Here is a 55062-nt window from a genome sequence, read left to right on the forward strand (position 1 = left end):
ACGAAGATCTGATCGACATGATGGCTGAAATCCGCAAGCTCAACCCGAAGCCGGGTGCAGGCTTCGAGGGCGGGTTCTCGCAGTCTATCTCACCTGATGTCGTGGTCCGGCCATCGCTTGATGGTGGATGGAACGTCGAACTCAATCCCGATACCCTGCCGCGCGTTCTGGTCAACCAGACCTATTTCAACACGGTCTCCAAACACTGCCCGAAGAACGGCGAAGATCACAATTTTCTGTCGGACTGCATGCAGACGGCGAACTGGCTCGCCCGCAGCCTCGACCAGCGCGCCAAGACGATCATGAAAGTGGCAAGCGAGATCGTACGCCAGCAGGATGCCTTCCTGCTGCACGGCGTCGATCACCTGCGACCGCTCAACCTGAAGACGGTGGCAGAGGCCATCAAGATGCACGAATCCACCGTCAGCCGCGTCACCTCCAACAAGTATGTGCTGACGCCACGCGGCCTGTTCGAACTGAAATACTTCTTCACAGTGTCGATCGGCTCGGCGGAAGAAGGTGGAGACACCCATTCGGCCGAATCGGTGCGGCATCGCATCCGGTTGTTGATTTCTCAGGAGCTGCCGAGTGCCGTCCTGTCGGATGACGACATTGTCATCAGCCTCAAACAGGGCGGTGTCGAACTTGCGCGCCGGACGGTGGCGAAATATCGCGAGGCGATGAACATTCCGTCATCGGTGCAACGCAGGCGGGAAAAGCGCGCCATCGCGAAACTGGCAGCGTTCTAGCCTCACATATCGAGGGCAGTCATAGGCGACCCGGTATTCGCCACACGTGCCGCACAGATTGACATTCCGTTAATGGCAGTTTAGAGACCCGCCGCAACCTGACCGGGCGACACGGGATCTAAACCAATTCCCAAACCAATTTGGCCCTGCCATTCGTGAACCGCTTGGATCAAGAGGCCGGTTGGCGTAGACTGGAACATGCAAGTCACGACAATAAGGAGTAACTCCATGAGTGTGCGTGTATCCGGTAAACATATGGAAATCGGCGACTCGTTTCGACAGAAGATCGAGGACCACATCGGCGGTGCAGTGACCAAATACTTCGACGGGGGGTATTCGGGTCAGGTGATCGTCGAGAAGTCCGGCTCGCGTTTTTCGGCAGATTGCAAGGTGCATCTCGATACCGGGATCGTCCTGCATGCGGCCGGAGAAGCGAATGATCCACAGGCAAGTTTCGATGCTGCAGCGGAGCGGATCGAAAAACGCCTTCGTCGCTACAAGCGTCGACTGAAGGACCATCACGCCGGCAATCACGCGAACGGTTTTTCCGAAGTGGCTTACACGGTCATGGACCGTGTACCGGATGAAGAAGACGACGTGCCAGACGATTTCGCACCGACCATCGTTGCGGAAAGCACGAAGCAGTTGATGACGATGTCCGTTGCGACCGCCGTGATGGCGCTCGACATGACGGACGAACCGGTCCTGTTGTTCCGCAGCCCTGGAAAGGAGCTGAACATCGTGTACCGGCGCAATGACGGAAATATCGGTTGGATCGATTCCACCGGTATGAAGAACTAAAAACTCTCGGGAGAGCGCCTTTGGCGCTCTCTTCGCCCTTCGCGGCAAAAGGATGATAAGAATGGCTTTGGCGGATTTGCTGCAGCAAGATGCGATTGTTCCTGCCCTTAAAGTGACCTCCAAGAAGCAGCTTCTTCAGGAACTTGCTGTGAAAGCGGCCAAGCTGACGGGTGTTCCCGAGCGGGAGATCTTCGACGTCATCCTGCAACGGGAGCGGCTGGGGTCGACGGGCGTTGGCCACGGCATTGCCATCCCACATGGCAAGCTCAGCAGCATATCGTCCATCAAGGGCGTGTTCGCCCGCCTGGAATCGCCGATCGACTTCGAAGCGCTTGATGACGAGCCGGTCGATCTTGTGTTCCTGCTGCTCGCCCCAGAGGGCGCCGGTGCCGACCACCTGAAGGCGCTTTCGCGTATTGCCCGCGTATTGCGCGATCAGGATCTCGTCGCCAAGCTTCGCAAGACCGATTCCGCGTCGGCAATCTACGCCTTTCTGAATGCAGAACAGGCAAACCACGCCGCCTGAGGCGGCTCTATACTCCTTTTCTATAGAGTAAAGCCGCCCGTTCGCCCTCGAATGGAGCGGCTAATCTTGTTTTCGAGCCCTCTTTAGAATTGCCTTTTGTCAAATACGCCACATGTCTTTCCCGTTGAAGGAGATAGACATGAATGACGACATACGTGCCAGGATCGCTGCGAATGACAGACTGCTCAAGGCGGTCATCATCCTGCTGGCGATCAAGGATCCCCATCTTCTCGATGAGCTCGATGCAATCTTCAAAATTGCCGATGGTCAGGAGGGACTGATCGGCGATGCGGACAAGAAGACCCGAGCCCATCTCAATTCGGAACTGGCCCTGATCCGTTCCCTGGCGCATGTTTCGCTGGATACGACGCACTGATCCTTACCCGCGGTCGCCAAACGCAAATGGGCGCCCGAGGCGCCCATTTTTCTTGGAAAGGCTCTAAGGAGCTCAGTCTTTCTTGTCTTCAGCCGCCGCTGCTTCAACCTTCGGGCCGCCCTTGGCGACGCCGACCATGGCCGGGCGCAAGACGCGTTCGCCAATGATGAAGCCGGCCTGGACGACCTGCATGACAGTGTTGTTGGGTACGTCCGCATTCGGGATCTCGAACATGGCCTGATGGAAGTTCGGATCGAACTTCTCGCCTTCGGCATCGATCTTCTTGACGCCATGCCGCTCGAGTGTCGACAGCATGCCACGCTCGGTCATTTCGACGCCTTCAAGCAGGCTCGTCAGCGTCGCATCGGCTCCGGCACGCTTGTCTGCCGGGACAGTGTCGAGCGCGCGGCGCAGATTGTCCGAGACGGCCAGCATGTCGCGGGCAAAGCCCGAGACGGCGTAGGACTTGGCATCCTTCACTTCACGCTCGGTGCGTCGGCGAAGGTTGTCCATTTCTGCAGCAAGCCGCATGAAACGGTCTCGCAAATCGGAATTTTCAGCCTTGAGCACATCGATCGGATCGGGCTCCTGCGCGAAGAAGGCTTCCCCTGCGCTCTGATCGGCGGCGTCTTCGAGAGCGGACGCCACGGCTTCCGCCGTGTTTTCGACAGCAGCTGCGTCAGGTCCGTTCTTCTTGGTTTCGTCGGTCATGACGGTCTCCGGTGCGTATTGGAATCTGGAAGGGTGGTTGCGCCCGATATCGAGGTTCGGGGCGAAAAAATCAAGGCCTTGGGAACATCCTAGCGGGATAGCCTTGCAAGCAGCTGCGCCGTGTAATCCACCATGGGCACGATGCGCGAGTAATTCAGCCGGGTTGGGCCGATCACGCCGACCGCGCCGACGATGCGTTCCTCGCCGTCACGATAGGGCGCAACGATGAGCGAGGAGCCGGACAGGGAGAACAGTTTGTTTTCCGAACCGATAAAGATCCGCACGCCCGGTCCCTTTTCGGCAAGGTCGAGGATCTCGATCAGGCTGTCCTTCTTTTCGAGATCGTCAAACAGCAGACGCAGCCGATCGAGATCGCTGACGTCAGCCAGACCTTCGAGAAGGTTTGCCCGGCCGCGCACGATGAGCTGGCCCGGCTTTCCATCTTCCTGATCACCCGACCAGAAGGCGAGGCCTCGCTCCACCAGATCATGCGACAGCGTGTGAAGCTCGCTTGCGACCTGTTCCTTCAGCATTTTCATCTGGCCGCGAAATTCCGGCAGCGTCTGGCCGGCGAGATGCGCGTTGAGGAAATTTGCGGCCTCGCCGAGCTGCGACGAGGTCACGCCTGCGGGCAGGTCGATAATCCGGTTCTCCACCTGATTATGATCGCCAACAAGGACGGCGAGCGCCTTGGTGGGCTCCAGGCGGATGAACTCGACATGTTTGAGGACCGGATCGTTCTTGGCGGTGATGACGATGCCGGCGCCGCGCGAGACGCCAGACAGCATAAGGCTCGCATCGGCCATCAGGTTTTCGAGCGTCTGATCGCGATCGGGCGGACGGATCTGCCGGTCGATGCTGGCGCGGTCTTCTTCCGAGAGATTGCCGACCTGCATGAACGCATCGACAAAGAACCGCAGGCCCGTCTGCGTTGGCATGCGGCCTGCACTGATATGCGGCGAGTAGATCAGGCCGAGCTCTTCGAGATCGCTCATGACGTTGCGCACGGAAGCCGGTGACAGCGACATGGGCAGAAGTCGCGACAGATTGCGCGAACCGACCGGCTCGCCGGATTCCAGATAGCTTTCCACGATGCGGCGAAAGATTTCCCGCGAACGATCATCAAGCACGGAGCCGTTGTCGCGACCCGTCAGTCCCGGAAATACCATTGGCCCCTTTACCATGCTGCTGATCTCATCTCCCAGATATAGTCGCTCACTTGCGCATCCGCAAAAGGGAAATTCTTTGCAAATGACGGCTCCGAGCCTTAGAAGGCGGAAACAATAATTTAGGGAGTGACGGATGCGGCCTTCAGGCAGACAGACAAATCAGATGCGCAAGATTTCGTTCGAGCGCAATTTCTCCAAGCATGCCGAGGGCTCCTGTCTCGTCAAGTTCGGCGATACCCATGTTCTGTGCACCGCAAGCCTTGAAGAAAAGACGCCGCCGTGGCTGCGCAATTCCGGCAAGGGCTGGGTCACCGCCGAATATGGAATGCTGCCGCGCGCCACCGGCGACCGGATGAAGCGCGAGGCTGCGACCGGCAAGCAGGGTGGCCGCACCCAGGAAATCCAGCGCCTAATCGGTCGTTCGCTGCGCGCCGTGGTGGACCTGACCGCGCTTGGCGAAAAGCAGATCACCATCGACTGCGACGTGATCCAGGCCGATGGCGGCACCCGTACGGCGGCCATCACCGGCGGCTGGCTGGCGCTTTATGATTGCCTGAAGTGGATGGATACCCGCTCGATGATCAAGCTCGACAAGGTTCTGAAAGACCATGTCGCGGCGATCTCGTGCGGCATCTTCGCAAGCCAACCGGTCATCGATCTCGACTACCTCGAGGATTCGGCCGCCGAGACAGACGCGAATTTCGTCATGACGGGTAGCGGCGGCATCGTCGAGATCCAGGGCACGGCCGAGGGCGCACCGTTCAGCCAGGAAGAATTCCTCAACCTTCTGTCGCTGGCACAGGACGGCACCCGGGAACTGGTAGCGCTTCAGAAGCAGGCGATCGGCGGCTGATTTCAGCGCTGGCTGATCCATGAATTGCGAGGGGCAGTCTTTCTTTCAGATAGACTGCCCCTCGATCGAACCTCCTCCCCCGCCTTCATGGCGGGGCAGCATCAGACAAGGGAGCCACTGTTTTGATCGACAGCATTCTCGAAACAGCGCTCTATGTCGATGATCTCGATGCGGCGGAAGCCTTTTACGGTGAACGGCTCGGGCTTGAACGGGTGTTGCGGGCCGGCGATCGCCACGTGTTTTACCGATGCGGACCAGGCATCCTGTTGATCTTCAATCGCGCCGAGACGCTGAAGCCGCCGCCTGATGATGCGCTGCCGGTTCCGCCGCATGGCACGCCAGGACCCGGGCATGTGTGCTTTCGTATGGACGGCCCGGCGATTGACAGAATGGTCGAAAAGCTCAACAAGGCGGGCATCGTGATTGAAAGCGATTTTCGCTGGCCAACCGGCGCCCGATCCCTCTATTTCCGCGACCCGGCCGGCAACAGTCTGGAATGCGCAGAGCCGAGGCTCTGGAATCTATAGGAACCTTCATGCGCAAGCTTGAGACGAAAACGATCGTCGTTGCCAGCCACAATGCCGGCAAGATCCGCGAGATTGCCGAATTGATCGGTCCGTTCGGCTTTTCGGCAAAGTCCGCGGCCGAACTGAAGTTCGAGGAACCGGACGAGACCGGCACGACGTTTGAGGAAAATGCGGCGATCAAGGCGCTTGCGTCTGCCAAGGCCTCGGGCCTGCCTGCCCTTTCCGACGATAGCGGCATCGTCATCGAGGCGCTGGATGGTGCTCCCGGTGTCTATACCGCCAACTGGGCCGAGCGCGAGGATGGCACACGCGATTTCGCGATGGCGATGCAGAAGGTGGAAGATGCGCTGCAGAAAAAAGGTGCGACCACGCCCGACAAGCGCAGCTGCCGTTTTGTGAGCGTTCTCTGCCTTGCCTGGCCGGACGGCCACACCGAACTCTTCCGCGGCGATGTCGAAGGCGTTGTCGCCTGGCCGCCGCGTGGTGCTGCCGGGTTCGGTTACGACCCGATCTTCCAGCCGGAAGGCCACAAGACCACGTTTGGCGAAATGACCAGCGAGGAAAAGCACGGCTGGAAGCCTGGCGATGAGCACGCGCTTTCGCACCGGGCCCGCGCGTTCAAGCTGTTCGTCGAAACCTGCCTGGAGGCCTGATCCCCATTGAACGCCGTCGCTCCCCTTTTTCCCGGCATGCTGCTACCCGACACGGGTGAGCCGGGCTTCGGCGTTTACGTGCACTGGCCGTTTTGCGCGGCCAAATGCCCCTATTGCGATTTCAACAGCCATGTCCGCCACCAGCCCGTGGATCAGCTCCGCTACACCGCCGCGTTTCTGAAAGAGATGGAAACGATGCGCAAGATGAGCGGACCGAAGACGGTCACGAGCATCTTTCTGGGCGGCGGTACGCCTTCGCTGATGGATCCTTCAACCGTCGGGGCGATCCTCAACGGGATCGCGCAGCACTGGCATGTGCCTGACGGGATCGAGATCACGATGGAAGCCAACCCTTCCAGCGTCGAGGCGGAACGCTTTCGCGGCTACAGGGCTGCCGGCATCAACCGGGTCTCGATGGGCGTGCAGGCTCTCAACGATACGGATCTCAAATTCCTCGGCCGCCTGCATGACGTGGCAGACGCGCTGAAGGCGATCAAGCTGGCGCGCGAGATCTTTCCGCGCATGTCGTTCGACCTGATCTACGCCCGTCCCAAGCAGACCGTGGAGGCCTGGGAAGCGGAGCTGAAGCAGGCCATTTCCTATGCCGTCGATCACCTTTCCCTCTATCAGCTGACGATCGAGGAAGGCACGCCGTTCTACGGCCTGCACAAGGCCGGCAAACTGATCGTTCCAGATGATGAGCAGTCGGCGCTGCTCTACGAGGCGACGCAGGAGATCACGGCCGCGCATGGCATGCCGGCCTACGAGGTTTCCAACCACGCCAAGCCGGGTGCTGAAAGCCGGCACAACCTGACCTACTGGCGCTATGGCGACTATGCCGGCATCGGCCCCGGTGCGCATGGTCGCCTGACGCGGGGACGCGACAAGATCGCCACCGCCACCGAGCGACGTCCGGAGACGTGGCTGGACCAAGTCGAGACACAAGGCCACGGCATGGTCGACCAGGAACTGCTAGGCTTCGACGAGCAGGCGGACGAGTTGCTTCTGATGGGACTGCGCCTGACCGAAGGCGTCGACCTGGCGCGCTGGCAGGAGCTTTCCGGCCGCGATCCGGACCCGGTCCGCGAAGAGCGGCTTCTGGAACACGGCTTTATCGAGCGGCTGGGAAATTCCAGGCTGCGCTGCACGCCGTCCGGCATGCTGATCCTCGATGCTGTCGTTGCCGACCTCGCCTGCTGACTAGGCCTTCACCGCCGTCACATGCAGCCATTCGGTCGGCCGGTCATCATAGCCGCTGCCGTCGTTCGTGCTTATCTCGAGCGATGACCACGTGACGGTCCTGTAGGCCTGTTCGAGCCAGGGCCGCGACGGGTTGTTGTAATAGCGACCTATCGCATCCGTCATCTCTTCCTCGCCGGTCTTATAGCTTGCGTAGAAAATGCCGCCAGGGCGCAGCGCCCGGTGGATGCGGGCAAGGATATCGGCGAGATCATTTCTCGGCGTGTGCAAAAGGCAGGCATTGGCCCAGACGCCACTATAGGCAGCAACGCTGTCGATATCCCCGAAGCGCAGTAGCGCGACTCTACGCCCCAGACGGCGCGAGGCTTGCTCTGCCATTTCCGCAACGCCATCCGTCGGGGTGACGTCAAAGCCGCGTTCAATCATGAAACCGCTGTCGCGGCCATTGCCGCAGCCAAGTTCCAGAACGCGGGCACCCGGAGAGAGGCGGGAGAGAAATGCTTCCAGCCGGATCTCGTTCGCCTTTTCCCGATAACCGGCATAGGCCTTCGCATTGTCGGCGTAGAAGCGGAGGGTCTGATCGTGCTCCGCCATGGCTTTTACTTTTGTGACAGGAGAAGCTTGGTGCCGAAGCCGACGAAGACGGTGGCAACGCCGAGGTCGATCTTCTGCTTGGCCTTGAGATAGGCGCTCGCTACCCGCGGATGGGTGATCAGGCCGACCAGAAACGTATAGTAACAGGCCGAAACCGCGACCATGACAGCGATTGCCGCTAGCCCGTAGAGAAACGGCGTGCCCGCCGGCATGGTAGCGGCAAACAGCGAGGCAACGAAGAGAGCCGATTTCGGGTTGGCGAGGTTGGTCGCAAGCCCCAGTCGGTAAGCCTTCCTCAGCGGTATCTCGCGTTCTGTGGGGGCAAATTCGGGTGTTGTCCGGGCCTTCCGGACGTCCATGAAGACGCGCAGGCCGAGCCATACGAGATAAAGACCGCCGACGATCTTCAGCGCGACATAGGCGAAAGGGGCTGCCTGAAACAGGGCATTGATCCCGAGCCAGCCCGCAAAGCCCCACAGGCATGTTCCGGTAATCGTTCCCATGGCTGCCGTAAGGGCAACCCTGCGCGGTGCTGTGAGGCAATAGCGGATCACCAGCAGCGTATTTGGCCCGGGGGTAATGCAGGCGACAGCCCAGATGGTCGCCACGGATAAAAGAAACACGACACGCTCCTCGCACACCAGAAAAATTGGTGTGCGCCAGAAGCCAAATCCCGTCAACGCCCGGACAAACAAAAACCGGCTCTCATCCGATGGATAAGAGCCGGCTTCGGTCGGTCAGTCGATGATCACAGATTGTTTTCGTTGATCAAGCGCTTCAGAAGCTCGACCTCGTGGCTGAGCTTGCTGTCGCCCGAGATCAGGTCCTCGATCTTGCGAACCGCATGCAGCACGGTCGTATGGTCGCGGCCACCAAACCGACGGCCGATTTCCGGGAAGGAGCGCGGCGTCATGGTTTTCGAGAGGTACATGGCGACCTGGCGCGGCTTGACGATGACGCGGGTGCGGCGGTTGGAGACCAGTTCCTGCCGCGAGACGTTGTAATGGCGTGCCACGACGCGCTGGATATCCTCGATCCGGACGCGCCTTGCTTCCCCGGCGCCGACCAGATGGGCGAGAAGCTCGTCGACGCGCTCGATCGAGAGGTTCGGCTCAAACGAGCGACGGAACAGCAGCTGGTTGAACGCGCCTTCCAGTTCGCGACCGGTGCTGACGACGCTGCGGGCGACGTGATCGAGAATTTCGTGCGGGATATCGAGCGATGGATCATCCTGCTGGGCAGCCGCGAGACGACCTTTGAGCATTTCCATGCGCATATCGTAATCCGGCGTCTCGACCTCAATGGCCACGCCGCCCTGCAGACGCGAGCGAACCCGCGGATCGAGCGATTCCAGTTCCCAAGGCGCGCGGTCGGCAGCAACCACGACCTGCTTGGCGCTGTCGAGCAGCATGTTGAGCAGATGGCAGAATTCGTTCTGGATCATCTTGCCCTGCAGGAACTGCATGTCGTCGATGATCAACAGATCGATATGGCGCAGGCTGTCCTTGAGCGTCAGGGCATCATTGTCGCGGATCGCGGTTGCGAAACGCCACATGAAATATTCGGCGGTGAGATAGACCACGCGCGGCATGCGGGGGCTGCCGACGGCGGCGTTGGCGATGGCCTGAAGAAGGTGGGTCTTGCCGAGACCGACACCGGAATGAATAAACAGCGGGTTGAAGCGCACGGCACCGGCACCGGCTTCCGCAATCGTCTTGGCAGCGGCAAGCGCCACGCGGTTCGAGGCGCCTTCAACGAACGTGTCGAACGTATAACGGCTGTCGAGTGGCGAACCGAACAACGGGCCGGGCTGCGAGGACTGGCGAACCGGGGTGGACGCGGCAGTCGGGAACGTGGCGATCTTGCCGATCTCACGCGGTGCAGATGGGCGTTGCGACGCGACAGGTGCCGGAGCATCCGAGCCAATGACGCCGTCCTGGACATCCGATACCGGCTTTGCAGCGCGGGTTGCCGTGCGGACCAAGATCTCCACCTTGAGGATCTCGGCATCTTCCGCCTGGAAGATCGACGTGATCAGATCAAGATAACGGTTGTTGATCCAAGACTTCAGAAACGTCGTGGGCACCGTGAGCCTGACGACACTCTTCGAGACGGTGTGAAGCTTAAGTCTTGCAAACCAGCTTGCGTAAACATCCTGGCCGACCTGTGCTTTAAGACGCACACTGAATCGCTCGAAAAGAGCATCATGCTTCATAACTGGTGTTTCCCCTGCCGCCTGTGCGCAAACGGAATCAAACGCCTGTCGTGCATTGCCCCCGTTGCCGGTTGCACGAGCCGATACGTTATTCATTTGCATTATTCGCCGCCTTTTCCATAGGAGCCCGGCGGTTCTGTTTCCCGCCAGGACACATTCTTTTTAACTACGTCCGACAGCCCGTCTCCGTGCGGAAACGATGACTGCCCTTCCCCATCGATCAAAGTTCCAGGCCAACCGCCCGGACCATCAAAGATCGATCCGGATCACCTCGTCTGATCCAGACCTGCGGGAGCCAACCCGCAACTCAGCGCACGCTCCATCCTCGTTATGAAGAGCCGCTGACTTCCCACTGCCTTCTTCCGACTCCCCAGTCGGCCCCGTCACGCATAAGTTCAGCTGTTGCCGGAAAAGCCAATTTCCGGCTTGCAACCATCGGTTAAATAAGGAAACGAGAAAAACATCTCGCCGCAAGCTGCTTAAAGTCCCCGGGCCGCTCGGTGTCGAGCGGTTGTCGGCAGGCTCTAGGAGTGATCTCCATGCCTCTCGCTAAAAGCCATTTAGGCAGGATCAAATGGCAAGATCAATGATGAATTTTACGCAAAATCCGAGCGCGACCGTTGACTCTCCGGGTGCGATTTGAATGGCCGGAGGGTTGCGGAGAAGAATCCCAGTTGAATCAATGGGATTCAAAATCCATCTATTTCTGATGGTACGATTCAGAGAAAAAATAAAAAAAACCTTGACTCAGAAAGCAGGCGGCGGGTTGGCGGAATTGCCGCCAGACTTGGGCAGACCTCTCATAAGCCTTTGTAATTCATCGGGAAAATCTGTCACGCACCTGACACGTAACCGTTACTGAGCCGGTTAACGAAGTACAAAGGACCGAGAATCACAAAAAGCCCGGTCGACCGACCAGGCTTTTGATGCATGCACGCTAAAGGTGATATTAGGCGGAGAGTGCCTTGACGCGAGCTGCCAGGCGCGAGACCTTGCGGGACGCCGTGTTGCTGTGAAGGACGCCCTTTGTTGCAGCGCGTGCGATTTCCGGCTGAGCTGCCTTCAGAGCAGCAGCAGCGACGGATACGTCACCCGTTGCGATCGCTTCTTCAACCTTGCGGATAAAGCCACGAACGCGCGAGCGGCGGGACTTGTTGACTGCGGTACGGCTAGCGATCTTGCGGGTCGCTTTTTTCGCCGAAGTTGTATTGGCCATATCATGCCTCTCTACGAATTCGAACCAAAACTCCGCCGTTGCCGCGTAGGTCCTGCGACCATCAATCCAGCAATTCGGGAGCAATAGAGGAAGCCGTCGATCAGGCTTTCCCAACTGTGGGCGGGCATATAACCGGTATAGCGCGCCTCGTCAACGCGGATTCGCATGAAGGGTGCCGCTGAATTTGCCGTTTGGCGAAGTCCCGCGTCCTTTTCGCGACCATAACCCCTCCCACTCTCCTGATAGGGACGCGCCTTCAAACATCGCCTGCAACGGCTGATCACTTCTGGCAGCGCGGGCAGTAGAAGGTGGAGCGGCCGGCTTGGGTGATACGAGCAACGGTGCCGCCGCAGCCCGGCGTGCGGCAGGGCTTATCCTCCTGGTCATAGACAGAGAAGGAATGCTGGAAATAGCCAAGCGAGCCGTCCGTCTGGATATGGTCGCGCAGAGACGAGCCGCCGGCTGCAATCGCATCGGCAATGACAGCGCGGATCGCTTCCGTCAGCAGCACCAGCTCCTTCTTCGGCCGGCCCTTGGGCGTGACGATGCTGCCCGCTGCCCTCTTCGGCGACAGGTGCGCGCGCCACAGCGCTTCGCAGACATAGATATTGCCGAGACCGGCGATCACGGTCTGATCGAGCAGCGTGCTCTTCAATGGCTGCGCCTTGCCGGAAAACCGCTTGCCGAGATACTCCGCATCGAGCGCGTTGCCGGTCGGCTCCGGACCGAGTTGCGCAAATGCCGGGTAGAGATCGAGCTCGCTGCGCTTTGCCAGATGCAGGAAGCCGAAACGGCGCGGATCATTATAGATGACCTTCAATGTCTCGTTGCCACGCTCCAGATGAAAGACGACGTGGTCATGCTTCTCGTCCTTGGAGCGCGGATGATGAAATGTGCCAAGCGCCTCTTCCTCGACCCTGAACGAGCCGGACATGCCGAGATGGGCAATGATGGTGAGATCGTCTTCGAGGTCGATCAGCAGGTATTTGGCGCGTCTTCCCAGCGCGATGATCTGCCGGCCTTCGACTGCGGCGACAAGATTTTCCGGGAACGGAAAGCGCAGATCGGTGCGGTTCAGCTGCAGCCTTGCAAGCTTTGCTCCCTCCATGGCCGGAGAAAGGCCGCGACGAACGGTTTCGACCTCTGGCAATTCGGGCATGGTCTACCTAACTTCCTGTTTCAACGATGCCGCCGGTGCTCTATAGACCGGGCGGTAATCCACCACATAGCGTCCGGAAACCGGTTTCGCTATGGTCCGCCTGGATAGAGACACCGAGGAGCTGCCCATGACCGAAGCCCGCACCCGCGCCGAAGGCGGAATGGAAACCTCCTATGGCTTCCGCCAGGTGGCCGATGGGGAAAAGCAGGGCCTCGTCAACGACGTATTCCACAAGGTCGCCAAGCGTTACGACGTGATGAACGACGTGATGTCGGCCGGCATGCACCGGGTGTGGAAGGACGCGATGATTACCGCGCTCAATCCGCGCAAGGATGCAAGCTACCGGACGCTGGATGTGGCCGGCGGCACCGGCGACGTCGCATTCCGCATCGTCGAGGCGTCGGGCCTCAAGGCCCATACGACGGTGCTCGATATCAATGGCTCGATGCTGGCCGTGGGCGCCGAGCGGGCGCAGAAGAAAAAGCTGTCGGGCAATCTCGATTTCATCGAGGCGAATGCAGAATCCCTGCCCTTCGAGGACAATTCCTTCGACGCCTATACGGTCGCCTTCGGGATCCGCAACGTTCCGCGCATCGACGTGGCGCTGTCTGAAGCGTTTCGCGTCCTGAAGCGTGGCGGACGGTTGCTGGTTCTGGAATTTTCGGAAGTCGAACTTCCGCTGCTCGACAAGTTTTACGACGAATGGTCGTTCCGGGCGATCCCGCGTTTCGGCAAAATGATCACCGGTGATTCCGAGCCCTACCAGTATCTGGTGGAATCGATCCGCAAATTCCCCAACCAGGAGAATTTCGCAGCGATGATCCGGACTGCCGGTTTTTCGCGCGTGAGCTACACCAACTATACCGGCGGGATAGCCGCCCTGCATTCCGGCTGGAAGCTCTGAAGCGATGAGCACGATCGGCGCTTATTTCCGGCTCGCCCGTGTCGGCTGGGTTCTTGTCCGCGAAGGCGTGGTTTCGGCCCTGCCGACACAGGACCTGCCGCCGGCCGTCGGTATTCTCAAGTCCATGCTCGAGCCGCTCACCCGTTTCAGGGCGAAGAAGCAGCCCCGCAGCGAAAGGCTGACCCGCGCCGTGGGAAGGCTTGGTCCTTCCTATGTGAAGATCGGCCAATTTCTCGCCACCCGTCCGGATGTCGTCGGCGTCGACTGGGCCGTCGATCTTGCCATGCTGCAGGACCGGATGGCCTTCTTCCCCACGGATGCTGCCAAAACCGCCGTCGAGACCTCGCTTGGCCGCCCGATCAGTGATCTCTACACATCGTTCGAAGAGCCGATTGCGGCCGCCTCGATCGCGCAGGTGCACCCGGCCGAAGTGAACGGCAAAAAGATGGCCGTGAAAGTTGTGCGCCCCGGCGTGCGCCAGCGTTTCGCAAATGACATCGAAGGCATGTATGTGGTTGCCCGCATGCAGGAACGCCTGATGCCGTCGAGCCGAAGGCTTCGCCCGATCGAGGTGACGCGGACGCTGGAACAGACCACCAAGATGGAGATGGACCTGCGCCTGGAGGCTGCAGCCCTTTCCGAGATTGCCGAAAACACAGCGGACGACCCGGGTTTCCGCGTGCCGGAAGTGGACTGGGAGCGGACCGGCCGCGACGTCATCACCATGGAGTGGATCGACGGCGCCAAGATGAACGACGTCCCGGCGCTGAGGGCTGCCGGCCACGATCTGGAAAAGCTCGCAGAAGTGCTGATCCAGTCCTTCCTGCGTCACACGCTGCGCGACGGCTTCTTCCATGCCGACATGCATCCCGGCAACCTCTTCGTCGAGCGGGACGGTACGATCGTCGCCGTCGACATGGGGATCACCGGACGGCTGGGCAAAAAGGAACGGCGCTTTCTCGCCGAAATCCTCTACGGCTTTATCACCCGCGACTATATGCGCGTCGCCGAGGTGCATTTCGAAGCGGGCTATGTGCCTGCGCATCACGACGTGGCGGCCTTCGCGCAGGCGATCCGGGCCATCGGCGAGCCGATCCACGGTCAGCCCGCCGAAACCATCTCCATGGCCCGGCTGCTGGCGCTGCTGTTCGAAGTGACCGACCTGTTCGAGATGCAGACCCAGCCGCAGTTGATCCTCTTGCAGAAGACCATGGTCGTCGTCGAAGGCGTTTCGCGTATCCTCGACCCGCGTTTCAACATGTGGAAGGCCGCGGAACCGGTCGTCGGCCAGTGGATTCGCGACAATCTCGGCCCCAAGCGCATCGCATCCGACCTCAAGGACGGGATGAAGGCGGGCCTGAAGCTTGCCGAAGCATTGCCGGAGATCGCCGCCAAGACGGAAACCCTGCACAGGGAACTCGTCCACATGAGCGAACACGGGCTGCGTTTCGATCCCGAAACGGCAGACGCGATCGGCAAGGCGGAAGCCCGGCACAGCCGCTCCGGCCGCTGGGCACTGTGGATCATCGCGATCTCGCTCGTCGTCATCGCCTTCGCCGTCGTCTGAAAAGGCGCGTTGCGACATCAGATGTCCAGGTTCTGGGATATCCCTTGGACGACAGGATGAATTAGTGTGCGGGCAAAAAGGAATGCCATGTCCGCCGCACCCAAAAACCCAGACCGCATCACAATCGAACTCACCGGCCAGCCGATCGGCTTTGCCGAGCTGATCAAGATCGGCCGTGGCGAAGTAACCGTGACAGCCAGTGCCGAAGGGCTTGCCCGTGTCGCTGCGGCGCGGTTGGTGCTGGAAAGCACGATTGCCGAGGGCACGCCCGTCTATGGCGCGACGACCGGCGTTGGTGCGATGAAGGACGTCGCGTGGTCGCCGGAAGAGCTCGACGCTTTCAATATCGGGCTCGTCCGGGCCCATCACTTCGGCACCGGCGAACCGTTTCCGATCTGCGTCGTGCGCAATGCGATGGCGTTGCGCGTCAACACGGCGCTGACGGGCTATGTGGGTTGCTCGACCGAACTGGTTCAGGCCTATCTCGATCTGCTGCAGGCCGACGTCATTCCGGTCGTGCGGCGCACCGGCTCGATCGGCTGCGCCGATATCGGTCTGATGGGGCAGATCGGTGCTGTCCTGACCGGCGTCGGCGAGGCAATGTTCGAGGGACGCCGCCTGCCCGCAGCGGAAGCCTTTGCGGCGGCAGGCATCGCGCCGATGAAAATGGCGCCGCGCGACAGCCTTGCCTCGCTCAGCGTCAATTCCGTCAGCTTTGCGGCCGCCGCCGACGCGACGCGCACGGCCGCCTGTGCCATCCGAACGCTGCTTGCCACAGGCATGGCCGCTTCCGGTGCGATGGGCGGATCCCGCGACCCGTGGATTGCCGTCACCCATGTGGGCACGCCACGCGAGGCGATGATCGGCAAATGGCTGTGCAACGCGTCCGAAGGCTGGGACTGGCCGAAGGCAACGCAAATCCAGGACCCGTTGAGCCTGCGTATGATCGCGCAGGTGTTCGGCACGGTGTTTGAAAGCGTGCTGACCGCCGGCCACAAGATACTGGCGGCGACGGGCCGCTCCGACGACAACCCCGTGATCGTCGACGGCCGGGTTCTGACGTCAGGCGGTTCGCTGCCGCTCGACGTTACGGTGCTCCTGGAATCGGCATCGCTGACGATGGCGCATGCGGCACGCAATGCCTTCAACCGCTGCGTTCTTCTTGGAAACGGCCAGCGCCGCGATCTGCCGGTCAATCTGGTTCCGCATGGTGTGATCGCGACCGGCTTCGGCCCAATCATCAAGCTGGCCGGGGAAATCTTCTCACGCGTGCTGTCGATGACCAACCCGGTTTCGGCTCAGTCGCTGGTGGTGGCCGGCGGTATGGAAGACGAGGCAGCCTTCCTGCCGCTGGTGATCGAACGGTTCGAGCGACAGGTTCAGGCGCTGCAGCGACTGGCAGCGCTGGAAGCGTTGCTGGCAGCCCAGGCCATGGATATCCATGGCGACGAGCCGGGCGGTGCGGTCAAGCTGATCTACGATGCCGTACGCCGCCATGCAGCCTTCTACACGGTCGATCGGCCGCTTTCGGCGGAGGTTGAGGCGATCGAGGCGGAACTCGCGTCGGAGGCCTTCCTGACGGAGTTGATCGCCATCTCGCCGATCCATGCGATCGACGGTTTCTTCGCGCTTGGTGGCTTCGGCATGCAGGGCGTGCAGCCCACGCAACCGTGAGCGTAATACGCCTTTATTCCGCCGGTTTCTTCAGACTTTCTTAAAGGAATATAGTCCTTTCGCGTGCCCCCCAGGTGGCCATTTGGAGTTTGCCCATGGCGCTTGGCGCTTCCCGACGGCTGCAGGACGGCGTTGTTGCCGTCGAAACGATGACGCGCTTTGCGCTGGCAGTGCTGGCCCTGGCATCGGGCGTCTACACCTATCTCGGTGCCCGCACCATTCTCGACGGCTCGCCGACGGCGGTGTTCTTTGCCGCGATCATCTATTCGGTGTCGGTGTCGGTCGGCATCTACGCCTTCTGGTCCTACATGGCGCGGTTCTATCCGCATGTCACCTCGCGAACCGGACGGACCGCGATGCTGGCGGTGATGGCCGCGGGCGCCGTGATGATCATGGCGATGTCGAGCTGGCTCAACGCCGCGGCACTTGCCGGTTCGTCTGCCGTCGAACAGCACCTTTCCGAAACCGTGGAAGCCTATACGGCCGATCTTGACCGCGCCCACCAGAACGCGATTGCGGCGCAGAGCCTGCTGCCGGATATCCAGCGTGCCGGTGAGCGGTTCTCACAGCTTGCGGGTGTCGAGCGCCAGTCCGGTTCGCTGACCGGCACCACCGGCTCCGGCAGCGTGGTGCAGTTGCTCACCCAGATGTCGGCCCAGATGAAATCGCTGGAAGGCAATATCAACGGGTCGCGCGAACAGGTGGCCGATCTTTTCGAACAGGGCCAGAAGCGGCTTGAGGCGATGCGCGGGCTGGTCTCGGCGCCGGGCGATATCGGACCCCGCGCCGACCAGTTCTCGACCGAGGCCGTGGCGCTGACGGGCGTCGTGTCCTCGCTCTCGCAGACCTCGATCGCGCCGTCGATCCGTCGTGCGGCAGACGATCTCGCGATCGGCTTTATTGCGCCGGTGCCGGATGGGGCAGCGCCGGACCTCGTCAACCGCCAGAACCAGGTGATGGAGACGGTGAAGGCTTCGGTGAGCGCGCAATCCAAGGCGCTGGCCAAGGCTGCCGACGAAATCCTGTCGCGTCCGACTGTCGGAGAACGGCGCTTCGTGCCGCTTTCGCCGGCAGGCGCCGTTCTGGAATATGCCGGCGACTTTATTCCCGCCTGGGCCGGCGCGATCTCCATCGACCTTCTGCCGGGTGTGATGGTGTTCATCCTGGCCGTCGTGCATGGCGCGATCCGGAGACAGGAGGACCCGCTTCCGTTTGCCGAGCGCATTACCGCTGCCGAGCTTTTGCAGGCGCTCGAAGTCCAGCGCGCCGTCAGTGCCAGCGGCATGAGCGTGGAACAGGCGACCGCCGCCATGGAAAAGCCCGAGACATCGCAGGAGGATGCCCGATTGGCCGAGCTGAAGGCGGACGAGGTGAAGGCCGACGAGAATACCAATATCACCAGTCTCGATCCGAAAACGCGCCGGGACCGCAGCCATGAGGATCGGTGAGGCAATCCGCCGGCTCGACGACGGTGTCATCCTGCGCGGCGTCTTCTATCTCATGCTCGGCATTTCCGGCATTTTCCTGGTGACCGACATTCGCGAGATCGCGACCGCAAAGCCCGAGAGCCCGGGGTACGATCCGATGCGCGAGACGGATCCCGTCCTGCCACCGGCGCTGACCGAGGGCCGCCCGGCGGCACCGCCCGTGGAGCCGTCAAGCCCGGCGGACGTGCTGCGCAAGGCGATGACCTTCAACCTGACGACGGGTGGCATTCTGAAGGCTGAAGGGGCGATCGAGCCGGGTGCTGCAGAGCGCTTCGCGACCGAGATCGAGGCTCGCGGCGAATATGTGAAGACGGTGTCGCTCAACTCCCCCGGCGGCTCGGTGGGCGACGCGATCGCCATGTCGAAGCTGATCCGCGAGAAGAAGCTTGCCACGCTTGTGGTGACCAAGGGGCTCTGTGCTTCCTCCTGCCCCATCGTGTTTGCCGGCGGTGTCACGCGGGTAGCCCAAAAGGATGCGGTGATCGGCGTGCACCAGGTGTTCAACGGCGGCCGCAACAGGCCGAGCGCCGACGAGGCGATGTCCGGCGCACAGGCGACGACCGCACGCGTGACGCGACATCTGGAGGAGATGGGGATCGGCTCCGGCCTCTGGCTGCACGCACTTGAGACCCCGCCGGACCGGCTGTACTATCTGACGCCGAAGGAAATGACGGATTTCAAACTGACGACGTCGCCGGCTCCCGCCGTCAACGCGTCCGCTAAGAAGAGCTAGCTTCGCTGCGTGATACTGCGCGACAGCAGTGCTGCCGCGAGCGCGAGCGCCAGCATGGTCCCGGTAAAGGCCGATACGGCCCACCAGCCATCGGCGCTCCAGAAGTGGCCGCCCACCGAGCCGGCGACGCTCGAGCCCAGATAATATCCCAGAAGATAGAGCGAGGAGGCGTGTCCCTTGGTGCCTTTTGCCATGCGGCCGACCAAAGCGCTTGCCACCGAATGGGCGATGAAGAAGCCGGAGGTGAGCAGCACGATGCCGAGAATGATCAGCGGCAGCGGTGTGGCGAGTGTGATGACGACACCAGCAAAAGCCAGGACGATACCGGTGAGCATGACGGCGAAATGGCCGAAGCGATCTCCAAGAATACCGGCGGTCCAGGACGCGACGATGCCGAACAGATAGACCGTGAAGATCAGCCCGAGCTCCGTCTGATCGAGGCTGTAGGGTGCGTCCACAAGCCGGAAGCCGATGTAATTGTAGATGGTGACGAACGCGCCCATCAGCAGGAAACCGATGGCAAACAGAAGTGCCAGTGCCGGATGGTTCAGGTGACCGAGCCACGCATCGACATGATAGCGCAGGTTGGATTTGCGCGGCACGAAGTTGCGCGAAGGCGGCAGGAGAACGAGAAAGCCGATGGCGGCGACGATGCCGAGCGCGCCCATGCCTACAAGCGCCAGACGCCAGGAGAAATATTCCGCCAGAACCCCGGTGACGACACGCCCAGCCATGCCGCCAAAGGCGTTGCCGGCGATATAGAGACCCATCGCGGCGCCAAGACCTTTCGGATCGATTTCCTCCGACAGATAGGCCATCGCGACCGCCGGAACGCCGCCAAGCAACAGGCCTTCCAGCGCACGAATGATCAGAAGCAGGTTCCAGTTGGGCAGGGCGGCGCAGGCGATGGTGCAGATCGAGGCGCCGAGCAGGGACACGAACATCAGGCTGCGGCGGCCGAACCGCTCCGAAACGGCGGCGGCGCAAAAGATGGCGACCGCCAGAAAGCCCGTCGACAGCGACAGGGACAGCGAGCTTGCCGCCGGACTGACGCCGAAGTCACGCGCGAAGATCGGCATGAGCGGCTGGACGCAGTAGAGCAGCGCAAAAGTTGAAAAGCCCGACATGAAAAAGGCGAGGCTTGCTCTCCCATAGGCAGGCGTGCCGCGGACAAGATAGAGCTTCTCCCCTTCCCCCTCTTCTGCAAGAGTTTGACCGTTCGGTGCCGCGGACAAATCGGCGTTCAGGGATGCGGAGGCGGGCATAGGGTATTCGACCTTTCAGCTCTATCAAAGGTAGCCAGTCGGTTCCCATTAATCCAATATATGGCGCAGGCGTTCTCGATAGGTTTTACAGATACCGATGGAACTGAGGCATATCCGCTATTTCCTCGCTGTCGCCGAGGAGCAGAATTTCACGCGGGCTGCGGCACGGCTTGGTATTGGCCAGCCACCGCTCAGCCAGCAGATCCGCGATCTGGAAACCGAGATCGGGGCAGCGCTTTTTCACCGGGTGCCGCATGGTGCGGAACTGACTGCGGCCGGCGCAGCGTTTCTGCCCGAAGCGCGGGCCTCGCTTGCGGCCGCAGAGGCTGCGAAACTTTCTGCCCGGCGTGCCGCGCGCGGCGAGACAGGAAAGCTGGCGCTGGGATTTACCGCGTCTGCCGCCTTCAACCCGGTCGTGACGGGCGCTATCCGGCGTTTCCGGAGCGAGTGGCCGGGCGTTGCGCTGTCGCTTGCGGAGATGAACAGCAACTGGCTGATCGAGAAACTGGAACGCGGCGAGATCGACGCCGCCTTTATCCGTCCAGGGTTGGAAGACCCGAAGGCGGTGAGGCTGAAACGTCTGGCGGACGAGCCGATGCTGATCGCACTGCCGGCGCACCATGAGCTTGCCAGCCGCACGACAGTGCCGATTGCCGCGCTTGCGGGAGAACCTTTCGTGCTGTTTCCGCGCACGGTGGGTCTCAGTCTGTTCGACGATATCCTCAGCGCCTGCCGCGATGCCGGGTTCGAGCTCAACGTCACGCAGGAAGCGCCGCAGATCCCGTCCGTGGTCAATCTGGTTGCGGCAGGGCTGGGCGTATCGATCGTGCCGGGTTCGATCACGAAGATTGCCATCGAGGGCGTGGTGTACCGGCCGATCGAGGGACCGGGACCGGTGGCGCGGCTGGGGATCGCCGTCATGAAGGCACAGCGTTCCCCGATCGCGCTCAACCTGTTCGAACTGGTCTAGGCCGACCGGTTAGCCTTTGATCTCGCGTTCGCAGAAGGTGATGCGGTTGCTGAACGGATCCGTCACCGAAACCTCCAAACCCCAGGGCGCCTGGTGCAGCCCCGGCCGCATATAGGCGTAGTCCTTGGCATTGAGTTCCCTGTGGAGCGCTGCAGCACCGGTGATGGGGACAAACACGCGGGCACCCGGCGAGGCATCGCCCGCATGTTCGGACAGATGCATCAGCATGCCGCTGCGCGATATCTGGCAATAGAGCGGTGCGTCGGGGCCGAAGCGATGCTCCCAATCGACGCTGAAGCTTAAGAACCCGCAATAGAACTCCATCGCCTTGCCGACATCGAAAATGCGGAAGATCGGGATGGCGGGCTGGATCAGGGTCTGGCTTGAGGCAGGTTCGACCGACTTGAAATCATTCATTGCGACCGCCGTTCATCGGAGTTTCACCACTCTTGCTGCAGGACGATTGCATGTTCAAGAACAAAACCCTAGCTTCCGGTCACTTCGAAAGCGGGCGGGCTATGGAACTCAAAGACAAGCGCATCCTTCTCATCATCTCCGGCGGCATCGCGGCCTACAAGAGCCTCGACCTGATCCGGCGGCTGCGCGAACGCGGGGCCTCGGTGCGACCGGTCATGACCAGGGCAGCCCAGGAGTTCGTGACGCCGCTTGCCGTCGGGGCATTGTCGGGCGGCCATGTCTATACGGAGATTTTTTCGCGCGAGGACGAGCAGGATGTCGGCCATATCCGGCTGGCGCGCGACGCGGACCTCGTGATCGTGGCACCCGCAAGTGCCGACCTGATGGCAAAGATGGCCCATGGAATGGCGGACGACCTGGCAAGCGCCGTGCTTCTTGCGACCGATCTGCCCGTGCTGGTGGCGCCTGCCATGAACCCGAAAATGTGGGCGGCTCCTCCGACGAAACGCAATGCCGAGACACTGAAGGCCGATGGCATCCATGTGATCGGGCCGATGGTTGGCGAGATGGCTGAGAGCAACGAGGCCGGCGCCGGCCGGATGGCAGAACCGTTGCAAATCGCTGCCGCGGCGATTGCGCTGCTGGATGCTTCGCCGAAACCGCTGGCCGGCAAGACCGCCATCGTGACCTCCGGCCCCACCCATGAGCCGATCGATCCGGTGCGCTACATCGCCAACCGCTCATCCGGCCGTCAGGGCCATGCGATTGCTGCGGCGCTGGCGAAACTCGGTGCCGATGTGACACTCGTTTCAGGCCCGGTGACAATCCCCGATCCCGATGGCGTCACGACGCTGCATGTGGAAACGGCGGCCGAGATGCTCGAGGCCGTGACAAGCCGTCTCCCCGCCGATATCGCCGTCATGGTGGCGGCCGTCGCCGACTGGCGGGTCGCTTCCTCCGCCGACCAGAAGATCAAGAAAATGCCGGGCGAAGCACCGGCTCCGCTGATGCTGACCGAAAACCCCGACATCCTCAAGACCGTTGGGCATCACGACAAGCGCCCCAGACTTGTCGTCGGTTTCGCCGCCGAGACGCAGAATGTGGACGAAAACGGGCGATCGAAGCTTCAGCGCAAGGGTGCAGACCTGATTGTTGCAAACGACGTCTCGCCTGAGACCGGCGTCATGGGCGGCATGCGCAATCAGGTGAAGATCATCAGCGAGACCGCGATCGATGCGTGGCCCGATCTCGGCAAGGACGAGGTTGCGATGCGGCTCGCCGAGCTGATAGCGGCCCGGCTCGCATGAGGATCACGCGGCCTTCGACAGCGCCTGCGGCTGGAAGAGCAGTGCCTGCATGCCATCCGGGCAGACCTTGACGGCGCTGCCGTCTGGAATTTCTACCCAGGTATCGGCCTCGTCGTTCAAAGGTTCGGACACCAGGCAGTAACCGGTCTTTGATCCATCCGCATCCGACCCCTTGCCCGTCATCGGTGCGGCATAGAGGGTCGGTGGCTTGTGATCCGTGGCATATCGCACCGCATAAAGCTGGCGGCCGTTGGAAAAACATGCGGTGAAGCGCACGAGTGCCGTGCCAAGCCGTTCCATCGAGATGTCTTCGACGGCGGCGATCGCCTTTTCCATCGCACCCAAGGGATCGGTATCCATGCCGAATTGCAGCGCCAGCAGGAAGAGAAGTTCGGAATCAGTCGATCCGGTCCGGGCCGAGAACAGTTCGTCCGATAACAGGCTTTCGAGCGGCCGGCGGATCGCTTCGAAGCTCGCGACCTGGCCATTGTGCATGAAGGACCAGTGGCCGTGGACGAAGGGGTGACAGTTGTCGCGCCGGGTGGCGCCTGTCGTTGCGGCGCGAACATGCGCAAGAAACAGCGGGGAGCGGATCTGCCGTGCGATACTGCGCAGATTGCAGTCGGACCAGGCCGGAAGGATGTCCCGGTAGCGGCCGGGCTCAGGCCTGTCGCCATACCAGGCGATGCCGAACCCATCGCCATTGGTGGCGGTCTTTGCGCGTGTCGCACAGTGGGATTGCTCGATCAGGGAATGGGCGGGCGAAGAAACCAGTTCTTCCAGATAAAGCGGTTCGCCCCGATACGCTGCCCAACGACACATCTGTCTATCTGCTCCACTCTTTTGCCTGCAAACGCACGGAACCGCTAAAAATCAAGCGTCTCGAAATAGGGTTAATGAAACATGAATTATGGGCCGCCATGACAGTTTTGTGGCCCCTTCCCCATCACGTTTTGCAACGCAATGTTGCCTCAGCCTGTTGTCGCGGCGGCTTCAAAGCCTAAATGAAGCTGCATGGTTGATGATACAAAATCGAGCGCCGACGCGCATACGAACACATCTGACGGCACCGACATTCTGCACGAAGTGCTGAACCAGCCCGGGAAATGGGCAGTTTTCTTCGATATTGACGGCACGCTGATCGACATCGCGGATACGCCTGATGGTATCGTCGTGCCTGACGATCTGGCCGAGAATCTGACCCGGCTTTCCGCGAAACTGAGCGGTGCCGTGGCGCTGGTAACGGGTCGGGCTCTGCCCTACGCCGATCAGCTTTTTAAGCCGCATGTCTTTCCGATTGCCGGCCTGCACGGGGCGGAAAGACGATCGATGTCGGGAGCGATCGAGCGGGTAACGCCAGGTCCTGATTTCGAGGCGCTGAAAGCAAGCCTTGCCGAGGAAGCAGCAGCCTGGCCGGGCGTTCTTGTCGAGGACAAGGGTCTCGCCGTGGCTGCCCACTACCGACAGGCGCCGACATTCCAGGGGCAAGTCGAGGCGGCGATGGAACGCTATCGCGAGCGGGCAGGATCCGACTTCACTCTGCAGCGGGGCAAGATGGTGGTGGAAATCCGCCCTGCCCGCGCCAGCAAGGGCGATGCGCTGCGGGCTTTTCTCAGCGAAGAGCCATTTGCCGGCCGGTTGCCGATCGCGATCGGTGACGATGTAACTGATGAAGCGATGTTCAGGGTTGCCAACAAGCTGGGCGGCCACTCGATCCGTATTTCCGATATCGCGGCCGACACCGTCGCGTCGGCAACATTGGGATCGGCCGCCGAACTGCGCGCGTTGATCGCCAAGCTTGCCGTAGCCTGAACTGATTTGAGAATGCATTTTCGAAAGGAAATATCGTGAGCCGTCTAGTGGTCGTATCGAACCGCGTCACCGTTCCGGACAAGACCGGTGCGGCACCTGCCGGCGGCCTTGCCGTAGCCCTGCAGGCAGCCCTTGAGGAACGCGGCGGCATCTGGATGGGTTGGTCCGGCAATTCCAGCGGCAACGAGGAACCCGGCCCGCTTGAGATGCAGGAGCATGGCGCGATCACCTATGCGCTGACCGATCTCACCGACACCGACGTCGAGGAATATTACCACGGCTTTGCCAACCGGGTGCTCTGGCCGATCTGCCATTACCGGATGGACTTGGCCGAATACGGTCGCAAGGAAATGGCCGGCTATTTCCGGGTGAACCGCTTCTTTGCGCAGAAGCTTGCGCCGCTTCTGAAGGAAGACGACATCATCTGGGTGCATGACTACCACCTGATCCCGCTGGCAGCCGAACTTCGCCAGATGGGCTTCAAGAACAAGATCGGCTTCTTCCTGCATATCCCGTGGCCACCAGCCGACGTGCTGTTCACCATGCCGGTTCATGAGCAGATCATGCGCGGTCTTTCGCAGTATGACCTGGTCGGTTTCCAGACGGATTTCGATCTGGACAATTTCGGCGGCGGGCTGGTGCGCGAAGGGATCGGCGAGCGGATCGACGGCGGCAAGAAGTTCTCGACCTTCGGGCGCACCTTCAAGGGCGGCGCCTATTCGATCTCGATCGAGACCGAGATCTTTTCCAAATTCGCGATCAAGGCCGAAAAGAACGCGATGGTGCGCAAGGCGCGCCAGAGCGTCGAGGGCAAGGACCTCATCATCGGCGTCGACCGCCTGGATTATTCCAAGGGCATTACACAGCGTATCGACGCCTTCGAGCAGTTTGTCGCCACCAATCCGGATCACCACAACAAGGTGACCTATCTGCAGATCACGCCGAAATCCCGGTCCGAAGTGCCTGAGTACGAGCAGATGCAGCGCATGGTCGCCGAACAGGCTGGCCGCGTGAACGGGGCGATCGGCACAGTGGACTGGGTGCCAATCCGCTACATCAACAGATCGGTACCGCGCCCGGTTCTTGCCGGGCTCTACCGGCTGGCGAAGATCGGCCTCGTGACGCCGCTGCGCGACGGGATGAACCTTGTCGCCAAGGAATATGTGGCGGCGCAGGATCCGGAAGATCCGGGCGTGCTGGTGCTTTCACGCTTTGCCGGAGCGGCCCGCGAGCTGCGCGGCGCGCTTCTGGTCAACCCATACGACATCGAGGGAACGGCGCATGCCATCGCCCGCGGGCTCAGCATGCCGCTCGACGAGCGCAAGCAGCGCTGGCAGATGATGATGGACCACCTGCTGACCTACGACATCAATCGCTGGTGCGACGACTTCCTCAAGGACCTTATCGAGGACTGAGTATCCGCTGGAGCCGCCCCGCAATGCCGGGCGGCTTCAACTTACCTCGAGCGAGGCGGATTGACCGGCCGCCGCCAATGCGCTGAATAGATCCCATTGCCTTTTCATCATTTCGCGACCTGCGGATTGATGCCAATTCATTTCGAGGTCTTCATGCCGGTCGCAGTCACAGCAGAACATATTGCCGAAGCCGAAACCCTGATCCGTCCGCATATCCGCCGCACCCCGACGATGCGGGTAGACATGCAGGATTTCGGGGCCGAACCATGCCAAGTCGATCTCAAGCTCGAGCAGTTGCAGCATTCCGGTTCGTTCAAGGTCCGCGGCGCCTTTACCAATCTTCTTGGCCGCGAGGTGCAGGCGGCGGGTGTGGTTGCGGCATCCGGCGGCAATCACGGGGCAGCGGTTGCCTATGCGGCCCGCAAACTCGGTGTGCCCGCGCATATCTTTGTGCCAAGCGTCGCCTCCAAGGCGAAGATAGATCTTATCCGCTCCTACGGCGCAGAGCTCGTGATCGGCGGCGACCGCTATGCGGATGCGCTTGCTGCCAGCGAGAAGTATGTCGCGCAGTCCGGGGCGATGGCCGTGCATGCGTTCGACCAGGCGGAAACGCTGGCGGGACAAGGTACGCTCGGCAAGGAAATCGAGGAAGACCTGCCGCATATCACGACGTTGCTGGTGGCTGTCGGCGGCGGCGGACTGATCGGCGGTATCGCATCCTGGATGCGCGGCCGGGTGAAGATCGTCGCCGTCGAATCCGACCGCGCGCCGACGCTTTACGACGCCTTTAAGGCAGGCCGCCCCGTGGATGCGCCGGCGGGCGGTATCGCGGCCGATTCGCTTGCGCCAAGGCAGGTCGGGCAGCTGATGTTTCCGGTGGCCCAGGCATTCATCGAGCCGCCGGTTCTCGTGACCGACGAGGACATTCTGAACGCGCAGAAGGCGCTCTGGTCCGGCGCACGGCTGGTGACCGAGCCGGGTGGTGCGGCAGCGTTTGCGGCTGTCTTGTCGGGCAAATACCGTCCGCAACCGGGTGAGCGCGTTTGCGTGCTGGTGTGCGGATCGAACACGACGGCCGTCGATTTCGGCTGAGCGTGCGCCCCACTTCCCTTCGCGATGCGGCGGCGATAATGCTGAGACCATGTTTCAGCTAGAGCAGCCGGCCACATTCGAGCAGGTTATCAAGAAGAGCCGCTTTCTGGCGATCGCGGTTCCCGTCGCGAGCGAGGGTGAAGCGAAAGACGCTATCGCATTGCAAAGCGTTACAGATGCCACTCACAACTGCTGGGCCTGGCGGATTGGATCAGCTTATCGCTTTTCCGATGATGGCGAGCCGAGCGGGACGGCGGGCAAGCCGATCCTGGCGGCCATGGACGGGCAGTCGCTGGACAAGGCGGTCGTCATCGTGACCCGCTGGTTCGGCGGCATCCTACTCGGCAGCGGTGGCCTGGTGCGTGCCTATGGCGGCACGGCGGCCGCCTGTCTGAGGGGGGCCCCGCTTATTGAAGTCAAGCCGTCGTTGATGGGTGCCGTCAGCATCGAGTTTTCCGACCTCGCAAGAACGAAAGCCCGGCTGCAGTCGATCGAGGACGTGAAGATCACCGAGGAAGTGTTCACAGATACAGGTGCCGAGCTGCGGATCCAGATACCGGAAGCCGAGCAGGACATCATCTCAAGGCTGATCTCCGACCTCACCAGCGGCAGGTCGGAGCTATCAGTGGATTGAAATCACGCCGCCTTGGCGACGTGATATTCCTTGATCGCGACCATCTTGATGGCCGGGAAGCGTTCGGACTCGTAGCGCAGCGAAAACGAGTCCTGCGCCAGGAAGACCGGATCGCCGTCGAGATCGCGGGCGATGTCGCCGCGCTTGACGGTCAGGAACTTATCAAGCTCCACCGGCTGATCCGACGAGATCCAGCGGCAGACGGAGAAGCGGGACATTTCGAACGAGACCGGCAGCGTATATTCTCCCAACAGCCGCTCTTTGAGAACGTCGAGCTGCAGCGCGCCGACGACGCCGACGATGGCAGGCGATCCGTCTTCCGGGGAAAACAGCTGCACGACGCCTTCTTCTGCCATCTGCTGCAAGGCTTCCTTCAGCTTCTTCGCCTTCATCGCATCTTCCAGACGCACGCGGCGCAGGATTTCCGGCGAGAAGTTCGGAACGCCCTGGAAGACGAGATTTTCGCCTTCCGTCAGCGTATCGCCGATACGAAGCGTGCCGTGGTTGGGGATGCCGACGACATCACCGGCAAAGGCGGTATCGGCGATGTGACGCTGCGAGGCGAAGAAGAACTGCGGCGCCGTGAGGCCCATCTGCTTGCCGGTCCGCGCCAGCCTTGCCTTCATGCCACGCTCCAGCTTGCCTGAGCAGATACGCGCAAAGGCGATACGGTCGCGATGGTTCGGATCCATGTTGGCCTGGATCTTGAAGACGAAGGCCGTCATCTTGTCTTCGCTTGCATGCACGGTGCGGATATCGGCGACCTGGTCACGCGGCGGCGGCGCGAAATCGGCCAGTGCGGTGATCAGATCCCGGACGCCGAGATTGCGCAGCGCCGAGCCGAAGAAAACCGGCGTCATCTGACCTTCGAGAAAGGCCTTCCTGTCAAACGGGCGGCAGGCTTCCCGCGCCAGTTCGACTTCCTCGACGAAGGCCGCGCGTTCGTTTTCCGGCAGGCGGTCGGCGACGGCCTGCGGTCCGTTGACCGAGATCGCGTCCTCGCTGTCTGGACCACGCACGCGATTATCGGCCAGGTGGTAGGTTCCGCAGAAGCTCTTGGAACGACCGATCGGCCAGGTGATGGGCGCCGTATCCAGCGCAAGCTTCTCCTCGACCTCGTCGAGGACTTCGAAAATGTCGCGGCTTTCGCGGTCCATCTTGTTGATGAAGGTGATGATCGGAATGTCGCGCATGCGGCAGACTTCAAACAGCTTCAGCGTGCGCGGCTCGATGCCCTTGGCAGCATCGATGACCATGATCGCCGCATCGACCGCCGTCAGCGTGCGATAGGTATCGTCCGCGAAGTCTTCGTGGCCGGGCGTATCGAGAATGTTGAAGACCTTGTCGGCATATTCGAACGTCATCACCGACGTCACGACCGAGATGCCGCGTTCGCGTTCGATCTTCATCCAGTCGGACCGCGTCTGGATGCGATCCTTCTTGGCCTTGACCTCACCGGCGAGCTGGATGGCGCCCCCGAACAGAAGCAGCTTTTCCGTCAGCGTTGTCTTGCCCGCGTCCGGATGCGCAATAATCGCGAATGTGCGGCGGCGGGAGACCGCCTCTGCAATGGTTTCGGCCATCTTTTATATCCTGTGAATTGCCGCGGTATCTAGCGACTAAAGCCCGCCATTGCAATTGACCTGCCGCGCTGCGGCGCAAAGTAATGGCCAATGACCATTCGAGCCCCCTCCTCACCCGTCCTCAATGTCCTGCGTCTTCCGCACGGGCAGGACCTCGATCTGCCCGCCTACGAAACATCAGGCGCTGCCGGCATGGACCTGCGTGCCGCCGTGACCGATGGCGAGCCGCTGACCATCGCACCCGGCAAGCGCGCCCTGGTGCCGACCGGTCTCGTGTTCGAGATCCCCGCCGGGTTCGAGGTGGAGATCCGCCCGCGTTCGGGGCTTGCCTTCAAGAACGGCATCACCTGCCTCAACACGCCGGGCACGATCGACAGCGACTACCGCGGCGAAGTGAAGGTTTTGCTGGTCAATCTGGGCGACGAGGACTTCGTCATTACCCGCGGCATGCGGATCGCGCAGATGGTGATCGCGCCCGTTGTCCAGGCGCAGGTCGTCGAAGTTTCCGAGGCAAGTGCGACGGCACGCGGCGCCGGCGGGTTCGGATCCACCGGCGTCTGACGTCTGCCGGAATCCTGTGACACCGATCTAGGTCAATCAGGCGGATACCGTGGGGCGCTCCCCGGCCATGCGGTAGGAGATCGCCTCGGCGAGGTGAATTCTGCCGATACCATCCTTCGCGTCGAGATCGGCCAGCGTCCGCGCCACCCGCAAGACCCGATGATAGCCGCGGGCGGAGAATTTCAGCTTTTCCGCCGCGTCGCGTAACAATTGCAGCCCTCCCGCATCGAGCTCGGCGAATTTCTCGATCATGGCGGTGGAGCAGCGCGCGTTGGTGAGAACCGTGTACTGGCCCTCGCCTTCGAAGCGCTCTCTTTGCCTGTCGCGTGCGGCCGCCACCCGCCTTGCCACGCCGGCACTCGGTTCTGCCGGCGCCGGGCGGATTAGATCGCTTGCGGAGACGGCCGGGACATCGATGCGGATGTCGATGCGGTCCATGAGCGGGCCGGAGATACGCGCCTGATAATCCGAAGCGCAGCGCGGACCTCGGGCGCAGCTATGCCCCGGTTGGCCCGCCATACCGCAACGGCACGGGTTCATGGCGGCAACGAGCTGGATGCTGGCCGGATAGGACACCCGGTGATTGGCCCGGGCGATGACACATTCGCCTGTCTCCAGCGGCTGGCGAAGCGCATCGAGAACCTGGGGCGAGAATTCCGGAAACTCGTCGAGAAAGAGGATGCCGTGATGCGCGAGTGAGGCTTCTCCGGGCCTCGCGCGCAGACCGCCGCCGACCAGTGCCGCCATCGTGGCGGAATGGTGAGGCATGCGATAGGGCCGCCGATCCGACAGCTTTCCGCCCGAAAGCTGGCCGGCGATGGAGTGGATCATCGAGACTTCGAGCAGTTCGGTGGCCGATAGCGGCGGCAATATCGATGGAAGCCGGGCGGCGAGCATCGATTTTCCCGAACCGGGCGGACCGACCATCAAGAGGTTATGGCCGCCGGCAGCCGCGACTTCGAGCGCGCGTTTGGCGCTTTCCTGGCCCTTGATATCGACAAGGTCAGGCAGATTGGCGGGCGGTGCGCGCACGGCCGGTTGAGGGCGCGACATGACCTGCGTGCCGCGGAAATGGTTGGCAAGCGCGATCAGGCTGCGGGGGGCCAAGATATCGACGCCGGGGCCTGCCCAGGCCGCTTCCGCGCCACTCTCTGCCGGGCAGATCAGCCCCTTTCCGATTGCGTTGGCGCTGATGGCTGCCGGAAGCGCACCGGCGACGGCTGCAAGCGTTCCATCGAGATTCAATTCGCCGATCACGACATAATCGGCGAGCATATCGGCGGGCACGGCACCGAGCGCCGCCATCAGGCCGACGGCGATCGCGAGGTCGAAATGGCTGCCTTCCTTGGGCAGGTCCGCCGGGGCGAGATTGACCGTGACCTTCTTGGGCGGCATGGCGAGGCCGGAGGCGTGCAAGGCTGCCTGCACCCGCTCACGACTTTCGGCCACCGCCTTGTCCGGCAGCCCGACAATATGCATGCCGAGCTTGCCAGGGCCGATCATGACCTGCACATCGACCGGAATGCCTTCGATGCCCTGAAATGCTACCGTTCTGATACGCGCGACCATTCCGACCCGCCCACATGCGCAAGCTAAGGTGGGGATATTCCCGCCTACCGTGCCACAGGTTGAAAGCTTGCACGATTGACGGTGAATTTCAAGAACATGCAGTGAACAATTTCGCGCATGAGACGAAGGCGAATTGTATCAGGTTGTATAACAAGAACAAATGTGAACGGTTATCAGCTCTGCTTGGCGTCGATTGCATCCCACAAGAGGCTCGCGACGTCAGCACCGCCGAATTTCTTGACCTCGCGAATGCCTGTCGGAGAGGTAACGTTGATCTCGGTCATGTAATCGCCGATCACGTCGATGCCGACAAAGATGAAGCCGCGCTCGCGCAAAGCCGGCCCGATCCGGGCGCAGATTTCCTTTTCGCGCGGCGTGATATCGGTCGCCTCGGCACGGCCGCCGACATGCATGTTGGAGCGGCTGTCGGTTTCCGAGGGCACGCGGTTGATCGCGCCGACCGGTTCGCCGTCAACGAGAAGAATGCGTTTGTCGCCCTTGCGCACTGCCGGAAGGTAGGCCTGCGCGATATAGGGCTCGCCGCGATACATCTGGCCGAACATTTCCAGAAGCGAGGTAAAGTTGCGATCATCGCGGGCGGAATGAAACACGCCGGCACCGCCATTGCCGTAAAGCGGCTTCAGGATGATGTCGCCGAGCTCATGGCGGAACTTGGCGATCTCCGCCGGGTCGCGGGAGATCAGTGTCGGCGGCATCAGGTCGGCGAACTCGGTAACGAAGATCTTTTCCGGCGAGTTGCGCACCCAGGCCGGGTCATTGACCACGAGCGTCTTCGGATGGATGCGCTCCAGAAGATGGGTGGATGTAATGTAGCCCATGTCGAAGGGCGGATCCTGGCGAAGCTGCACGACATCCATCGTCGACAGATCGGTCGGCTGCTTTTCCCCAAGGGTAAAGTGATCGCCCTTGATGTCGCGCACCTGCAGCGGCTCGAGAGCTGCAAAGATGCGTCCGTCGCGCATCGTCAGGCGGTCGGGCGTATAGTGGAACAGCTCGTAACCGCGCGATTGCGCTTCGAGCGCCATGGCGAATGTGGAATCGCCGGCAATGTTGATGCCGGAAATGTGGTCCATCTGAAATGCGACCTTGCGAATTTTCGCCATGACTTCAGCCCCCTAGGATTGGCCCGCCTGATGTAGGACGACGAACCCCGAAAGGCAACCTTGGCCCGGATAATCAGCAGGACCGACGATGGGGCCTGCGCTGCCAGAGGCCTAGAACGCATCCTGGAAATGGCGCGGAAACCTTCCCGGCAAGACGGCGATGATGTCGTATCGCTGCGATAACCCGGATACGTCCTTGCGTTTCTGCAGCCAGAGATCGCTCGCGGCCCGGATCCGTTTCTGAGATGCGAAGGAGACGGCGTCGAGCGCCTGCATCTCGGATCGTCTAGCCTTCACCTCGACAAAGACCACGAGATCGCGCTTGCGGGCGATGAGATCGATCTCGCCCAGTTTCGTGCGGTGGCGAAGGGCGAGGATGCGATAGCCTTTCAGCAGGAGATAGGCAGCAGCGACATATTCCGAGACATGGCCGCGGCGCTCTGCCTTGCGACGTCTGGCGCCGATCTCATCCCGTTGTGCCATCGCGATCCATCAGGTCCCGTTCTTTATGGCGATCAGACGCTGATAGAGATCCTTGCGCGGCAGGCCTGTGATCCGCGCCGCTTCAGTCGCAGCCTTTGCGGTCGGATGCGTTTTGGAAAGGTCCTGCAGGATGGCATCGACCTCAACCTCGCACGGCGCCTCTTCGGGTGCTGGAGGTTCAATCAGAAGGACGATCTCGCCCTTGACGTTGTGGCCGTCTCCATAGTGCGCGGCAAGCTCGGCCAGTGTGCCCCGGCGAAACTCCTCGTAGGTCTTGGTGAGTTCCCGGCAGACGCAGGCAAGCCGGCTGCCGCCCAGGACATCGGCTGCAGAAACGAGCGTGTGGGCGATGCGATGGGGAGATTCAAACAGGATCAGCGTTGCCGGGATCTTTGAAAGTTCGCCAAGCCGGTCGCGGCGGGCTTTGTCCTTGGAAGACAGGAACCCGACGAACAGGAAAGCATCTGACGGCATGCCCGAGCCGACGAGGGCCGCAAGCGGGGCAGACGCGCCGGGGATGGGCACGACCCGATAACCGGCATCGATCGCCATCTGGCCGAGGCGATAGCCGGGATCCGACACGAGCGGCGTGCCGGCATCGGAGACCAGCGCCACGGACTTGCCGGCTTCGAGCGCCGCAATCAGCTTCGGCCCGGCCTCGTTGGCGTTGTGCTCGTGATAAGAATAGGGTCGGTTGACGATGCCGTAGCGATCGAGGAGCACGCGGGTCACCCTTGTGTCCTCGCAGGCCAGCACATCGGCGCCGGACAGGGTTTCGAGCGCGCGCAGCGTGATATCGCCGAGATTGCCGATCGGGGTGGCGACGAGATAGAGCGCCGGCTCGATGGGGCGGGAAGCGATGAACGTATTGCCGACGCGATAGCCACGCTGTCCCTTGATGGGTTCGGCGGCGATTTCGGTGGATTGCTCTGAAGATTGGTCGAGGGTCATCGCCTGTTATGGTCGAGGCCGCAGACTTCGGCAAGCAGAGGCCGGCGATGTTTTGCGCGTCCGGTTTCGCCGCGTTGCGTTTTCTGTGTGCAAGTGCGGTATGAACAAGCAATTCAAATGGCGCAGGGTCCGTTCTGCTCTTGCTTTCGCATCCGAATGTCTGCCATTTTGCCCGTCCACATGTTCCGGCTGCGCAATGGCCGGCAGAGAATATCAGGTGGTCCGGCCAGCCGGATCGCCACGGTCGAAAGCGATAGTGTCCATGCGTATTACTCTTGAGCGCTCCAATCTCTTGAAGTCGCTGAATCACGTGCACCGCGTCGTGGAACGGCGCAACACGATTCCGATCCTGTCCAACATCCTGCTGCGCGCGTCCGACGCGAGCCTGGATATGAAAGCGACGGACCTTGATCTGGAAGTGACGGAATCGACACCGGCCATGGTGGAACAGTCCGGCGCCACGACCGTGCCAGCGCATCTGCTTTATGAAATCGTCCGCAAGCTGCCGGACGGATCGGAAGTGCTGCTTGCCACCAGCGCCGACGGCGCGACGATGACCGTGCAGTCCGGCCGTTCGAAATTCTCGCTGCAGTGCCTGCCGGAAACGGACTTCCCGGATCTCACCGCCGGCAGCTTCAGCCATACATTCAAGATGAAGGCGACCGATCTCAAGATGCTGATCGATCGCACGCAGTTTGCGATCTCGACCGAAGAGACCCGCTATTATCTGAACGGCATCTTCTTTCACACGATCGAGGCCGGTGGCGACCTGAAGCTGCGTGCCGTCGCAACCGACGGCCATCGCCTTGCCCGTGCAGATCTCAAGGCGCCATCCGGCTCTGAAGGCATGCCTGGCATCATCGTGCCGCGCAAGACCGTGGGCGAGTTGCAGAAGCTGGTCGATGATCCGGAAGCCTTCGTGACGGTGGAAGTTTCGGATGCCAAAATCCGCCTCTCGATCGGCGGCATCGTCATGACATCGAAGCTAATCGACGGCACATTCCCCGATTACCAGCGCGTCATCCCGACCGGCAACGACAAGGAAATGCGCGTCGATTGCCAGAGCTTCACCAAGGCCGTGGACCGCGTCTCGACCATCTCTTCGGAGCGCGGACGTGCCGTGAAGCTGTCGCTGTCCGAAGGGCAGCTGATGCTGACGGTCAACAATCCGGATTCCGGCAGCGCCACGGAAGAAGTGGCCGTCGGCTACGAATATGACGCGATGGAAATCGGCTTCAACGCCAAATATCTGCTCGACATCACCGCCCAGCTTTCCGGCGACGACGCGATCTTCATGTTGGCGGATGCGGGGTCACCGACGCTGGTTCGTGATACGGCGGGCGACGATGCGCTCTATGTGCTGATGCCGATGCGCGTATAGCATCTTACCAGGCGGCTCGGTTAACCCCAGCCGCCTTTTTTGTGCCGTATTCCGCTTGCGACATTTCATCTTGTGTTTGCGGCAAAACGGTTCACATTGGATGAAACTGGAGGGGACGACCTGATGGAACTGCGTTTGAAGGAACGGCTCGGCCGGAAGTTTGACGAGGAGATCCGTTTCTTCAAGGGATGGATCGACGGTCCAAAACAGGTCGGAGCCATCATCCCCACATCCTCAGTCACTGCCAAGCGGATGGCGAGCATCATCGACACAAGTTCTGGCCTGCCGGTTCTCGAGCTCGGACCAGGCACCGGCGTCATCACCAAGGCGATCCTGAAAACCGGCATCGAGCCTCAGAACCTTGTTTCGATCGAGTATTCGACCGATTTCTACCAGCATCTGATGAAGACATTCGAAGGCGTGCATTTCATCAATGGCGACGCGTTCGATCTGGATCGCACGCTCGACACGTTGAAACACCAGAAATTCGACTGCGTGATCTGCGCCATTCCGATGCTGAGCTTTCCGATGGAACGCCGCATCGAACTTCTGGAAGATCTTCTCGACCGCGTCCCGCCGGGACGCCCGGTGATGCAGATCACCTACAGCCCGGTTTCGCCTATTATCGCCAAGCCAGAGCGCTACAAGATCAAGCACTATGACTTCGTGGTGCGCAACATTCCGCCGGCGCAGCTATGGACATATACGCGAGCTTAGCGTCCGGACCTTCTCCGACATGACATTTGGGATTTACATCACGCATCCGCAGGTCCGGATCGACCCCAACGTGCCGGTGCCGCAATGGGGCCTGTCCGACACGGGTCGCCTGCGCGCCGAACAGGCGGCGACATCCGGCTGGGTATCCAAGCTCGGGCGCATCGTCTCGAGCGACGAGACAAAGGCAATCGAGACCGCCGACATCCTGGCTGCGGCCGTCGGTCTCAAGACGGAAATCATCGGGGAACTGCACGAGAACGATCGCTCGGCGACAGGCTTTCTGGCGCCGCCTGATTTCGAGGCGGCAGCCGACTGGTTTTTCGCCAACCCGACCGAGAGCTTCAAAGGCTGGGAGCGCGCCGCGGATGCGCAGGCGCGGATCGTGTCTTTGGTCGAATCCATTCTGGCGGGCCACGATCCCGCGGTGCCGATCGCCTTTGTCGGTCATGGCGGCGTCGGCACGCTCCTGAAATGTCACCTGAAACGATCGGCCATATCCCGCACGGAAGATCAGCCGGGTGGCGGTGGCAATCTGTTCCGCTTCACCCTTGCGGATCGCGCCGTCACATGCGACTGGACCCCGATCGAAACATGGAAGGGAGACTGACAGACATGCAAGCGCGTGACAGGCTGATCGTGGGCCTTGATATCCCGACCGTGTCCGAAGCGGAAAAGATGGTGGCAACGCTTGGCGACACCGTCTCCTTCTACAAGATCGGCTACCAGCTGGCCTTTGCCGGCGGACTGGAATTTGCCCGCGAGCTTGCAGAGGATGGCAAGCAGATCTTTCTCGACATGAAACTGCTCGATATCGACAACACGGTCGCCAAGGGCGTCGAGAATATCGCCAAGATGGGCATGACCATGCTGACGCTGCATGCCTATCCGAAGGCAATGCGCGCCGCGGTCGAAGCAGCCAAGGGTTCCGATCTCTGCCTGCTCGGCGTTACCGTGCTGACCTCGATGGATGCGGCCGATATGATCGAAGCCGGCTATGCGCAGACACCGGGCGAGCTGGTGGCACGCCGCGCCGAACAGGCGCGTGCGGCCGGCATGGGCGGCATCGTCTGCTCGGCCGAGGAATCGGCCGCCGTCAGAGCGATCGTCGGAGCCGACATGGCGGTGGTCACCCCCGGCATCCGTCCGACCGGCTCCGATGCCGGCGACCAGAAACGTGTCGTGACACCTTCCGATGCCCTGAAGTCAGGCTCCAGCCACCTTGTCGTTGCCCGCCCGATCGTCCAGGCAGCCGACCCGAAGGCGGCCGCGCAGGCTATCCTCGCGGAGATGCAGGCGGCGCTCTGACCTGCAGACGACGCTTGATCCGGATCAGCGGTTGTCCGAGACGACATTGTTCGCGTCGCTGTTGAGGACGAAGGTGGCGACGCCGCCCGACAGGCGGTTGCCGGTGACCCGGTTGTTCTGCGCGTAATCGAGCGGGCTGGCTCCGCTGCCAAACGACGCCGTTGGCCGTGTCATGCAATATTTGCGCACGCCTTGCCGGCTGCCGAGCCAGACCGCCGGCATGGCAAGCCAGTCCTTGTAGCGGAAGCTGTTGCCGGAGATGACGTTGCGTTGAGGCGCCTGGTGGCGGATCGTGCCACCCTCGCCGCAATTGCGGTACAGAAACACGCCGCCCTTTACCGGGTTCACGAACGTGTTTTTCTCGATGAGATTTTCCGCGGAGCCATCTATTGCGATGATCTCGCGCTGGCTGGCTGATGTTTCGAATGTATTGCCGATGACGCGGTTTCGGGCCGATTCCGCATCCAGATAAATCACGGCCGAGACCGTCTTGCCGGTGAAGCGCGAGTTTTCGACAATGACATTGGTGACGCCGGGCGCGATATAGACCGGCGTGCCGACATTGGCGATGAAGCGGTTTTGTGACAGCACGATATCGCTTGGCGCGATCGACTGCGCTCTTTGCGTATGTCCCGGCGTGAGTGAGGATTCCCTGACCTTCTCGGCCTCTCCGTTGTGACCGAGGCCTTCGATGCGGATATCACCCTTGATCGTGCAGTTGCGGATATGGATGTCGCGGGGCGTGTCCCAGGTGCCATCCTTGCGCTGAACCGAACGGATCACGATCGTGCGGGCCTTGGGCTTGGTGCCATCAAGCGTCGCGCCGTTGCAGTCCATCGTCGTCCCAGACGCGCGACTGCCGGAAAACGCGATCGGCACGGTGATGACGGCATTCTTCTGAAGGGTGAGATCGCAATCGATTTCGATCGGGCGCGTGGCCGCTTCGGCGGGCGAGCGGAGCTGTTCCAGCGTATCGGCGCTGCAGGATGCCGCGCTTGCCGTAGGCGCGCCAAGAAGCATGAACGGCACGAGATAAGGGAGCGCCCAATAGGCGTTGCGCGCTGCAATCCGGCCGCGTTGTCCGGTCTTTATCATGTTGACTCCCCGCCAGATTTGCTCGAATCGAATATGCCCAATCGAGGAGAGGTTATTATGGCAAAAGGTTACTGGATTGCTCGGGTCGATGTTCGCGACGCCGAGCGATACAAGGACTACGTCGCTGCGGCAAAACCGGCGTTTGAGGAATACGGCGCCAATTTCCTTGCTCGTGGCGGCGCGATGACCGAACTGGAGGGCGCTGCCCGCGGTCGCAATGTGGTGATCGAGTTCCCGTCGATGCAGGCTGCAGTCGATTGCTACAACTCGCCGGCATACCAGATCGCTGCAAAAATCCGCCAGGAAGCGGCCGATGCCGAAATGGTTGTGGTCGAGGGCGTCTGATATCGCTCGCTGACAGCGACAACCGGTTGCGGAAACACTTCCACCGTCGCCCGGATTCGGCTAAACAGCATTCCATATTTCGTCGTCCCTTCTTCAGGCTCCCGGAGCTTATCATGACCATCAACAATCTACCGCCTCTCGTCACCGTCTTCGGGGGATCCGGCTTCGTCGGCAGACAGGTGGTTCGCACGCTTGCCAAGCGCGGCTACCGCGTTCGCGTCGCGGTGCGTCGCCCGGATCTTGCCGGCTTTCTTCTGCCCGCCGGCTATGTCGGCCAGATCTCGCTGGTGCAGGCGAACCTGCGCTACCGCGATTCCGTGCTGCGAGCCGTCGAAGGCTCCGCGCATGTGGTCAACTGCATCGGCATCCTGTTTGAAAGCGGCCGCAACACGTTCGACGGCGTGCAGGATATCGGCGTGAAGACGCTGGTCGAAGCCGTCAAGGCTGCCGGCGCGAAGCTGACCCATGTTTCGGCCATCGGTGCCGATGTCAATTCCGCTTCGAGCTATGCCCGCAGCAAGGGCCGCGCTGAGGCGACGATCCAAGCCGCACTGCCGGATGCGGTGATCCTGCGTCCTTCAGTGGTTTTCGGTGCTGACGACAGCTTCTTCAACCGGTTCGCCTCGATGGCACGGACGTTCCCGTTCCTACCGCTGATTGGTGGTGGCCATACGAAACTGCAGCCGGTCTTCGTGGAAGACGTGGCGGAAACCGTGGGACGCTCCGTCGACGGCTCCATTCCGTCCGGCAAGATCTACGAGCTGGGTGGCGGCGAAGTGATGACGATGCGCGACTGCATGGAAACGGTCATGCGTGTGACCGCCCGCAAGAAGCCGCTTCTCTCGCTGCCTTTCGGCGTGGCTTCCATGATCGGCAGCGTTGCCTCGATGGTGCCCCTGATCACCCCGCCGATCACGGCGGACCAGGTGGAACTCCTGAAACGGGACAATGTGGTTTCGGACGCTGCGGAAAAAGAAGGCCGCACGCTTGCGGGTATCGGCATCACTCCGACCCTGGCCACCTCCGTTCTTGCGTCCTATCTCGTGCGCTACCGGCCGCAGGGCCAGTACACGGGCTCCGGCAAGGCCGCCTGATTTCAATATCATAGATCCTTACCGGATCCTTGACGACGTGCTCTCCGGGGCGCGTCGTTTTTTTTGAGCGCAGGTGCCGAAAGCTCTGTGGCGCAAAGGTCGCAGTTATTGGCCGTCTTGCGTTAACGGGCAGTTTAGCAAAAACGTTTATTGAATATCAGCCACACGGCCCGTAGACCCACACACAGATATTTCCCTTCTGAAAGGCGCATTTGCATGGGCAAACCCATCGCCCTCTTTTTCGTATGTGCAGCACTTGTGATCCTTGCAGGATCGTTCATGGCTCCTGAAACCGGAGCCGCCGGCAAGCTCGATTGTGCGCCTGCTTATGGCGTCGATCCCTGCAGCACTGCATCCATTCGTTACTGAAGCAGTGATTGAACGATCCATATGACAAAGGCGGCCGATGGCCGCCTTTTTCTTTTTCGGGTAGCGGCCTTCAGGCCCCGAGCAACAGGGCAACAAGGCCGATGGCGCCGACTGCGATCCGCCAGTAGGCGAAAGGCGCGTAGCCGCGGCTCGATATGAAATTGAGCAGCGAGCGCACGACAAACACTGCCGTCACGAAGGCTGCCAGAAAGCCGACCACGATGACCGCGCTGTCGTCGAAGGAGAGCAGCGCACGGTTCTTGACGAGATCGAGCGTGAAGGCGCCGACCATTGTCGGCATCGCGAGGAAGAACGAGAACTCCGCGGCCGAACGCTTGTCCGCGCCAAGCAGAAGCGCGCCGACGATGGTGGCGCCGGAGCGCGACGTACCTGGGATCATCGCGAGGCACTGACAGAAGCCGATCTTGATCGCCAGCGACAGTGGATAGTCCATCACGTCATGGTATTTCGGCTCGAACTTCATGCGATCGACGGCAAGCAGGATAAAGCCACCGACGATCAGCATGACGCAGATCAACATCGGCGTTTCAAACAGGACCGTCTTGATGAAATCATGCGCGATCGCGCCGATCACGGCGGCCGGGAGAAAACCCGCCAGTATGGTCAGAACGAAACGGCGCGACTGGACACTGGACGGCAGCGAGACGGCGATCGAGATCAGCCTTTGCGCATAGACCAGGAGAATGGCCAGTATGGCGCCGAGCTGGATCAGGACCGCAAACGTATTCCCCGGAGAATTGAAACCGAGAAAATGGCCGGCGAGCAGCACATGTGCGGTGGATGAAACGGGCAAAAATTCCGTGAGCCCCTCGATAATACCGAGTACGAGGGCGCTGATAATGGGCTGATCCACCATTCTTAGTCCTTTGCTATGCGATAGAGGTGGTTTTTAATCGTTTCTTAGCGGTTTGTGGCCCCTGCTTGTACTGGCCCTACCAAATCCATATAGCTGGCATATGTCAGGCGGGCGCCCGAAGCAGCCGCTTTCCTATACATTATAACTGAAGTTTTCTTATCGATGCCCACCCTGTATCATCATCAAATGTCGTCTTCCTCTCGCTTCGTCCGTCTGATCCTCGCCGAATACGGCTTCCAGACGGATCTTGTCGAGGAGCAGCCGTGGGAGAAACGCCGCGAGTTTCTCACGCTCAACCCGGCGGCGACCCTGCCTGTCTATGTTGACGACAATATGCGCGTTCTGTGCGGTCCGTCGGTTCTGATGGAATTTCTCGACGAGACCCATGGCGTGCTGAAGCGCGACCGCCGGCTGCTTGCCGAAGACCCGTGGCAACGCGCTGAAATACGCCGGCTGACGGAATGGTTCCTGATCAAGATGGAGCAGGACGTGACCCGGCCGCTGACGCGCGAACGGGTCTACAAGCTGCAGATGACCGCGGCTCAGGGCGGCGGTGCACCTGATTCGAAAGTGCTGCGGACATCTCGCGCCAATATTCGCCAGCACATGAAATATCTTGCCTGGCTTGCCGGCTCGCGCCAGTGGCTGGCCGGCGAGCGCCTGAGCTATGCGGACCTTGCTGCCGCCGCCTCGATTTCCGTGCTCGATTATCTCGGCGAAATCGACTGGTCGGAAATCCCGATCGCCAAGGACTGGTACCAGCGGATCAAATCCCGCCCCTCCTTCCGTCCGCTGCTGTCCGAGCGCATTCGCGGCCTCACTCCGGTATCGCATTATGCGGACCTTGATTTCTGAGCCGGACCACGACCTGAGCCAGGAGAAGGTCGACCTTCGGGCCGACCGGCGTCGGCAGAAGCTGGCTGCCTTCATTCGCGAGGAAGCCGCAGCCCAGGGCTTTGATCTCTGTCGCATCACAAGGCCCGACAGCATTCCGAAAGCACCGGAACGGCTAACGACATTTCTATCTGACGAGCATCACGGCACGATGGACTGGATGGCGGAGACGCGCGAGCGTCGCGGCGATCCCAAGGCGCTCTGGTCCGAGGTCCGGTCGATCGTGATGTTTGCGATGAATTACGGGCCGGAGGAGGATCCGCGCGGCATTCTGGAGAAGCCCGACAAGGCCGCGATTTCCGTCTATGCCCGCAACCGCGACTATCACGACGTGATCAAGGGTCGGCTGAAGGAGATCGCCACACGGTTTGCCGCCCGTGCCGGCGAGGATGTCAAAGTATTCGTCGATACGGCACCGGTGATGGAAAAGCCGCTTGGCGAAGCCGCCGGCATCGGATGGCAGGGCAAGCACACCAATCTGGTCAGCCGCACGCACGGGTCCTGGCTTTTTCTCGGCAGCCTGTTCACGACAGCGGATCTGGCCTTCGACGAGGCTGAGCGGGACTATTGCGGCTCCTGCCGCGCCTGTCTCGACGCCTGCCCGACGGCGGCGTTTCCGGCGCCCTACCGGCTGGATGCGCGGCGCTGCATCTCCTACCTGACGATTGAGCACAAGGGACCGATCGCGCCCGAATTCCGTTCGCTGATCGGCAACCGTATCTATGGCTGCGACGATTGCCTTGCGGCATGCCCATGGAACAAGTTCGCGGCCAGCGCGTCTGAAATGAAGCTGAAGGCGCGCGAGGACCTCAAGGAACCGTCGATTGCGTTTCTTCTGACGCTGGACGATCGAGCATTTCGCGCCTTCTTCAGTGGTTCGCCGGTAAAGAGGATTGGTCGTGACCGTTTCGTGCGTAACGTGCTGATCGCCGCCGGCAATTCAGGTGACCGCGGCTTCATCGACCAGTGTCGCAGCCTGTCAGCGGATGCGTCCCCTGTCGTGCGCGGCATGGCGATCTGGGCGCTGAAGCGGCTGATGTCGCAAGGTGAGTTCGCTTTGTTTGCAGATGCGCGCGGGCCGGAGGATGATGCGGAGGTTAAAGACGAATGGACGATGGCAGGAGTGGTTTGATGCGGGTGATGATCTTCGGATGCGGCTATTCCGGCCAGGCGATTGCGGAGGCCTTCATGGCCGAAGGCGCTACGGTTTCCGGCACGGTTCGCAGCGAGGAGAAGGCCGTGGCTCTTCGCGCAAAGGGCATTCGGCCCTTCATCTTCGACGGCAGCGAGTTCGATGGAGCGCTGCCGGGCGAGATGGCCGAGGTGACGCATCTGGTTCAGTCCATCCCACCCGGTCATGAAGGCGATCCGCTCCTGAAGCTGATCGACGGCAAGCTCTCGGCCTTGTTTCCGAAGCTCGAATGGATCGGCTATCTCTCGACCGTCGGTGTCTATGGTGACCATGGCGGTGACTGGGTGACCGAGGAGACGCCGGGAAGCCCCATTCTTGGGCGCTCAATCGAGCGCGTCGATACGGAGGATGCCTGGAGCGAGCAGGCGACCAGTGTCGGCGTGCCATGCGCAGTGCTGCGTCTTTCCGGCATCTACGGGCCCGGCCGCAATGCGTTCGTCAATCTCTCCCGCGGCAGCGCGCGACGCATCATCAAGAAGGGTCAGGTGTTCAACCGGATACGGGTGGAGGATATCGGGGGCGCCTCGCTGTTTCTCGGGAGCCAGCGGATGGGTGGCCTCTATAATGTCACCGACGACGAGCCATGCCCGCCCCAGGACGTGATCGTCGAGGCTGCCCGGATGATGGGCGTCGAACCGCCGCCCGAACAGGATTTCGACACCGCCGACATGTCGCCGATGGCGCGGTCCTTCTATGGCGCCAACAAGCGCGTCTCGAATGAGAAGATCAGGGCCGCCGGCTTCCAATTCCGCTTTCCGAACTACCATGTTTCACTCTCGGAATTGTGGTCTTCCGACCGCTGGAGAGCGTGAAATCTCCTCTACTCATCGGTGGGAATTTTCATCCTGAGCCATTATCCCGGTCATAAATTCTTAATGCCTGGGGCGCGGCGCCCCAAAACTGGTCCAAATAAGACAACAGACCGACTTTAAGAGAAAAAAATTTTGCCTGTTTTCGTGAACACGAGTTATCCCTGGGCTCCAGCGGAATGACGTTTCGCTTGGAGACTGATTCTAAAGCTTTTCTTCCGAAAAAGCTTAGCCGGGTGCATTAACAACATCGATCGCAATGTAATCACGAATGTTACAATGCGTAACACTCCGTGATACCGAATCCCACTTTTTCGCCATTTTTGGCCCCGCTTAAGCCGGCTGCACGCAACGTGCAGGGACAAACGGACGGGGACGACCGACTTGACAACAATTCGACGCTCGACACTCGCGGTTGCCATTGCTGCTTTTGCACTACTCGGCACCGCGCAGGCCAATGCTGCGCCCGGATGCGGCCATGCATCCTGGTATGCTCTTTCATCAAAGACCGCTTCCGGCGAGCGGATGAACGCCGCCAAGCTGACCGCCGCACATCGCTCGCTGCCCTTCGGCACCAGGGTTCTCGTGACCAACAAGCGCAACGGCAAAAGCGTCGTCGTGCGCATCAACGATCGCGGCCCGTTCATTCGCGGCCGGGTGATCGACGTTTCGAAAGCCGCAGCCAAGGATATCGGCATGGTCTCTTCGGGCACTGCGCAGGTCTGCTACCAGATCGTTGCCGACACCCGCGCTTCCAGCCAGAAGATCTCCGGCAAGGGCATCAAGGACGTCGACGGCTGAGGCACCAGAGCTTTGAACGCCTGACGTGCTGCACTTGCCCTTTCGACCGTTCGCGGTTACGACCCACCCCACACGGGTTCAACCGAGACGGAGAATGACATGCGACTGGGCGGACGAGTAGCCGGAGCAATCGACGTACTGGCGGATATCGAGGCACGCAGACGCCCCGTCGCCGACGCGCTGAAGGACTGGGGCCTCGCGCACCGCTTTGCCGGATCCGGCGACCGCGCCGCAATCGGAAACATCGTCTACGACGCATTGCGTATGCGGCTCAGCCACGCATTCATCATGGATGACGATAGTGCCGTCGCACTGGCCTATGCGGTTCTCCTTCGCCAGTGGGGATATTCTCCGGAAACCCTGACTGCCGATTTTGCCGACGACCGTTTCGCGCCGCCGGTTTTGACCGAAGCGCATGTCGCCGCCTTTTCCTCCCGCAAGCTGGAAGACGCGCCGCTTCACGTCCAGGGCGACATCCCGGACTGGGTTCAACCCTCCTTCGAAGCAAATTTCGGCGACGACTGGCTTGCCGAGGCAAAGGCACTTGCCACCCGACCGACGCTTGATCTGCGCGCCAACACGCTGAAGGCGTCGCGCGACAAGGTGGTCAAGGCGCTGGACCGCGCCGGTGCCAAGCCTGCGCGCATTGCCCGCAACGGCATCCGGATCGCTGCCGGCGAAGGTGCTTCCCGGCTTCCCAATATCACCGCCGAGCTTTCCTTCCAGAAGGGTTGGTTCGAGGTGCAGGACGAGGGCTCACAGATCGTGGCCGAGCTCGTGCAGCCTGGCGAGAACCATCAGGTGCTGGACTATTGCGCCGGTGGCGGCGGCAAAACGCTCGCCATGTCGGCGGCAATGAACAACAAGGGCCAGGTTCACGCCTACGATACCGACCGCAAGCGGCTGGCGCCGATCATCGAGCGCCTGCGTCGGGCCGGTACCCGCAACGTCCAGGTTCACGACGATGCGCGCCAGCTCGAAGGTCTCAAGAACAAGCTCGATGCGGTTCTAGTCGATGCGCCCTGCACCGGCACAGGAACCTGGCGCCGTCGCCCCGACACAAAATGGCGGCTGACGCAGAAGAACCTCGACGAGCGCATTGCGCAGCAGCAGGACGCGCTTCTGGAAGCATCCGCTTTCGTGAAGCCGGGCGGCGCGCTTCTTTATGTGACCTGTTCGATCCTGCCGGAAGAAAACGACCAGCAGGCTATCCGTTTCTGTGAGGAGAACCCCGAATTCTCCATTGTACCGGCAGCCGACCAGTGGGCGAAGATTTTCGGCAACGACGCGGCCAAGCCTCGCGCCAAGGATGCAGCGACGGTGACACTGTCTCCCGCAAGTACCGATACGGACGGATTCTTTTTCTGCCGCATGCAACGCAAGGTTTGAGCGGGACTTGTCTTGCGGTTTTACCCTGAAAGAATTCTAAACTAGATCATTTGACACAAGTTTAGATTTGCGCGATGAGCCATTGAGGCAGCCTCGTTTTAAACGACGCCGCAATGGAGAGGGACATGATCCGCAAATTCGCTTTCAGCGCCGCCGTGGCGCTTCTTGCCGCATCAACGACATTAACGGCAGCGCGCGCCGAAACCAAGCCGGCCGCCGTGCTCAAGCATTATTCCGAGCTGGCACATGCCAAGTTCGAGGACTCGCTGACATCTGCGCAGAGCCTCGAAAAGGCCGTGGACGGACTGATTGCAAATCCGAGCGAGGAAACGCTGAAGGCCGCAAAAGCTGCCTGGATCGCGGCGCGTGTTCCCTACCAGCAGACCGAAGTCTATCGCTTCGGTAATTCTGCCGTCGACGACTGGGAAGGCAAGGTCAATGCCTGGCCGCTGGATGAAGGCCTGATCGATTACGTCGACCCCTCCTACGGCACCGAAAGCGACGAGAACGCTCTCTACACGGCCAACATCATTGCCAACCCCAAGATCAAGGTGAACGGCAAGACGCTGGACACGACCAAGATCACCACAAAGACCCTTCGCAGCCTGCATGAGGCCGGCGAGATCGAGGCGAATGTGGCGACCGGGTATCACGCGATCGAGTTTCTGCTTTGGGGCCAGGATACCAATGGCACCGGGCCTGGCGCCGGTACGCGCCCCTATACGGATTACAGCAAGACCGAATGCACCAACGGCAATTGCGACCGTCGCGCCGCCTACCTGAAAGCGGCAACCGCATTGCTGGTTGCCGATCTGAAGGACATGGTTGTGGCGTGGGGCCCCAAGGGCAAGGCCGCCAGGACCGTCGAGGCCAATGGCAAGAAGGGACTGAGCGCCATCCTGACCGGCATGGGCTCACTCTCCTATGGCGAGCTTGCCGGCGAGCGGATGAAGCTTGGCCTGCTGCTGCATGATCCGGAAGAAGAGCATGACTGCTTCTCCGACAACACCTATGCCTCGCACCTGAACGACGCGATCGGCATCAAGTCGGCCTATACGGGAGAATATACCCGTATCGACGGCACCAAGATGACCGGTGCCTCGCTGTCAGATCTCGTCTTGGCCAAGGACAAGGCGCTGGACGACGAGATGAAGGGCAAGCTGGATGCGACGCTTGCGGCCATGAACGCGATGGCCGACCGTGCCCAGAAGGTCCAGGCCTATGACCAGATGATCGGCGAGAACAATGCCGACGGCAATGCGGTGGTCCAGAAGGCGATCGATGGGCTGATCGACCAGACCAAGACGATCGAGCGCGTCGTTGCGTCGCTCGATCTCGGCAAGGTGGATCTCGAAGGCTCCGACAGCCTGGACAATCCGGAAGCCGTATTTCAGTAAGCCGCTGAAGCGGTTGCCAAGCGATTGCGATGAAACACTTCACCTCATTCACCCCTCCCCGAACGCGGGAGGGGCATAACCACTCCCCAGGTTGTCGCCAGCACCCGCTGGACGACGGGCTTGCTTGCGGCTGCCTTCTTCCTTCCGGGAAAAGCAGCGGATATCTGGTTCGGCTGGTTTTGCCGCTGCTTTCAGGCGCTCTGTTTCTGATCCCCATCGTCGCCACCGGTGGCGACAGCATTTTTCCGACGTCGCGCACCGATCTCAACCCGAAAGACCAGAAGCGGGTGGAGAGCGTGACGCGTGCCACGACGGACTTCTCCAAGCCTGAGCAGTTCGAGCTGATGGCCGGCGGCGGGGCAACGACCAAGGCCAGCGTCAACGGCAATATCTTCTCGCATTTTTCCGCCAACATCACGTTCGAGGAAGAGCAGGAGTTCAAGCTCGGCAATGCGCTGTTCACCAAGCTCTGGGTGTCTTCCCCCTCGTCGACCCAGGCCTCTGACGGGTTGGGGCCGCTGTTCAATGCGCGGGCCTGCCAGAGCTGCCACCTGAAGGACGGCCGCGGGCATCCGCCAGAAGGTGCCGCAGACGCGACATCGATGTTCCTGCGGCTGGCCCGCCCGGCCCGGACCGACGACGAACGCGCGGCAATCGCCGATTATCGCAAGCTCAACTTTCCGGATGCGGTCTATGGCGAGCAGTTGCAGGATCTGGCAGTCCCCGGCCTTCAGGCCGAAGGCCGACTGCAGATTGCCTATCAGGACCTGCCGGTGACACTTGCTGATGGCGAGGTGGTCACTCTGCGCAAGCCCAGCTATTCGGTGAGCGACCTGGGGTTTGGCCCGATGGAGGGCGACGTCACACTTTCGCCGCGCGTGGCCCCGCCGATGATCGGCATGGGTCTCATCCAGGCGATCCACGAGGCCGACCTGCTAGATAACGCCGATCCCGACGATCAGGACGGTGACGGTATTTCGGGCAAGGCCGCGCTGGTGCGCGACCACAAGAGCGGCGAGCTGAAGATCGGCCGTTTCGGCTTCAAGGCGCAGAACGCGTCCATCCGCGACCAGAGTTCATCGGCCTTCGTCGGCGACATCGGTATCTCGACGCCGGACGATCCGTTCGATCACGGCGACTGCAGGAAGGCGCAGAGCGACTGTCTGGCCCTGCCGACCGGTGTCCAGCCGCGGCTCGGCCCTGTGGAAGCACCTGATCCAGTGCTGCCGCTCGTCACCTTCTACTCGGAAAACCTCGCCGTGCCCGCGCGACGCGATATCGGCGATGCCGGCGTGCTGAAGGGCAAGCAGCTGTTTTATCAGGCGGGCTGTGCTTCCTGTCACATGCCGAAATTCGTGACCCGCCGCGATGCGGGAAACAAGGCGCATGCGTTCCAGCTGATCTGGCCCTATTCCGACTTCCTGCTGCACGACATGGGCGAAGGCCTTGCCGATGGCCAGCAGGTGGGCGTGGCGAACGGGCGGGAATGGCGCACCCAGCCGCTCTGGGGCATCGGCTTGACGCAGACCGTCAATGGGCACACGTTCTTCCTGCATGACGGGCGGGCGCGAAACCTGACCGAGGCAATTCTCTGGCATGGCGGCGAGGCAGAGAAGGCACGTGATGCCTTTGCATCGCTTTCCAAAGATGATCGCGCTTCTCTTCTCACCTTCCTGGAGTCACTCTGATGCGCAAGATCTTCGCGGCCGGCCTGGCTCTGCTGCTGTCCACAACGGCGCAGGCGCAGGATGCCGACAGCGTGCCGGCGGTCGAGCTTCCGGCAGCAGCCGTCACGAAAGTGATGACCGCGGCCGTCAACGGGTTTATCCGGCCGGGCTATGATGCCTTCGAGACGTCTGCGCAGGACGTGGCCGACAAGAGTGCTGCGCTCTGCAAGGCGCCTTCAGTCGCCAATCTCAACGTCGTCAAAACTGCATTCCGCGCGCTCGTCGTCAGCTGGGGGTCGATCGAGATCGTCCGCACTGGACCGATCATCGAGCAGAACCGGTTCGAGCGGGTGCTGTTTTATCCCGACCGCAAGAGCACCGGTCTGAAGCAGGTGCAGGCTGTGCTTGCCAAGAAGGACGAGACGGCGACGGACCCGACGACGCTTGCCTCCAAAAGCGTTGCAACACAGGGTCTCGGCGCACTCGAATATCTGCTCTACGGCACCAATGCCGATAGCGATCTTCTAGAGGCCGAGAATGCATTTCGCTGCCGATATGCCGCCGCAGCCGCGCAGAACGTTGCCAATGTCGCAAAGGAAGTGGCCGGTATCTGGGACGCGCCGGATGGCATCGCCAAGACGTGGGAACAGCCGGGACCCGACAATCCAGCCTTTCGCACAGGCGGCGAGGCGATAACCGCATTGCTCGGTATTCTGGTCCATGGCGCGGAGGCCGTGCGCGACCAGCGGATCGAGACATTCTACAAGGGTGCCGGCAAGGCGACGTTTCCGAAACAGGCGCTGTTCTGGCGTTCGCAAAACACCTGGGACAGCCTGCACGGCAATCTTGATGGATTGTCAAAGCTGCTCGCCACGTCGGGCATGGTCGAGCTGCTGCAGGAAAAGGACCGACCGGTCGTCGCGGCAACGCAGGCCAGATTGCAGTCGATGATCGCCACGGCCCGCACCGTCATGCCCAATATCGAAGTGGCGGTCGAAAACCCCAGCGAACAGGCGAAGCTTCAATCGCTTCTCGACGGCGGCAAGGACGTGATCGCCAAGCTGAACGACGGTTATGGCGGCGCGATCGGGCTTTCCTCCGGCTTCTCGTTTGCAGACGGCGACTAGGCCATGAACTGGCGCGGCGAAACGATCGATCGACGCGGTTTCCTGAAGGCGGCAGGCGTTGCCTTTACCGCGGCACTTCAACCGGGCTCGCTGATGGCGCTGGAACGGGCGGACGCGGTTTATGCCTCGGGTTTTCGTGCGCCCGATGGTTCGTTCGGCATTGCGACCGTGTCGGAGCGCGGCGAGATCATCGACCGTGTTCCCCTGCCCGCGCGGGCACATGGCATGGCCTTCAGTGAGGCGACCGGTCGAACGGTCGCGTTTGCCCGACGGCCTGGGACCTTCGCCATGGTGTTCGATGCGGCACGCCGGGCGGAGCCTGTCATGATCACGGCACCGGAGGGGCGACATTTCTACGGGCACGGGCATTTCTCGCCGGATGGCACCAGGCTCTACGCGAGCGAGAACGACTTCGACGCCAATCGCGGCATGATCGGGGTCTATGACGGAACCGACGGCTTCCGCCGCATCGGCGAATTCGATGCCCATGGTGTCGGTACCCACGATATGACCGTCTCCGACGACGGATCGGTGCTGGTCATCGCCAATGGCGGTATCGAGACGCATCCGGATTTCGGCCGCACCAAGCTCAATCTCGATCGTATGGAGCCGTCGCTGGTGCTGCTGGACGCAAGATCCGGCGCGCTGATCCAGAAACACCTGATGCCGCCGGCGCTACCCCAGCTTTCCACACGGCATCTGGACATTGCCGATAGTGGCCGCATCTGGTTTGCCTGCCAGTGGGAAGGTGCGCGCAACGCATTGCCGCCGCTTGCCGGCTGGTTTTCGAAGGGCGAGGACATCGCATTCCTCGACCTGCCCGAACAAACCACGGTCCGGCTTGGCAACTATGTGGGTGCGATTGCCGTCAATCGTCGCGAGGCGCTGGTCGGCCTGACATCACCGGTCGGCGGTGCGGCGGTGACGCTGGATGCAAGGACCGGTCAACTGCTCAAGGAGGAGACGGTGCGGGAGGCTGCGGGCGTCGCACCGGCCGCGCATGGCATCGCGGTGTCGACCTATGACGGGCGTTTCAACGAGACAAGAAGCCGGATAGCCTGGGACCAGCACATCGTTCGCATCGGATGATCTTTCCGGCCGCTCAAACCGCTCTATCTGAGGGTACATGCGCAAACCTATTGTCTACGGTCTCTTCATCATCGCGTCGGTCGCCGTCGGCGTGATCAGCGGCGTCAGCAACATTCCCGGCGAATGGTACCAACAGCTGAACAAGCCGTTCTTCAATCCGCCGAACTGGATCTTCGGACCGGTCTGGACGGTTCTTTACGGCATGATCGGCGCAGCGCTTGCCTCTACCTGGTACGACCAGAACAACACTCGAAGGCTGGTCGTGTTTGCGGTGCAGGCCGTCCTGAACCTGCTCTGGTCTCCGGCCTTCTTCGGGATGCAGAACCCGGTTCTCGGCCTCACCATCATCGTGCCTATGCTCGCTTTCATCCTGCTGTTCATCGCCATGAGCTGGCGGCCGAACCGCACGGCCGCGCTGCTGTTCGTGCCCTATGCGCTGTGGGTCGCGTTTGCGACGATGCTCAATATTTCGATCGTCATGCTCAACTGACGAGCCGAGACCAAACCGGCTTGCCGATACCCGCCCGGCATGGCACCTTGCCCCGATCAAAGGGGCAGGCATGAGCATTCTCGAAACAGGCGATTTTCGCGAGCGTATTCGCCAGAGTTTTGACCGGCAGGGCGCGATGGCGATGCTCGATGCGGAGCTCACCCGGGTCGAGCAGGCGATGATCGAGATCGAGCTGCCCTATAGCGAGAAGCTCACCCAACAGCATGGGTTTCTGCATGCCGGCGTGATTTCGGCGGCCCTCGACACGGCCTGCACCTATGCCGCCTACACGACGATTGCACCTGACGCTTCGATCCTGACGATCGAGTTCAAGGTGAACCTGTTGTCGCCGGGACGTGGAGAGCGCTTTCTGTTTCGCGGCGAAATCACCAAACCGGGGTCGACGATCATCGTTGCGGACGGGCGTGGTTATGCGATCAGTGACGGGCCGGCAAAACTCATTGCGTCCATGACCGCATCGATGATGGTCATCCGCGGCAGGCAGGATATCGTCGGATGAATTTCGAACTCAAATCGGTCGCGGGCGGAAAAGTCATGTTCGTCATGGCGGTCGACGCCGAATATGGTCCGCATCTCAAGAACCGGATCAAGCCGCTGATGACCGGCGTCGGCCCGGTGGAGGCGGCGGCCGTCTTGTCGCGTGCGCTGACACGGCTGGAGGCGGAAAGCCGGTTGCCGGATCTGGTCGTGTCGCTCGGCTCCGCCGGATCGCGCAGTCTCGAGCAGACGGAAGTCTATCAGGTTTCCTCCGTCGCCTATCGCGACATGGACGCCTCCCCGCTCGGTTTCGAAAAGGGACGCACGCCGTTTCTCGATCACCCGGCGGTCATTCCGATGACGCTTCGCATCCCCGGCATTGCGGAAGCCTCGCTTTCGACCGGCGGCAATATCGTGTCGGGAGCCGCCTATGATCTCGTGGCAGCCGACATGGTGGACATGGAGACCTTTGCGGTGCTGCGATGCTGCCAGCTTTTCGGTCTTCCACTGATCGGTCTGCGGGGCATTTCCGACGGCAAGGCAGAGCTGAAGCATGTCGACAACTGGACGGAATATCTTCATGTGATCGACGAGAAGCTTGCCGCAGTCATCGACCGGCTTGAAAACGCCCTCGAAAGCGGCGATTTGGCGCTCTGACGCAGTTGCACAAAAGCCAGTTTTTCTCTAAAGGCTCGCCATGACCCAGACAACACCCTTGGTAGCTCATCCCGACAGCATTCTCATCATCGATTTCGGCAGCCAGGTGACGCAGCTGATTGCGCGTCGCGTGCGCGAAGCGGGTGTGTATTGCGAGATCCACCCATTTCAGAGTGCCGCGGACGCCTTCGACAGGATGGCGCCGAAGGGCGTGATCTTTTCCGGCGGCCCGGCATCGGTCACGACAGAGGGTAGCCCGCGCGCACCGCAGGCGGTGTTCGACAGCGGCGTTCCAATCCTTGGCATCTGCTACGGTCAGCAGACTCTGGCAACCCAGCTCGGCGGCGTCGTTGAGGGTGGCCATGCCGCCGAATTCGGTCGCGCCGATGTCGAGATCAAGAAATCCAGCCCGCTGTTTGATGGGTTCTGGGAACAGGGCGGACGCTATCCGGTCTGGATGAGCCATGGTGACCGCGTTACGCAGTTGCCGGATGGCTTCGAAGTGATCGCCACATCCGAAAACGCGCCGTTCGCGATCGCTGCCGACGAGAGCCGTCGCTATTATACGACGATGTTCCATCCGGAAGTGGTGCACACGCCCGATGGCGCCAAGCTTCTCTCCAATTTCGTGCACAAGATCGTCGGCCTGAAATCCGACTGGACCATGGCTGCCTACAAGGCCGAAATGATCCGCAAGATCCAGGAACAGGTGGGCACCGAGCGCGTCATCTGCGGCCTGTCCGGCGGCGTCGATTCATCCGTTGCCGCTATTCTGATCCATGAGGCGATCGGCGACCAGCTGACCTGCATCTATGTCGACCACGGCCTGATGCGCCAAGGCGAGACCGAACAGGTCGTCGGCATGTTCCGCGATGCCTATAACATCCCGCTCGTGGCCGTAGATGCATCCGACCTGTTCCTGACGCAGCTGGCCGGCGTTTCCGACCCTGAGGTCAAGCGCAAGACGATCGGACGCCTGTTCATCGAGGTTTTCGAGGCGGAAGCGGCCAAGATTGCTTCCGACGGCAAGGGCGCGCCGCGCTTCCTCGCACAGGGCACGCTCTACCCTGACGTTATCGAGAGCGTTTCGTTCTCCGGCGGCCCGTCGGTCACCATCAAGAGCCACCACAATGTCGGCGGCCTTCCTGAGCGCATGAACATGCAGTTGGTGGAGCCGCTGCGCGAACTGTTCAAGGACGAAGTGCGCGCGCTGGGCCGTGAGCTTGGCCTGCCGGAAAGCTTTATCGGCCGCCACCCGTTCCCGGGTCCAGGCCTTGCCATCCGCTGCCCCGGTGGGATTACCCGCGAAAAGCTTGATATCCTGCGCAAGGCGGATGCGATCTATCTCGACGAAATCCGCAAGGCCGGTCTCTACGACACGATCTGGCAGGCATTCGCGGTGCTGCTGCCGGTCCAGACCGTCGGCGTGATGGGCGACTACCGCACCTACGACTTCGTCTGTGCACTCCGCGCTGTAACCTCGGTCGACGGCATGACGGCCGACTTCTACCCCTACGACATGAACTTCCTCGGTCGTGCGGCCACCCGCATCATCAACGAAGTCCGCGGCAT

At 61.3% G+C, this 55062-nt stretch carries 56 protein-coding genes and 1 pseudogene (2 of these 57 cut by a window edge); 40 read left to right on the plus strand and 17 right to left on the minus strand.

Features of this window, described 5'->3' with window-relative positions; genetic code table 11:
* The 4 genes from rpoN to ASG19_RS05050 form a co-directional block, all read left to right on the plus strand.
* Nucleotides 1–749, plus strand: partial view of an RNA polymerase factor sigma-54 gene (rpoN, locus tag ASG19_RS05035; RefSeq protein ID WP_062454027.1) — the 3' portion only. It extends 835 nt beyond the left edge of the window; only the last 749 of its 1584 coding nucleotides appear in the window; the start codon falls outside the window, past its left edge; its stop codon occupies nt 747–749.
* Between the two features lie 228 nt (nt 750–977).
* The gene (gene raiA / locus ASG19_RS05040) at nt 978–1550 is read left to right on the plus strand and encodes a ribosome-associated translation inhibitor RaiA (protein ID WP_062454028.1); all 573 of its coding nucleotides are present in this window, start codon (nt 978–980) and stop codon (nt 1548–1550) included.
* A gap of 61 nt (nt 1551–1611) precedes the next feature.
* The gene (ptsN, locus tag ASG19_RS05045; RefSeq protein WP_062454029.1) at nt 1612–2076 is read left to right on the plus strand and encodes a PTS IIA-like nitrogen regulatory protein PtsN; all 465 of its coding nucleotides are present in this window, start codon (nt 1612–1614) and stop codon (nt 2074–2076) included.
* Nucleotides 2077–2215: 139 nt separating this feature from the next.
* A complete protein-coding gene (locus ASG19_RS05050; protein ID WP_062454030.1) occupies nt 2216–2452 on the plus strand; it encodes a hypothetical protein in 237 nt (78 codons plus the stop codon).
* Between the two features lie 72 nt (nt 2453–2524).
* Here ASG19_RS05050 and grpE read toward each other — a convergent pair whose 3' ends face one another.
* The gene (gene grpE / locus ASG19_RS05055) at nt 2525–3163 is read right to left on the minus strand and encodes a nucleotide exchange factor GrpE (protein WP_062454031.1); all 639 of its coding nucleotides are present in this window, start codon (nt 3161–3163) and stop codon (nt 2525–2527) included.
* Between the two features lie 89 nt (nt 3164–3252).
* Nucleotides 3253–4332 carry a heat-inducible transcriptional repressor HrcA gene (hrcA, locus tag ASG19_RS05060; RefSeq protein ID WP_062454032.1) on the minus strand — a complete coding sequence of 360 codons (1080 nt, stop codon included), beginning with the start codon at nt 4330–4332 and terminating at the stop codon, nt 3253–3255.
* Between the two features lie 133 nt (nt 4333–4465).
* Between hrcA and rph the strand changes: the two genes are divergently transcribed.
* The 4 genes from rph to hemW all read left to right on the plus strand — a co-directional run bounded on the left by rph (nt 4466) and on the right by hemW (nt 7565).
* The gene (gene rph / locus ASG19_RS05065; RefSeq protein WP_062454033.1) at nt 4466–5185 is read left to right on the plus strand and encodes a ribonuclease PH; all 720 of its coding nucleotides are present in this window, start codon (nt 4466–4468) and stop codon (nt 5183–5185) included.
* A gap of 122 nt (nt 5186–5307) precedes the next feature.
* Nucleotides 5308–5712 (plus strand): VOC family protein, encoded by a 405-nt coding sequence (locus tag ASG19_RS05070; RefSeq protein ID WP_062454034.1) that lies wholly within the window; start codon nt 5308–5310, stop codon nt 5710–5712.
* An 8-nt stretch (nt 5713–5720) separates the two neighbouring features.
* Nucleotides 5721–6365: an RdgB/HAM1 family non-canonical purine NTP pyrophosphatase gene (gene rdgB / locus ASG19_RS05075; protein WP_062454035.1), complete on the plus strand. Its 645-nt coding sequence runs from the start codon at nt 5721–5723 to the stop codon at nt 6363–6365.
* 36 nt (nt 6366–6401) lie between these two features.
* A complete protein-coding gene (gene hemW / locus ASG19_RS05080) occupies nt 6402–7565 on the plus strand; it encodes a radical SAM family heme chaperone HemW (RefSeq protein WP_062454924.1) in 1164 nt (387 codons plus the stop codon).
* On the opposite strand, the gene ASG19_RS05085 is transcribed toward hemW, so the two are convergent.
* From ASG19_RS05085 to mutM, 5 genes are all read right to left on the minus strand, one after another.
* On the minus strand, nt 7566–8159 hold the full coding sequence (locus tag ASG19_RS05085; RefSeq protein WP_062454036.1) for a class I SAM-dependent methyltransferase: 594 nt from the start codon (nt 8157–8159) through the stop codon (nt 7566–7568).
* Between the two features lie 5 nt (nt 8160–8164).
* Nucleotides 8165–8782, minus strand: a complete 618-nt coding sequence (locus ASG19_RS05090; protein ID WP_062454926.1) for a LysE family transporter — start codon at nt 8780–8782, stop codon at nt 8165–8167.
* Nucleotides 8783–8907: 125 nt separating this feature from the next.
* Entirely contained in the window at nt 8908–10476 is a 1569-nt protein-coding gene (gene dnaA, locus ASG19_RS05095; RefSeq protein WP_062454037.1) for a chromosomal replication initiator protein DnaA, read from the minus strand.
* Nucleotides 10477–11323: 847 nt separating this feature from the next.
* Nucleotides 11324–11590 (minus strand): 30S ribosomal protein S20, encoded by a 267-nt coding sequence (gene rpsT / locus ASG19_RS05100; RefSeq protein WP_062454038.1) that lies wholly within the window; start codon nt 11588–11590, stop codon nt 11324–11326.
* A 280-nt stretch (nt 11591–11870) separates the two neighbouring features.
* Nucleotides 11871–12749: a bifunctional DNA-formamidopyrimidine glycosylase/DNA-(apurinic or apyrimidinic site) lyase gene (gene mutM / locus ASG19_RS05105; RefSeq protein WP_062454039.1), complete on the minus strand. Its 879-nt coding sequence runs from the start codon at nt 12747–12749 to the stop codon at nt 11871–11873.
* A 127-nt stretch (nt 12750–12876) separates the two neighbouring features.
* Here mutM and ubiE point away from each other — a divergent pair, with 127 nt between their 5' ends.
* The 5 genes from ubiE (at nt 12877) to ASG19_RS05130 (ending at nt 19114) form a co-directional block, all read left to right on the plus strand.
* Nucleotides 12877–13653: a bifunctional demethylmenaquinone methyltransferase/2-methoxy-6-polyprenyl-1,4-benzoquinol methylase UbiE gene (gene ubiE / locus ASG19_RS05110; protein ID WP_062454932.1), complete on the plus strand. Its 777-nt coding sequence runs from the start codon at nt 12877–12879 to the stop codon at nt 13651–13653.
* A 4-nt stretch (nt 13654–13657) separates the two neighbouring features.
* Entirely contained in the window at nt 13658–15220 is a 1563-nt protein-coding gene (ubiB, locus tag ASG19_RS05115; RefSeq protein ID WP_062454040.1) for a 2-polyprenylphenol 6-hydroxylase, read from the plus strand.
* An 87-nt stretch (nt 15221–15307) separates the two neighbouring features.
* Nucleotides 15308–16894, plus strand: a complete 1587-nt coding sequence (locus tag ASG19_RS05120) for an aromatic amino acid lyase (RefSeq protein WP_062454041.1) — start codon at nt 15308–15310, stop codon at nt 16892–16894.
* Nucleotides 16895–16989: 95 nt separating this feature from the next.
* Complete coding sequence (locus ASG19_RS05125; protein ID WP_062454042.1) at nt 16990–18342, plus strand: hypothetical protein; 1353 nt, start codon at nt 16990–16992, stop codon at nt 18340–18342.
* The gene (locus ASG19_RS05130; protein ID WP_062454043.1) at nt 18329–19114 is read left to right on the plus strand and encodes an ATP-dependent Clp protease proteolytic subunit; all 786 of its coding nucleotides are present in this window, start codon (nt 18329–18331) and stop codon (nt 19112–19114) included. The genes ASG19_RS05125 and ASG19_RS05130 overlap by 14 nt, the downstream gene beginning before the upstream one ends.
* Here the strand turns inward: ASG19_RS05130 and ASG19_RS05135 are convergent.
* Nucleotides 19111–20379 (minus strand): MFS transporter, encoded by a 1269-nt coding sequence (locus ASG19_RS05135; RefSeq protein ID WP_062454044.1) that lies wholly within the window; start codon nt 20377–20379, stop codon nt 19111–19113. The two genes, ASG19_RS05130 and ASG19_RS05135, sit on opposite strands and share 4 nt — an antisense overlap.
* A 97-nt stretch (nt 20380–20476) precedes the next feature.
* On the opposite strand from ASG19_RS05135, the gene ASG19_RS05140 reads away from it, so the two are divergent.
* Complete coding sequence (locus ASG19_RS05140; protein ID WP_062454045.1) at nt 20477–21349, plus strand: LysR family transcriptional regulator; 873 nt, start codon at nt 20477–20479, stop codon at nt 21347–21349.
* Nucleotides 21350–21358: 9 nt separating this feature from the next.
* On the opposite strand, the pseudogene ASG19_RS05145 reads toward ASG19_RS05140, so the two are convergent.
* Nucleotides 21359–21721, minus strand: a pseudogene (locus ASG19_RS05145) (glyoxalase superfamily protein); the annotation flags it as partial.
* A 146-nt stretch (nt 21722–21867) separates the two neighbouring features.
* Between ASG19_RS05145 and coaBC the strand changes: the two are divergent.
* Entirely contained in the window at nt 21868–23073 is a 1206-nt protein-coding gene (gene coaBC, locus ASG19_RS05150; RefSeq protein ID WP_062454046.1) for a bifunctional phosphopantothenoylcysteine decarboxylase/phosphopantothenate--cysteine ligase CoaBC, read from the plus strand.
* A gap of 3 nt (nt 23074–23076) precedes the next feature.
* Here coaBC and ASG19_RS05155 read toward each other — a convergent pair whose 3' ends face one another.
* Nucleotides 23077–23895: a class II glutamine amidotransferase gene (locus tag ASG19_RS05155; RefSeq protein WP_062454047.1), complete on the minus strand. Its 819-nt coding sequence runs from the start codon at nt 23893–23895 to the stop codon at nt 23077–23079.
* Nucleotides 23896–24087: 192 nt separating this feature from the next.
* Between ASG19_RS05155 and otsB the strand changes: the two genes are divergently transcribed.
* From otsB to ASG19_RS05175, 4 genes are all read left to right on the plus strand, one after another.
* A complete protein-coding gene (gene otsB, locus ASG19_RS05160) occupies nt 24088–24885 on the plus strand; it encodes a trehalose-phosphatase (RefSeq protein ID WP_062454048.1) in 798 nt (265 codons plus the stop codon).
* 35 nt (nt 24886–24920) lie between these two features.
* Nucleotides 24921–26300 (plus strand): alpha,alpha-trehalose-phosphate synthase (UDP-forming), encoded by a 1380-nt coding sequence (gene otsA, locus ASG19_RS05165; RefSeq protein ID WP_062454049.1) that lies wholly within the window; start codon nt 24921–24923, stop codon nt 26298–26300.
* Nucleotides 26301–26453: 153 nt separating this feature from the next.
* Nucleotides 26454–27392: a threonine/serine dehydratase gene (locus ASG19_RS05170; protein WP_062454934.1), complete on the plus strand. Its 939-nt coding sequence runs from the start codon at nt 26454–26456 to the stop codon at nt 27390–27392.
* 49 nt (nt 27393–27441) lie between these two features.
* The gene (locus ASG19_RS05175) at nt 27442–28026 is read left to right on the plus strand and encodes a YigZ family protein (protein WP_062454050.1); all 585 of its coding nucleotides are present in this window, start codon (nt 27442–27444) and stop codon (nt 28024–28026) included.
* 2 nt (nt 28027–28028) lie between these two features.
* Here ASG19_RS05175 and ASG19_RS05180 read toward each other — a convergent pair whose 3' ends face one another.
* Nucleotides 28029–29609 (minus strand): peptide chain release factor 3, encoded by a 1581-nt coding sequence (locus ASG19_RS05180; protein ID WP_062454051.1) that lies wholly within the window; start codon nt 29607–29609, stop codon nt 28029–28031.
* Nucleotides 29610–29699: 90 nt separating this feature from the next.
* Here ASG19_RS05180 and dut point away from each other — a divergent pair, with 90 nt between their 5' ends.
* The gene (dut, locus tag ASG19_RS05185; protein WP_062454052.1) at nt 29700–30170 is read left to right on the plus strand and encodes a dUTP diphosphatase; all 471 of its coding nucleotides are present in this window, start codon (nt 29700–29702) and stop codon (nt 30168–30170) included.
* A 36-nt stretch (nt 30171–30206) separates the two neighbouring features.
* Here dut and ASG19_RS05190 read toward each other — a convergent pair whose 3' ends face one another.
* The 4 genes from ASG19_RS05190 to rsmI form a co-directional block, all read right to left on the minus strand.
* Nucleotides 30207–31739, minus strand: coding sequence for a YifB family Mg chelatase-like AAA ATPase (locus ASG19_RS05190; RefSeq protein ID WP_062454053.1), 1533 nt, complete (start codon nt 31737–31739; stop codon nt 30207–30209).
* Between the two features lie 173 nt (nt 31740–31912).
* On the minus strand, nt 31913–32863 hold the full coding sequence (gene gshB, locus ASG19_RS05195; RefSeq protein WP_062454054.1) for a glutathione synthase: 951 nt from the start codon (nt 32861–32863) through the stop codon (nt 31913–31915).
* Between the two features lie 111 nt (nt 32864–32974).
* On the minus strand, nt 32975–33346 hold the full coding sequence (locus tag ASG19_RS05200) for a YraN family protein (RefSeq protein WP_062454055.1): 372 nt from the start codon (nt 33344–33346) through the stop codon (nt 32975–32977).
* 9 nt (nt 33347–33355) lie between these two features.
* Nucleotides 33356–34297 carry a 16S rRNA (cytidine(1402)-2'-O)-methyltransferase gene (gene rsmI / locus ASG19_RS05205; protein WP_062454056.1) on the minus strand — a complete coding sequence of 314 codons (942 nt, stop codon included), beginning with the start codon at nt 34295–34297 and terminating at the stop codon, nt 33356–33358.
* 262 nt (nt 34298–34559) lie between these two features.
* On the opposite strand from rsmI, the gene dnaN reads away from it, so the two are divergent.
* The 4 genes from dnaN (at nt 34560) to pyrF (ending at nt 37700) form a co-directional block, all read left to right on the plus strand.
* Nucleotides 34560–35678, plus strand: coding sequence for a DNA polymerase III subunit beta (dnaN, locus tag ASG19_RS05210; RefSeq protein WP_062454057.1), 1119 nt, complete (start codon nt 34560–34562; stop codon nt 35676–35678).
* Nucleotides 35679–35801: 123 nt separating this feature from the next.
* Complete coding sequence (pmtA, locus tag ASG19_RS05215) at nt 35802–36395, plus strand: phospholipid N-methyltransferase PmtA (RefSeq protein ID WP_062454058.1); 594 nt, start codon at nt 35802–35804, stop codon at nt 36393–36395.
* A gap of 19 nt (nt 36396–36414) precedes the next feature.
* A complete protein-coding gene (locus ASG19_RS05220) occupies nt 36415–37002 on the plus strand; it encodes a histidine phosphatase family protein (protein WP_062454059.1) in 588 nt (195 codons plus the stop codon).
* A gap of 5 nt (nt 37003–37007) precedes the next feature.
* The gene (gene pyrF, locus ASG19_RS05225) at nt 37008–37700 is read left to right on the plus strand and encodes an orotidine-5'-phosphate decarboxylase (RefSeq protein WP_062454060.1); all 693 of its coding nucleotides are present in this window, start codon (nt 37008–37010) and stop codon (nt 37698–37700) included.
* 24 nt (nt 37701–37724) lie between these two features.
* On the opposite strand, the gene ASG19_RS05230 is transcribed toward pyrF, so the two are convergent.
* Entirely contained in the window at nt 37725–38795 is a 1071-nt protein-coding gene (locus ASG19_RS05230; RefSeq protein WP_062454061.1) for a right-handed parallel beta-helix repeat-containing protein, read from the minus strand.
* Nucleotides 38796–38852: 57 nt separating this feature from the next.
* Here ASG19_RS05230 and ASG19_RS05235 point away from each other — a divergent pair, with 57 nt between their 5' ends.
* The 3 genes from ASG19_RS05235 (at nt 38853) to ASG19_RS24170 (ending at nt 40603) form a co-directional block, all read left to right on the plus strand.
* Nucleotides 38853–39140, plus strand: a complete 288-nt coding sequence (locus ASG19_RS05235; RefSeq protein WP_062454062.1) for a DUF1330 domain-containing protein — start codon at nt 38853–38855, stop codon at nt 39138–39140.
* Between the two features lie 113 nt (nt 39141–39253).
* Nucleotides 39254–40234, plus strand: a complete 981-nt coding sequence (locus tag ASG19_RS05240; RefSeq protein WP_062454063.1) for a complex I NDUFA9 subunit family protein — start codon at nt 39254–39256, stop codon at nt 40232–40234.
* Between the two features lie 216 nt (nt 40235–40450).
* Nucleotides 40451–40603 carry a hypothetical protein gene (locus ASG19_RS24170; protein WP_092663810.1) on the plus strand — a complete coding sequence of 51 codons (153 nt, stop codon included), beginning with the start codon at nt 40451–40453 and terminating at the stop codon, nt 40601–40603.
* A gap of 70 nt (nt 40604–40673) precedes the next feature.
* On the opposite strand, the gene ASG19_RS05245 is transcribed toward ASG19_RS24170, so the two are convergent.
* The gene (locus ASG19_RS05245) at nt 40674–41480 is read right to left on the minus strand and encodes an undecaprenyl-diphosphate phosphatase (protein WP_062454064.1); all 807 of its coding nucleotides are present in this window, start codon (nt 41478–41480) and stop codon (nt 40674–40676) included.
* Nucleotides 41481–41642: 162 nt separating this feature from the next.
* Here ASG19_RS05245 and ASG19_RS05250 point away from each other — a divergent pair, with 162 nt between their 5' ends.
* From ASG19_RS05250 to guaA, 13 genes are all read left to right on the plus strand, one after another.
* The gene (locus ASG19_RS05250; RefSeq protein WP_062454065.1) at nt 41643–42335 is read left to right on the plus strand and encodes a glutathione S-transferase family protein; all 693 of its coding nucleotides are present in this window, start codon (nt 41643–41645) and stop codon (nt 42333–42335) included.
* On the plus strand, nt 42328–43506 hold the full coding sequence (gene queG / locus ASG19_RS05255) for a tRNA epoxyqueuosine(34) reductase QueG (RefSeq protein ID WP_062454936.1): 1179 nt from the start codon (nt 42328–42330) through the stop codon (nt 43504–43506). The genes ASG19_RS05250 and queG overlap by 8 nt, the downstream gene beginning before the upstream one ends.
* A complete protein-coding gene (locus ASG19_RS05260; RefSeq protein WP_062454066.1) occupies nt 43506–44378 on the plus strand; it encodes an SDR family oxidoreductase in 873 nt (290 codons plus the stop codon). The genes queG and ASG19_RS05260 overlap by 1 nt, the downstream gene beginning before the upstream one ends.
* A gap of 381 nt (nt 44379–44759) precedes the next feature.
* Nucleotides 44760–45176 carry a septal ring lytic transglycosylase RlpA family protein gene (locus ASG19_RS05265; RefSeq protein WP_062454067.1) on the plus strand — a complete coding sequence of 139 codons (417 nt, stop codon included), beginning with the start codon at nt 44760–44762 and terminating at the stop codon, nt 45174–45176.
* Nucleotides 45177–45275: 99 nt separating this feature from the next.
* Nucleotides 45276–46565, plus strand: a complete 1290-nt coding sequence (locus ASG19_RS05270) for an RsmB/NOP family class I SAM-dependent RNA methyltransferase (protein ID WP_062454068.1) — start codon at nt 45276–45278, stop codon at nt 46563–46565.
* A gap of 125 nt (nt 46566–46690) precedes the next feature.
* The gene (locus ASG19_RS05275) at nt 46691–47962 is read left to right on the plus strand and encodes an imelysin family protein (protein WP_062454069.1); all 1272 of its coding nucleotides are present in this window, start codon (nt 46691–46693) and stop codon (nt 47960–47962) included.
* 200 nt (nt 47963–48162) lie between these two features.
* Nucleotides 48163–49650: a di-heme oxidoredictase family protein gene (locus ASG19_RS05280; protein WP_062454938.1), complete on the plus strand. Its 1488-nt coding sequence runs from the start codon at nt 48163–48165 to the stop codon at nt 49648–49650.
* Nucleotides 49650–50756 carry an imelysin family protein gene (locus ASG19_RS05285; protein WP_062454070.1) on the plus strand — a complete coding sequence of 369 codons (1107 nt, stop codon included), beginning with the start codon at nt 49650–49652 and terminating at the stop codon, nt 50754–50756. Before ASG19_RS05280 ends, ASG19_RS05285 begins: the two co-directional genes overlap by 1 nt.
* A gap of 3 nt (nt 50757–50759) precedes the next feature.
* The gene (locus ASG19_RS05290; protein WP_062454071.1) at nt 50760–51845 is read left to right on the plus strand and encodes a DUF1513 domain-containing protein; all 1086 of its coding nucleotides are present in this window, start codon (nt 50760–50762) and stop codon (nt 51843–51845) included.
* Nucleotides 51846–51882: 37 nt separating this feature from the next.
* On the plus strand, nt 51883–52335 hold the full coding sequence (locus tag ASG19_RS05295; RefSeq protein ID WP_062454072.1) for a TspO/MBR family protein: 453 nt from the start codon (nt 51883–51885) through the stop codon (nt 52333–52335).
* 70 nt (nt 52336–52405) lie between these two features.
* On the plus strand, nt 52406–52855 hold the full coding sequence (locus ASG19_RS05300) for a PaaI family thioesterase (protein ID WP_062454073.1): 450 nt from the start codon (nt 52406–52408) through the stop codon (nt 52853–52855).
* The gene (locus tag ASG19_RS05305; protein ID WP_062454074.1) at nt 52852–53490 is read left to right on the plus strand and encodes a 5'-methylthioadenosine/S-adenosylhomocysteine nucleosidase; all 639 of its coding nucleotides are present in this window, start codon (nt 52852–52854) and stop codon (nt 53488–53490) included. The genes ASG19_RS05300 and ASG19_RS05305 overlap by 4 nt, the downstream gene beginning before the upstream one ends.
* A 40-nt stretch (nt 53491–53530) precedes the next feature.
* Nucleotides 53531–55062: the 5' portion of a glutamine-hydrolyzing GMP synthase gene (gene guaA / locus ASG19_RS05310; RefSeq protein WP_062454075.1), read on the plus strand. 58 nt of this gene lie beyond the right edge of the window; the window shows 1532 of its 1590 coding nt (coding positions 1–1532); the start codon lies at nt 53531–53533; its stop codon lies off the right edge, out of view.

This window comes from Rhizobium sp. Leaf306 (genome assembly GCF_001423425.1).
Lineage (GTDB): Bacteria > Pseudomonadota > Alphaproteobacteria > Rhizobiales > Rhizobiaceae > Neorhizobium > Neorhizobium soli.

Excerpts from the sequence above, each read along its gene's own strand:
- ASG19_RS05285 (WP_062454070.1), top strand. The coding sequence starts at position 49,650 with ATGCGCAAGATCTTCGCGGCCGGCCTGGCTCTGCTGCTGTCCACAACG.
- ASG19_RS24170 (WP_092663810.1), top strand. The coding sequence starts at position 40,451 with ATGGGCAAACCCATCGCCCTCTTTTTCGTATGTGCAGCACTTGTGATC.
- ASG19_RS05200 (WP_062454055.1), bottom strand. The coding sequence starts at position 33,346 with ATGGCACAACGGGATGAGATCGGCGCCAGACGTCGCAAGGCAGAGCGC.
- ASG19_RS05295 (WP_062454072.1), top strand. The coding sequence starts at position 51,883 with ATGCGCAAACCTATTGTCTACGGTCTCTTCATCATCGCGTCGGTCGCC.
- ASG19_RS05250 (WP_062454065.1), top strand. The coding sequence starts at position 41,643 with ATGCCCACCCTGTATCATCATCAAATGTCGTCTTCCTCTCGCTTCGTC.
- raiA (WP_062454028.1), top strand. The coding sequence starts at position 978 with ATGAGTGTGCGTGTATCCGGTAAACATATGGAAATCGGCGACTCGTTT.
- ASG19_RS05245 (WP_062454064.1), bottom strand. The coding sequence starts at position 41,480 with ATGGTGGATCAGCCCATTATCAGCGCCCTCGTACTCGGTATTATCGAG.
- ASG19_RS05155 (WP_062454047.1), bottom strand. The coding sequence starts at position 23,895 with ATGTGTCGTTGGGCAGCGTATCGGGGCGAACCGCTTTATCTGGAAGAA.
- gshB (WP_062454054.1), bottom strand. The coding sequence starts at position 32,863 with ATGGCGAAAATTCGCAAGGTCGCATTTCAGATGGACCACATTTCCGGC.
- dnaA (WP_062454037.1), bottom strand. The coding sequence starts at position 10,476 with ATGCAAATGAATAACGTATCGGCTCGTGCAACCGGCAACGGGGGCAAT.
- ASG19_RS05140 (WP_062454045.1), top strand. The coding sequence starts at position 20,477 with ATGGAACTGAGGCATATCCGCTATTTCCTCGCTGTCGCCGAGGAGCAG.
- pmtA (WP_062454058.1), top strand. The coding sequence starts at position 35,802 with ATGGAACTGCGTTTGAAGGAACGGCTCGGCCGGAAGTTTGACGAGGAG.
- ASG19_RS05270 (WP_062454068.1), top strand. The coding sequence starts at position 45,276 with ATGCGACTGGGCGGACGAGTAGCCGGAGCAATCGACGTACTGGCGGAT.
- ASG19_RS05230 (WP_062454061.1), bottom strand. The coding sequence starts at position 38,795 with ATGATAAAGACCGGACAACGCGGCCGGATTGCAGCGCGCAACGCCTAT.
- ASG19_RS05135 (WP_062454044.1), bottom strand. The coding sequence starts at position 20,379 with ATGCCCGCCTCCGCATCCCTGAACGCCGATTTGTCCGCGGCACCGAAC.
- ASG19_RS05175 (WP_062454050.1), top strand. The coding sequence starts at position 27,442 with ATGTTTCAGCTAGAGCAGCCGGCCACATTCGAGCAGGTTATCAAGAAG.
- ASG19_RS05120 (WP_062454041.1), top strand. The coding sequence starts at position 15,308 with ATGTCCGCCGCACCCAAAAACCCAGACCGCATCACAATCGAACTCACC.
- pyrF (WP_062454060.1), top strand. The coding sequence starts at position 37,008 with ATGCAAGCGCGTGACAGGCTGATCGTGGGCCTTGATATCCCGACCGTG.
- ASG19_RS05125 (WP_062454042.1), top strand. The coding sequence starts at position 16,990 with ATGGCGCTTGGCGCTTCCCGACGGCTGCAGGACGGCGTTGTTGCCGTC.
- mutM (WP_062454039.1), bottom strand. The coding sequence starts at position 12,749 with ATGCCCGAATTGCCAGAGGTCGAAACCGTTCGTCGCGGCCTTTCTCCG.
- rdgB (WP_062454035.1), top strand. The coding sequence starts at position 5,721 with ATGCGCAAGCTTGAGACGAAAACGATCGTCGTTGCCAGCCACAATGCC.
- ASG19_RS05050 (WP_062454030.1), top strand. The coding sequence starts at position 2,216 with ATGAATGACGACATACGTGCCAGGATCGCTGCGAATGACAGACTGCTC.
- ASG19_RS05130 (WP_062454043.1), top strand. The coding sequence starts at position 18,329 with ATGAGGATCGGTGAGGCAATCCGCCGGCTCGACGACGGTGTCATCCTG.
- ASG19_RS05300 (WP_062454073.1), top strand. The coding sequence starts at position 52,406 with ATGAGCATTCTCGAAACAGGCGATTTTCGCGAGCGTATTCGCCAGAGT.
- ASG19_RS05190 (WP_062454053.1), bottom strand. The coding sequence starts at position 31,739 with ATGGTCGCGCGTATCAGAACGGTAGCATTTCAGGGCATCGAAGGCATT.
- coaBC (WP_062454046.1), top strand. The coding sequence starts at position 21,868 with ATGGAACTCAAAGACAAGCGCATCCTTCTCATCATCTCCGGCGGCATC.
- ASG19_RS05170 (WP_062454934.1), top strand. The coding sequence starts at position 26,454 with ATGCCGGTCGCAGTCACAGCAGAACATATTGCCGAAGCCGAAACCCTG.
- ASG19_RS05220 (WP_062454059.1), top strand. The coding sequence starts at position 36,415 with ATGACATTTGGGATTTACATCACGCATCCGCAGGTCCGGATCGACCCC.
- ubiB (WP_062454040.1), top strand. The coding sequence starts at position 13,658 with ATGAGCACGATCGGCGCTTATTTCCGGCTCGCCCGTGTCGGCTGGGTT.
- ubiE (WP_062454932.1), top strand. The coding sequence starts at position 12,877 with ATGACCGAAGCCCGCACCCGCGCCGAAGGCGGAATGGAAACCTCCTAT.
- rph (WP_062454033.1), top strand. The coding sequence starts at position 4,466 with ATGCGGCCTTCAGGCAGACAGACAAATCAGATGCGCAAGATTTCGTTC.
- ASG19_RS05235 (WP_062454062.1), top strand. The coding sequence starts at position 38,853 with ATGGCAAAAGGTTACTGGATTGCTCGGGTCGATGTTCGCGACGCCGAG.
- ASG19_RS05085 (WP_062454036.1), bottom strand. The coding sequence starts at position 8,159 with ATGGCGGAGCACGATCAGACCCTCCGCTTCTACGCCGACAATGCGAAG.
- hemW (WP_062454924.1), top strand. The coding sequence starts at position 6,402 with ATGCTGCTACCCGACACGGGTGAGCCGGGCTTCGGCGTTTACGTGCAC.
- dnaN (WP_062454057.1), top strand. The coding sequence starts at position 34,560 with ATGCGTATTACTCTTGAGCGCTCCAATCTCTTGAAGTCGCTGAATCAC.
- grpE (WP_062454031.1), bottom strand. The coding sequence starts at position 3,163 with ATGACCGACGAAACCAAGAAGAACGGACCTGACGCAGCTGCTGTCGAA.
- rsmI (WP_062454056.1), bottom strand. The coding sequence starts at position 34,297 with ATGACCCTCGACCAATCTTCAGAGCAATCCACCGAAATCGCCGCCGAA.
- ASG19_RS05180 (WP_062454051.1), bottom strand. The coding sequence starts at position 29,609 with ATGGCCGAAACCATTGCAGAGGCGGTCTCCCGCCGCCGCACATTCGCG.
- ptsN (WP_062454029.1), top strand. The coding sequence starts at position 1,612 with ATGGCTTTGGCGGATTTGCTGCAGCAAGATGCGATTGTTCCTGCCCTT.
- otsB (WP_062454048.1), top strand. The coding sequence starts at position 24,088 with ATGGTTGATGATACAAAATCGAGCGCCGACGCGCATACGAACACATCT.
- rpsT (WP_062454038.1), bottom strand. The coding sequence starts at position 11,590 with ATGGCCAATACAACTTCGGCGAAAAAAGCGACCCGCAAGATCGCTAGC.
- ASG19_RS05260 (WP_062454066.1), top strand. The coding sequence starts at position 43,506 with ATGCGGGTGATGATCTTCGGATGCGGCTATTCCGGCCAGGCGATTGCG.
- dut (WP_062454052.1), top strand. The coding sequence starts at position 29,700 with ATGACCATTCGAGCCCCCTCCTCACCCGTCCTCAATGTCCTGCGTCTT.
- ASG19_RS05290 (WP_062454071.1), top strand. The coding sequence starts at position 50,760 with ATGAACTGGCGCGGCGAAACGATCGATCGACGCGGTTTCCTGAAGGCG.
- ASG19_RS05275 (WP_062454069.1), top strand. The coding sequence starts at position 46,691 with ATGATCCGCAAATTCGCTTTCAGCGCCGCCGTGGCGCTTCTTGCCGCA.
- ASG19_RS05305 (WP_062454074.1), top strand. The coding sequence starts at position 52,852 with ATGAATTTCGAACTCAAATCGGTCGCGGGCGGAAAAGTCATGTTCGTC.
- hrcA (WP_062454032.1), bottom strand. The coding sequence starts at position 4,332 with ATGGTATTTCCGGGACTGACGGGTCGCGACAACGGCTCCGTGCTTGAT.
- ASG19_RS05240 (WP_062454063.1), top strand. The coding sequence starts at position 39,254 with ATGACCATCAACAATCTACCGCCTCTCGTCACCGTCTTCGGGGGATCC.